Source organism: Plantactinospora sp. DSM 117369, from assembly GCF_053764795.1.
In genome coordinates, this window is the sequence record NZ_CM132446.1 from 2,504,313 (window position 1) to 2,561,983 (window position 57,671).

General features: G+C 67.9%; 49 protein-coding genes and 7 pseudogenes (1 of these 56 only partly in view). 27 read left to right on the plus strand and 29 right to left on the minus strand.

The annotated features are described in order from the left end of the window. The first annotated feature begins 190 nt into the window (after nt 1-190). Nucleotides 191-343, plus strand: a complete 153-nt coding sequence (locus tag ACSMXO_RS11190) for a pentapeptide repeat-containing protein (protein WP_455417628.1) — start codon at nt 191-193, stop codon at nt 341-343. 179 nt (nt 344-522) lie between these two features. Here the strand turns inward: ACSMXO_RS11190 and ACSMXO_RS11195 are convergent, their stop codons facing one another. Together ACSMXO_RS11195 and ACSMXO_RS11200 are read right to left on the minus strand one after the other, a co-directional pair. Beyond that, nucleotides 523-2,859, minus strand: a complete 2,337-nt coding sequence (locus ACSMXO_RS11195; RefSeq protein WP_455417629.1) for a tetratricopeptide repeat protein — start codon at nt 2,857-2,859, stop codon at nt 523-525. 302 nt (nt 2,860-3,161) lie between these two features. Continuing rightward, nucleotides 3,162-3,356 carry an IS3 family transposase gene (locus tag ACSMXO_RS11200; protein ID WP_455417630.1) on the minus strand — a complete coding sequence of 65 codons (195 nt, stop codon included), beginning with the start codon at nt 3,354-3,356 and terminating at the stop codon, nt 3,162-3,164. 181 nt (nt 3,357-3,537) lie between these two features. Here ACSMXO_RS11200 and ACSMXO_RS11205 point away from each other — a divergent pair, with 181 nt between their 5' ends. From ACSMXO_RS11205 to ACSMXO_RS11220, 4 genes and pseudogenes are all read left to right on the plus strand, one after another. After that, nucleotides 3,538-4,782: an MFS transporter gene (locus tag ACSMXO_RS11205; RefSeq protein WP_455417631.1), complete on the plus strand. Its 1,245-nt coding sequence runs from the start codon at nt 3,538-3,540 to the stop codon at nt 4,780-4,782. A 50-nt stretch (nt 4,783-4,832) separates the two neighbouring features. Then, the gene (locus ACSMXO_RS11210; RefSeq protein WP_455417632.1) at nt 4,833-5,417 is read left to right on the plus strand and encodes a TetR/AcrR family transcriptional regulator; all 585 of its coding nucleotides are present in this window, start codon (nt 4,833-4,835) and stop codon (nt 5,415-5,417) included. A 131-nt stretch (nt 5,418-5,548) separates the two neighbouring features. Next, a complete protein-coding gene (locus tag ACSMXO_RS11215; RefSeq protein ID WP_455417633.1) occupies nt 5,549-6,928 on the plus strand; it encodes an IS1380 family transposase in 1,380 nt (459 codons plus the stop codon). 506 nt (nt 6,929-7,434) lie between these two features. After that, nucleotides 7,435-7,533 (plus strand): annotated as a pseudogene (locus ACSMXO_RS11220) (helix-turn-helix domain-containing protein); the annotation flags it as partial. Here ACSMXO_RS11220 and ACSMXO_RS11225 read toward each other — a convergent pair. The 5 genes and pseudogenes from ACSMXO_RS11225 to ACSMXO_RS11245 all read right to left on the minus strand — a co-directional run bounded on the left by ACSMXO_RS11225 (nt 7,500) and on the right by ACSMXO_RS11245 (nt 12,417). Next, entirely contained in the window at nt 7,500-8,063 is a 564-nt protein-coding gene (locus ACSMXO_RS11225) for an SDR family oxidoreductase (RefSeq protein WP_455417634.1), read from the minus strand. The pseudogene ACSMXO_RS11220 and the gene ACSMXO_RS11225 sit on opposite strands and share 34 nt — an antisense overlap. A gap of 341 nt (nt 8,064-8,404) precedes the next feature. Beyond that, nucleotides 8,405-8,800 (minus strand): hypothetical protein, encoded by a 396-nt coding sequence (locus tag ACSMXO_RS11230; RefSeq protein WP_173033881.1) that lies wholly within the window; start codon nt 8,798-8,800, stop codon nt 8,405-8,407. A gap of 32 nt (nt 8,801-8,832) precedes the next feature. Next, nucleotides 8,833-10,842, minus strand: a complete 2,010-nt coding sequence (locus ACSMXO_RS11235) for a hypothetical protein (RefSeq protein WP_455417635.1) — start codon at nt 10,840-10,842, stop codon at nt 8,833-8,835. A 396-nt stretch (nt 10,843-11,238) separates the two neighbouring features. Then, a pseudogene (locus ACSMXO_RS11240) lies at nt 11,239-11,490 on the minus strand (transposase); the annotation flags it as partial. A gap of 213 nt (nt 11,491-11,703) precedes the next feature. Continuing rightward, nucleotides 11,704-12,417 carry an IS6 family transposase gene (locus ACSMXO_RS11245; protein ID WP_455419220.1) on the minus strand — a complete coding sequence of 238 codons (714 nt, stop codon included), beginning with the start codon at nt 12,415-12,417 and terminating at the stop codon, nt 11,704-11,706. Nucleotides 12,418-12,544: 127 nt separating this feature from the next. Between ACSMXO_RS11245 and ACSMXO_RS11250 the strand changes: the two genes are divergently transcribed. Continuing rightward, nucleotides 12,545-16,255 carry an nSTAND1 domain-containing NTPase gene (locus ACSMXO_RS11250; protein ID WP_455417636.1) on the plus strand — a complete coding sequence of 1,237 codons (3,711 nt, stop codon included), beginning with the start codon at nt 12,545-12,547 and terminating at the stop codon, nt 16,253-16,255. 550 nt (nt 16,256-16,805) lie between these two features. Here ACSMXO_RS11250 and ACSMXO_RS11255 read toward each other — a convergent pair. Then, nucleotides 16,806-17,507, minus strand: coding sequence for a hypothetical protein (locus tag ACSMXO_RS11255; RefSeq protein ID WP_455417637.1), 702 nt, complete (start codon nt 17,505-17,507; stop codon nt 16,806-16,808). Between the two features lie 368 nt (nt 17,508-17,875). Next, nucleotides 17,876-18,003: pseudogene (locus tag ACSMXO_RS11260) on the minus strand (site-specific integrase); the annotation flags it as partial. 66 nt (nt 18,004-18,069) lie between these two features. On the opposite strand from ACSMXO_RS11260, the pseudogene ACSMXO_RS11265 reads away from it, so the two are divergent. Then, nucleotides 18,070-18,784 (plus strand): annotated as a pseudogene (locus ACSMXO_RS11265) (IS6 family transposase). Between the two features lie 282 nt (nt 18,785-19,066). On the opposite strand, the gene ACSMXO_RS11270 reads toward ACSMXO_RS11265, so the two are convergent. The 3 genes and pseudogenes from ACSMXO_RS11270 to ACSMXO_RS11280 all read right to left on the minus strand — a co-directional run bounded on the left by ACSMXO_RS11270 (nt 19,067) and on the right by ACSMXO_RS11280 (nt 21,567). Further along, a complete protein-coding gene (locus ACSMXO_RS11270; protein ID WP_455417638.1) occupies nt 19,067-19,267 on the minus strand; it encodes a hypothetical protein in 201 nt (66 codons plus the stop codon). A gap of 8 nt (nt 19,268-19,275) precedes the next feature. Then, nucleotides 19,276-20,274 carry a hypothetical protein gene (locus ACSMXO_RS11275; RefSeq protein WP_455417639.1) on the minus strand — a complete coding sequence of 333 codons (999 nt, stop codon included), beginning with the start codon at nt 20,272-20,274 and terminating at the stop codon, nt 19,276-19,278. Nucleotides 20,275-20,656: 382 nt separating this feature from the next. Then, nucleotides 20,657-21,567: pseudogene (locus tag ACSMXO_RS11280) on the minus strand (IS5 family transposase). Between the two features lie 173 nt (nt 21,568-21,740). Here ACSMXO_RS11280 and ACSMXO_RS11285 point away from each other — a divergent pair. The 6 genes and pseudogenes from ACSMXO_RS11285 to ACSMXO_RS11310 all read left to right on the plus strand — a co-directional run bounded on the left by ACSMXO_RS11285 (nt 21,741) and on the right by ACSMXO_RS11310 (nt 26,867). Beyond that, nucleotides 21,741-22,241 carry an integrase core domain-containing protein gene (locus ACSMXO_RS11285; protein WP_455417640.1) on the plus strand — a complete coding sequence of 167 codons (501 nt, stop codon included), beginning with the start codon at nt 21,741-21,743 and terminating at the stop codon, nt 22,239-22,241. A gap of 33 nt (nt 22,242-22,274) precedes the next feature. Further along, nucleotides 22,275-22,913, plus strand: a pseudogene (locus ACSMXO_RS11290) (IS5 family transposase); the annotation flags it as partial. A gap of 604 nt (nt 22,914-23,517) precedes the next feature. After that, on the plus strand, nt 23,518-24,510 hold the full coding sequence (vanH, locus tag ACSMXO_RS11295; protein ID WP_455419221.1) for a D-lactate dehydrogenase VanH: 993 nt from the start codon (nt 23,518-23,520) through the stop codon (nt 24,508-24,510). Next, complete coding sequence (gene vanA-Sc, locus ACSMXO_RS11300) at nt 24,503-25,543, plus strand: D-alanine--(R)-lactate ligase VanA-Sc (protein WP_455417641.1); 1,041 nt, start codon at nt 24,503-24,505, stop codon at nt 25,541-25,543. The genes vanH and vanA-Sc overlap by 8 nt, the downstream gene beginning before the upstream one ends. Next, nucleotides 25,540-26,211: a D-Ala-D-Ala dipeptidase VanX gene (gene vanX / locus ACSMXO_RS11305; RefSeq protein WP_455417642.1), complete on the plus strand. Its 672-nt coding sequence runs from the start codon at nt 25,540-25,542 to the stop codon at nt 26,209-26,211. The genes vanA-Sc and vanX overlap by 4 nt, the downstream gene beginning before the upstream one ends. After that, nucleotides 26,208-26,867, plus strand: coding sequence for a hypothetical protein (locus ACSMXO_RS11310; RefSeq protein WP_455417643.1), 660 nt, complete (start codon nt 26,208-26,210; stop codon nt 26,865-26,867). Before vanX ends, ACSMXO_RS11310 begins: the two co-directional genes overlap by 4 nt. Nucleotides 26,868-26,904: 37 nt before the next feature. Here ACSMXO_RS11310 and ACSMXO_RS11315 read toward each other — a convergent pair whose 3' ends face one another. Together ACSMXO_RS11315 and ACSMXO_RS11320 are read right to left on the minus strand one after the other, a co-directional pair. Beyond that, on the minus strand, nt 26,905-28,008 hold the full coding sequence (locus tag ACSMXO_RS11315) for a sensor histidine kinase (RefSeq protein ID WP_455417644.1): 1,104 nt from the start codon (nt 28,006-28,008) through the stop codon (nt 26,905-26,907). 10 nt (nt 28,009-28,018) lie between these two features. Then, complete coding sequence (locus ACSMXO_RS11320) at nt 28,019-28,714, minus strand: response regulator transcription factor (RefSeq protein ID WP_455417645.1); 696 nt, start codon at nt 28,712-28,714, stop codon at nt 28,019-28,021. Nucleotides 28,715-28,801: 87 nt separating this feature from the next. Between ACSMXO_RS11320 and ACSMXO_RS11325 the strand changes: the two genes are divergently transcribed. Both ACSMXO_RS11325 and ACSMXO_RS11330 read left to right on the plus strand, forming a co-directional pair. Further along, nucleotides 28,802-29,350, plus strand: a complete 549-nt coding sequence (locus ACSMXO_RS11325; protein ID WP_455417646.1) for a M15 family metallopeptidase — start codon at nt 28,802-28,804, stop codon at nt 29,348-29,350. Next, complete coding sequence (locus ACSMXO_RS11330; protein ID WP_455417647.1) at nt 29,347-29,487, plus strand: hypothetical protein; 141 nt, start codon at nt 29,347-29,349, stop codon at nt 29,485-29,487. The genes ACSMXO_RS11325 and ACSMXO_RS11330 overlap by 4 nt, the downstream gene beginning before the upstream one ends. Nucleotides 29,488-29,628: 141 nt before the next feature. On the opposite strand, the gene ACSMXO_RS11335 is transcribed toward ACSMXO_RS11330, so the two are convergent. Next, a complete protein-coding gene (locus tag ACSMXO_RS11335) occupies nt 29,629-30,105 on the minus strand; it encodes a GNAT family N-acetyltransferase (RefSeq protein WP_455417648.1) in 477 nt (158 codons plus the stop codon). 131 nt (nt 30,106-30,236) lie between these two features. On the opposite strand from ACSMXO_RS11335, the gene ACSMXO_RS11340 reads away from it, so the two are divergent. From ACSMXO_RS11340 to ACSMXO_RS11350, 3 genes are all read left to right on the plus strand, one after another. Further along, nucleotides 30,237-31,124, plus strand: a complete 888-nt coding sequence (locus ACSMXO_RS11340) for a hypothetical protein (RefSeq protein WP_455417649.1) — start codon at nt 30,237-30,239, stop codon at nt 31,122-31,124. Nucleotides 31,125-31,241: 117 nt separating this feature from the next. Further along, nucleotides 31,242-31,766, plus strand: a complete 525-nt coding sequence (locus ACSMXO_RS11345) for a hypothetical protein (protein ID WP_455417650.1) — start codon at nt 31,242-31,244, stop codon at nt 31,764-31,766. A 1,288-nt stretch (nt 31,767-33,054) separates the two neighbouring features. Next, complete coding sequence (locus ACSMXO_RS11350; RefSeq protein ID WP_455417651.1) at nt 33,055-33,303, plus strand: hypothetical protein; 249 nt, start codon at nt 33,055-33,057, stop codon at nt 33,301-33,303. 151 nt (nt 33,304-33,454) lie between these two features. Here ACSMXO_RS11350 and ACSMXO_RS11355 read toward each other — a convergent pair whose 3' ends face one another. Both ACSMXO_RS11355 and ACSMXO_RS11360 read right to left on the minus strand, forming a co-directional pair. Continuing rightward, nucleotides 33,455-33,682, minus strand: a complete 228-nt coding sequence (locus tag ACSMXO_RS11355) for a hypothetical protein (RefSeq protein ID WP_455417652.1) — start codon at nt 33,680-33,682, stop codon at nt 33,455-33,457. Nucleotides 33,683-34,151: 469 nt separating this feature from the next. Then, complete coding sequence (locus tag ACSMXO_RS11360; RefSeq protein WP_455417653.1) at nt 34,152-34,667, minus strand: transposase; 516 nt, start codon at nt 34,665-34,667, stop codon at nt 34,152-34,154. A gap of 914 nt (nt 34,668-35,581) precedes the next feature. Here ACSMXO_RS11360 and ACSMXO_RS11365 point away from each other — a divergent pair. Next, nucleotides 35,582-38,401, plus strand: coding sequence for a VWD domain-containing protein (locus ACSMXO_RS11365; protein WP_455417654.1), 2,820 nt, complete (start codon nt 35,582-35,584; stop codon nt 38,399-38,401). Nucleotides 38,402-38,590: 189 nt separating this feature from the next. Here the strand turns inward: ACSMXO_RS11365 and ACSMXO_RS11370 are convergent, their stop codons facing one another. Continuing rightward, the gene (locus tag ACSMXO_RS11370; RefSeq protein ID WP_455417655.1) at nt 38,591-39,058 is read right to left on the minus strand and encodes an LLM class flavin-dependent oxidoreductase; all 468 of its coding nucleotides are present in this window, start codon (nt 39,056-39,058) and stop codon (nt 38,591-38,593) included. Next, on the minus strand, nt 39,052-39,462 hold the full coding sequence (locus ACSMXO_RS11375; RefSeq protein WP_455417656.1) for an LLM class flavin-dependent oxidoreductase: 411 nt from the start codon (nt 39,460-39,462) through the stop codon (nt 39,052-39,054). Before ACSMXO_RS11375 ends, ACSMXO_RS11370 begins: the two co-directional genes overlap by 7 nt. Before the next feature lie 336 nt (nt 39,463-39,798). Here ACSMXO_RS11375 and ACSMXO_RS11380 point away from each other — a divergent pair, with 336 nt between their 5' ends. Further along, nucleotides 39,799-40,338, plus strand: coding sequence for a hypothetical protein (locus ACSMXO_RS11380; protein WP_455417657.1), 540 nt, complete (start codon nt 39,799-39,801; stop codon nt 40,336-40,338). A gap of 130 nt (nt 40,339-40,468) precedes the next feature. Here the strand turns inward: ACSMXO_RS11380 and ACSMXO_RS11385 are convergent, their stop codons facing one another. Continuing rightward, on the minus strand, nt 40,469-40,627 hold the full coding sequence (locus ACSMXO_RS11385; RefSeq protein WP_455417658.1) for a hypothetical protein: 159 nt from the start codon (nt 40,625-40,627) through the stop codon (nt 40,469-40,471). Continuing rightward, nucleotides 40,627-41,994 carry an MMPL family transporter gene (locus ACSMXO_RS11390; protein WP_455417659.1) on the minus strand — a complete coding sequence of 456 codons (1,368 nt, stop codon included), beginning with the start codon at nt 41,992-41,994 and terminating at the stop codon, nt 40,627-40,629. Before ACSMXO_RS11390 ends, ACSMXO_RS11385 begins: the two co-directional genes overlap by 1 nt. A gap of 213 nt (nt 41,995-42,207) precedes the next feature. Here ACSMXO_RS11390 and ACSMXO_RS11395 point away from each other — a divergent pair, with 213 nt between their 5' ends. Continuing rightward, nucleotides 42,208-43,584, plus strand: coding sequence for a CoA transferase (locus ACSMXO_RS11395; RefSeq protein ID WP_455417660.1), 1,377 nt, complete (start codon nt 42,208-42,210; stop codon nt 43,582-43,584). A 176-nt stretch (nt 43,585-43,760) separates the two neighbouring features. On the opposite strand, the gene ACSMXO_RS11400 is transcribed toward ACSMXO_RS11395, so the two are convergent. Beyond that, nucleotides 43,761-44,345, minus strand: coding sequence for an integrase core domain-containing protein (locus tag ACSMXO_RS11400; RefSeq protein ID WP_455417661.1), 585 nt, complete (start codon nt 44,343-44,345; stop codon nt 43,761-43,763). 810 nt (nt 44,346-45,155) lie between these two features. Between ACSMXO_RS11400 and ACSMXO_RS11405 the strand changes: the two genes are divergently transcribed. The 3 genes from ACSMXO_RS11405 to ACSMXO_RS11415 all read left to right on the plus strand — a co-directional run bounded on the left by ACSMXO_RS11405 (nt 45,156) and on the right by ACSMXO_RS11415 (nt 46,678). Further along, nucleotides 45,156-45,422 carry a hypothetical protein gene (locus ACSMXO_RS11405; RefSeq protein WP_455417662.1) on the plus strand — a complete coding sequence of 89 codons (267 nt, stop codon included), beginning with the start codon at nt 45,156-45,158 and terminating at the stop codon, nt 45,420-45,422. A gap of 200 nt (nt 45,423-45,622) precedes the next feature. Continuing rightward, nucleotides 45,623-46,189 carry a hypothetical protein gene (locus tag ACSMXO_RS11410; RefSeq protein WP_455417663.1) on the plus strand — a complete coding sequence of 189 codons (567 nt, stop codon included), beginning with the start codon at nt 45,623-45,625 and terminating at the stop codon, nt 46,187-46,189. A gap of 150 nt (nt 46,190-46,339) precedes the next feature. Then, entirely contained in the window at nt 46,340-46,678 is a 339-nt protein-coding gene (locus tag ACSMXO_RS11415; RefSeq protein WP_455417664.1) for a hypothetical protein, read from the plus strand. Between the two features lie 554 nt (nt 46,679-47,232). Here the strand turns inward: ACSMXO_RS11415 and ACSMXO_RS11420 are convergent. Continuing rightward, entirely contained in the window at nt 47,233-47,508 is a 276-nt protein-coding gene (locus ACSMXO_RS11420) for a hypothetical protein (protein WP_455417665.1), read from the minus strand. A 194-nt stretch (nt 47,509-47,702) separates the two neighbouring features. Here ACSMXO_RS11420 and ACSMXO_RS11425 point away from each other — a divergent pair, with 194 nt between their 5' ends. Then, nucleotides 47,703-48,308: a YdeI/OmpD-associated family protein gene (locus ACSMXO_RS11425; protein WP_455417666.1), complete on the plus strand. Its 606-nt coding sequence runs from the start codon at nt 47,703-47,705 to the stop codon at nt 48,306-48,308. 450 nt (nt 48,309-48,758) lie between these two features. On the opposite strand, the gene ACSMXO_RS11430 is transcribed toward ACSMXO_RS11425, so the two are convergent. From ACSMXO_RS11430 to ACSMXO_RS11455, 6 genes and pseudogenes are all read right to left on the minus strand, one after another. Continuing rightward, nucleotides 48,759-49,094 (minus strand): hypothetical protein, encoded by a 336-nt coding sequence (locus ACSMXO_RS11430; RefSeq protein ID WP_455419463.1) that lies wholly within the window; start codon nt 49,092-49,094, stop codon nt 48,759-48,761. A gap of 112 nt (nt 49,095-49,206) precedes the next feature. Beyond that, nucleotides 49,207-49,587 (minus strand): annotated as a pseudogene (locus ACSMXO_RS11435) (hypothetical protein); the annotation flags it as partial. Nucleotides 49,588-50,225: 638 nt separating this feature from the next. After that, nucleotides 50,226-53,009 carry an FAD-binding and (Fe-S)-binding domain-containing protein gene (locus ACSMXO_RS11440; protein ID WP_455417667.1) on the minus strand — a complete coding sequence of 928 codons (2,784 nt, stop codon included), beginning with the start codon at nt 53,007-53,009 and terminating at the stop codon, nt 50,226-50,228. Next, nucleotides 53,006-54,022, minus strand: a complete 1,017-nt coding sequence (locus tag ACSMXO_RS11445; protein ID WP_455417668.1) for a zinc-dependent alcohol dehydrogenase — start codon at nt 54,020-54,022, stop codon at nt 53,006-53,008. Before ACSMXO_RS11445 ends, ACSMXO_RS11440 begins: the two co-directional genes overlap by 4 nt. Before the next feature lie 11 nt (nt 54,023-54,033). Next, a complete protein-coding gene (locus ACSMXO_RS11450) occupies nt 54,034-54,894 on the minus strand; it encodes a fumarylacetoacetate hydrolase family protein (RefSeq protein WP_455417669.1) in 861 nt (286 codons plus the stop codon). 172 nt (nt 54,895-55,066) lie between these two features. Next, entirely contained in the window at nt 55,067-55,834 is a 768-nt protein-coding gene (locus ACSMXO_RS11455; RefSeq protein ID WP_455417670.1) for an IclR family transcriptional regulator, read from the minus strand. 73 nt (nt 55,835-55,907) lie between these two features. Between ACSMXO_RS11455 and ACSMXO_RS11460 the strand changes: the two genes are divergently transcribed. Beyond that, complete coding sequence (locus ACSMXO_RS11460) at nt 55,908-57,620, plus strand: IlvD/Edd family dehydratase (protein ID WP_455417671.1); 1,713 nt, start codon at nt 55,908-55,910, stop codon at nt 57,618-57,620. 13 nt (nt 57,621-57,633) lie between these two features. Continuing rightward, nucleotides 57,634-57,671, plus strand: the start of a protein-coding gene (locus ACSMXO_RS11465; RefSeq protein ID WP_455417672.1) for an SDR family NAD(P)-dependent oxidoreductase. 646 nt of this gene lie beyond the right edge of the window; the window shows 38 of its 684 coding nt (coding positions 1-38); it begins with the start codon at nt 57,634-57,636; the stop codon falls past the right edge of the window.

Here is a 57,671-nt window from a genome sequence, read left to right on the forward strand (position 1 = left end):
GGCCATCCGGTACGACTGTGAGGATGGACGAGAGGTCCCCTGGCGCGACGTGCGCCCTGCGACAATTTCCTGTATGGCCGGGTTCACGCTCAGGTTCGCCTCGCGGCGCAGCGCATCCTCGCCCGCCATCTCAGGCCGACCACCGAGGACGGGATCCCGACCCGTTGTACTGGGGGATCGCATCCTGGACATGACCGAGGCTACTCTCATCAGCATCGATATCACTGGGTGCAACCTCCACCAGGTGAACTTCAGCCGGACGAGGTTTCACGGCGTCGCTACGTTCGATGGAGCAACGTTCAGGCACGGTATCCAGTTTGATGGCGCGACCTTCGGTGGATGACTCCCCGGCCTGTGGATAGCTGACGACCCGAGGATGACTCTGCCGTTCGCCGGAACCTGGGGGCCTGTGCTTCGCTTCGAGTTCGACCTTGTTCCCCGGTCAGGGCGGGTAGTCAAGATCCAGTCTCAGGTGCCCATACCTCCGTGAGGAGACCAGCGAGCCATTTTCGATCTGACCATTCAGAGCGGGAATTCGCGCAGCGACGGCAGTTCCTCCAGGCTCGACCGGGCGCTCGCTGTGTATGGGTGCTCTTCGCCCAGGACCCGGATGTAGTCGGCCAGCACGGCCGTGAGAACGGTCCTTGCCCGGCGGCGCTGGCCGCGTACCGCGAGGGCTAGTCCCAGGTTGCGGCGTGCGTTCAACGACGCGGTGTGGTCGATGCCGAGCACCCGCGTCCGGTCCTGCGCCACTCGCTCGAACAGCCGCAGCGCGCGCCGATGGTGGCTGGCGGCGGATAGTGCGCGGGCGAGGAAGAGTCGCAGCCGGATCAGGCGCGGGTTGTCCCGTGGGAGGGTCGCCTGGGCCTGTTCAACGAGGCCGCGTAGTAGCGCGATGGCCTCGTCGTGGCGGCCTGCGGCCGAGTAGGCCGTCGCTCGGTACTGAGGCCACCACAGGGCCAGTGTTCCAACGGGCTCGGCGCGATGCAGGTCGGCGTTGATCTCGTGGAGCGTGATCGCCTCTGCCGCGCGGCCGATTCGGACATAGGTTCGGGCGAGTTCGCCGCGGGCGTTGATGGTCGACTCGTGCTCGGCCCCGTATGCGCGGGTGTTCTCGCGGAGGTTCTCCTCGAAGATCGGGACCGCTTCGTTGATTTGTCCCATCGAGCGCAGGGTGCTGGCGATGTTGATGCGTGCGGCCATGGTCGAGCGGGCATCGGGGCCGCAGGCGCGCAGGCTCTCCTGCAGGTTGTAGCGGTGGATCTCCAAGGCGCGCTCCAGTAGGCCGGCGCACTCACAGCAGTACCCAAGCAGGTTGCGGGCCGACACGGTGCCCGACTTGTCGGGGCCGTCTATGCGCATCCGTTCCGCGAGGGCCTCTTCGGCGAATGTCACGACCTCGAGTTCGCGGTCGGTGCCGATGCCCGCGTCGATCACGGCACGGCGGGCGAGCGAGACGGCCTCGTCGTCGATGCCGTCCGCGTTCTGATGCTCTTCGAGTACGGCGATCGCGGTGGTCAGCGAGCGGGCGGACTCGCCGAGGGCGCCGAGCCGCTCGACGCTCCACCGGCGCAGCCGCAGAAGGTCGGCGACGAGTCCCGTCGCCTCGGGGTCGGGCTTCAGGTCGCGGTGCACTGCGACCCAGACGTCGGCGACGTGGTCGACCAGATCGACATCGGCCGGCGGTGTGGCCGCCACGGCGGCGTCGAGCAATGTGGTCGCTTCCTGTGCCGCCGCCCGCAGTCGACCTTGGGTTCGTATGCGCGTCAGTGCGAAGCGTCGCGTGAGTCGATGCATGACCACGACGGTGCCGGTGACGTCGAACCCGATGACGGAGGCACCGGCCAGAGTCGCGACGGCGCTGTCGATTCCAGGCCGCTCGATGGGCAGGTGATACAGCAGGTCGCGTCGGACTCCGCTGGGTGACAGTAGGGCCATGAGGTCGACAACGCGCCGGGCCACGCCGGTCGGGTCGGCCGCCTCGGCGTCGGCGATCGAGCGAAGTGTGGCCTGCTCGACGCTGCTCGGGTACTCGTCTCCCGGCACCCGGGCAAGCATTGAGGCGAGTGGCGCGGAGCCGAGTCCGGCGAGGTAGTCGCCGAACGACTGGCGTCGGCGGCGGATCACCGCGCCGGCCTGTGACAGTGCGAGGGGAAGGTCGCCGAGTTCGTGCGCGACGAGCGTGGCCTGTTCGATGTCGTTGAGGCCGCTACGGGCGCACAGGAAGGCCGCGGCCTGCGCCGGGGTGAAGCCCTCGACGCGGACCTCGGCACCGAGCTGGGCGAAGTCCTGGTTGGTGGTGGTGATGACGGCCCGCGCCCTGCCGCGGCGGGGCAGCCAGGGCAGGACGGCATCGGGGTCGAGGGCGTTGTCGAGGACGATGAGCGACGGCGACGGCCGCTGCTCCAGCCAGCGCAGCGCGGCCCTCGCGGCGGCGTCGGTGTCGATCACCGCGTCGATGAGCCCGACCTCGCGGGCCAGGGCCGCCAGCGCCGTCACGATCGTGGCGGGTTCCTCGGCGACGATCCACAGCACCAGCCGCAGGCGCCGGGCCAGGCGTTCGCGGGTGTACGTCGCGGCCAGGTGGGTCTTGCCGACACCGCGACCGCCGATCAGCGCGACGACCGAGCCGCCGTCGAGGGCGCGCGCCAACTGGTCGAGCAGCGCCGCCCGGCGGGTGTGGGCCAGCGGCTCCCGCGGCACATCGCCGATTACGACCGGCGCCCGCCACCGCACGGACCTACGCGACACGCTCCCGGTGGAGGTACGGCGCAGCTGCAGGTACGAGATCCCAAGTCCGGCCACGGCCACGACCGCGCTCACCACGCCCACCGTCACTTCGGCGCTCACGCGTTCCACGTAACCACACCCGACGATCCGTGTGATTCCGCCGTCCGGAGGGACAAATATCGATGCCGACCGTAGACGTCGACCATGCGCTCGCTCTCATCGCGGCTGCCCATCGCAGTTTGGTGCTGCCTGGGCCTACTGAGATCTCCTTGGTGAGTTCCCCCGCTTCGATGGAGCGGTGGTTACCTGCTGCCGGCCGGCGCAGGGGTGGTGACTGGTGGCTCGGCTGGGTTGCTCTGGCGGGTATGCCGGGCGGTCCCGTACTCGTCAGGGCTGAGGTAGCCGAGTTCCTTCTGGATCCGACGGGTGTTTTACCAGCCGTCGATGTAGGCGAAGATCGTGTTCTCGGCCTCGTCGCGAGTGCGCCAGCTTGTGCGGTAGACGAGTTCGATCTTCAGGGTGGACCAGAAGTTCTCCATCAGCGCGTTGTCGAACGAGTCGCCGACGGAGCCCATCGAGTCGGCGCGGACGTGTGGGCGGCCGAGATCCTGCGCCCGCTCTCCCATACGGTGATCGACCACCAGGCCGGGGCCGCCCCGGGACGACGCCACCCTGATGCTGGCCGAGTGGTCGGAGGCTGCGGCGCGCCGCTCCGTGCCGTAGGACGCGGATCACGTTGTTTGAACAGACAGGTCTGTCTAACCTAAAGACCGCACCAGACAGACGGGCCTATCCAGGGAGCCGCTCGTGAGCGCCACCGCCATCGCCGCCGATCGGCGGACCATCCCCACCGGTCGCATGGGCCGCTTCCGCCTCGGAGGCACCAGCTCACTGGTCCTGCTCGCCTCGATCGTCGTCTCGCTGCTCGCCGCGTCCAGCGCGCCGACCCCGCTCTACGCGACGTACCAGGCCGAATGGGGCTTCTCGCCGATGACCACCACCGTCGTCTTCGGCGTGTACGCGGTCGCGGTGCTGCTCGCACTGCTCGTCTTCGGCCGCCTCTCCGACCACGTCGGCCGGCGGCCCGTGCTCCTCGTCGCCCTGCTCGTCCAGGCCGCCGCCCTCGTGGTGTTCGCGCTCGCGGGTGGCGTACCCGCGCTGCTCGCGGCCCGGGTCGTCCAGGGTCTGGCCACGGGCGCGGCGCTGGCCGCGCTCGGAGCCGGCATGCTCGACATCGACCGCGTCCGCGGCGCCACCGCCAACGCGGTCGCCCCCGGCATCGGCACCGGTGGTGGTGCTCTGCTCTCCGCCCTTGTCGTGCAGTTCCTCCCCGCCCCGACCCACCTGATCTATCTGGCGCTGCTCGGCGTGCTCGCGCTTCAGGCGGTCGGCGTAGCGCTGATGCCCGAGACGGTCTCCCGCGCGCCCGGCGCCCGGCACTCGCTGATCCCGGAGATCAGGCTGCCGCGCGACGTCCGCGGTCCGGTGGCGATCGCCGCGCCGGTGCTCTTCGCGGTCTGGGCGCTGGCCGGCTTCTACGCCTCCCTCGGTCCGGCCCTGGTCCGCGACCTGGCCCACTCCACGTCCGCGGTCTACGGTGGCCTCGGCCTGTTCGTGCTCGCCGCCGTCGCCGCACTGTCCGTGCTCGCGATCGACAAGCGCGCGGCGAAGACGGCGCTCGCGGTCGGCGTCATCGGCCTGATCGTCGGCGTGGCCGGCACGCTGGTCGCGATCTCCGCCGGCTCCACAGTGGGCTTCCTGGTCGCGACCGGGGTCGCCGGCATCGGCTTCGGCAGCGGCTTCCAGGGGGCGATCCGGATCGTGGTGCCGCTGGTCGCCGCCCACGAGCGGGCCGGCGTGCTGGCCCTTCTCTACGTGGTCTCCTACCTGGGCTTGGGCGTGCCGGCGGTGGTGGCCGGGTTCCTGGTGGTGCACGCGGGCGGCCTGATCGACACCGCGCGGGAGTACGGCATCGCGGTGATCGTGCTCGCCGCGCTGGCGGGTGCCGCCCTGGTGCGCCGCCAAGCGCCTCGGATCAAGGCGGCGAGCTGACCGGTGCGCGCACGTACGATGACGGCAAGCTGACAAAGGCGGTGAATGAGATGGCGGTAACCACCGCGCGGCCATCGGCCCGGGAGCGGCTGCTCGCCGCGGCCGACGAGCTGTTCTACCGCGAGGGTGTGCATGTGGTCGGCATCGACCGCGTGATCGAGCACGCCGGCGTCGCGAAGGCCACGCTCTACAACACCTTCGGCAGCAAGGACGAGCTGATCCGGGCCTACCTGCGGGGCCGGCACCGGACGATCGAGAAGCGGGTCACCGAGAGCCTGGTCGCGTACCGGACGCCGCGGGAAAAGATCCTCGGCGTGTACGAGGTCCAGGGCGCGCGCCTCGCCGAGCCGGACTACCGGGGCTGCCCGTTCGTGGCCGCGACCGCGGAGGCGTCCTCCGGCGGGGCGGCCACCGTCGCCGCCGACGATTACCGGGCCTGGGTGCGCGGGCTGTTCACGGACCTCGCCCGGCAGGCCGGCGCCGCCGACCCGGGCAGCCTTGGCCACCAGCTCCACATGATCTACGACGGCATCGGGATCACCGCCCGGATGGACCGCGACGCGGCCGCCGCGCTCGCCACCGGCCGCGCGCTGGCCGCCACGCTGCTGGACGCGACGCTCGGCCCCGCTGCCTAGCCCGGGTGATTCATGGTGATCATCAATTCGTGGGGTCTTCCGGCGTGTAGATAGACGGAAGTGCCTCTCTGGCAGGGGAAACTTGTGATTGCGACATCTACAAGGTTCTCTACCTGGGAGGCACTTCCGCGGTGAAGTTTACGGCGTGGTCGAAGGATCTGCGGGTCACCGCGGACGGAACGGGTGTGGTGTCGCACGTCGGTGCGGCGCTGCTGCGGATGCTGGCCGACCGGTCCGGGCTGACCGGGGCGTTGTCGGGCGGGCTGGCCCGCCGGGGGCGGTGGCCGGTCCACGATCGCGGCCGGGTGCTGGTGGATCTCGCGGTGATGATCGCCGACGGTGGCGAGGCGATCTGCGACATCGACGTGCTGCGCCACCAGCACGAGGTGTTCGGGTCGGTCGCGTCCGATACCACGGTGTGGCGGGCACTCGACGAGATCGGCACCGCTCAGCTGCGGCGGATTGCGGTGGCCAGGGCGAGGGTCCGGGCTCGGATGTGGCAGCTGTTCGGCGGGGCGCCGGCAGCCCGGGCGGCGGGCCGCGACATCGGCGCGGGCGTGGTCGTGCTGGACGTGGACTCCACGATCGTGCTCGCCCACTCGGACAAGGACGGCGCCGCGGCGACCTACAAACACACGTACGGCTTCCACCCCATTCTCGTGACCTGCGACAACACCGGCGAGATGCTCGCGGTGAAGCTGCGGCCGGGAAACGCCGGCGCGAACACCGCCACCGACCACGTCGAAGTCCTCGCCGACGCGATCGCACAGATCCCGGTGCCCCATCGGCGGCATCTGCTCGTGCGAGGTGACAGCGCCGCGGCTACCCACAAGGTCCTCGACTGGCTCACCAACCTGAACACCACGCGCCGGCGAGTGGAGTACTCGATCGGCTGGTCGATCGGTGAGCCGGAACGCGCCGCCATCACCGCACTACCCGCGACCGCCTGGACACCGGCGCTGGCCGCCGACGGCGGCATCCGCGAGGGCGCCCAGGTCGCGGAGTTGACCGGGCTGCTCACCCTGACCAGCTGGCCACAAGGTGCGCGGGTCATCGTCCGCCGTGAACGCCCGCACCCCGGCGCGCAGTTGTCGCTGTTCGAGGAACGTGACGGCTGGCGCTACACCGCGATCGTCACGAACACCCAGGCCGGCGCCCTGCAGTGGCTCGAAGCCCGACACCGCGCCCACGCCCGCGTCGAGGACCGGATCCGCTGCGCCAAAGACACCGGCCTGCGCCGGCTACCGTCCCGCGAGTTCGCCATCAACCAGGCCTGGTGTGTTGCCGCCGCGATCGCCGCGGACCTCATCTGCTGGCTGCAACTGCACGCCCTGGACGGTGACCTCGCCACCGCCGAGCCGAAACGGCTGCGCTACCGGCTGCTGCACACCGCCGCCCGCATCGTCCACGGACAGCGCCGCCGCCGGGTGCGCAACCCGGCCACCTGGCCTTGGGCAGAACAGATCACCGCCGCGTTCACCCGGATCACGGCGATCCCCGCACCCGGCTGACCCCGGGCCAACCCCCGACCCACCGGCCGGAGAACCCAGGAGACCACGCCCACCGCCGCGACAGACGGCCCACCACCACGCCCAGCCCACCAAACAATCGACACCACTCGATCAGACCGGCTGGGCCGGCAGCACCGCCGCTACACGCGAATCATCGAGGCTAGGCTACGGAAAGCAGCGCTGGCTGGCTCGACGACTTCCTTCGGAAATCCGTGACGCTGGCGTCGGCATTCGCGTCGTAAACCTGCCCAGCTAACGATCTCGTGCGCAATAGGACGGTCGGTGGCGTCGATCCGCGTAGGTAATGATCCTCGGGTGTCGGTCCGGTGGGCGGCTGTACAGCCGTTGAATGACTGGGGTCTGCTTTGGATGGCCGGGTGTGATCTACCACTATGGACGCTGGGTCGGTATCGGCCTATGCCTGTGGTGTGAGGTACGCCGATAGTGGGGGCCTGTCCGCTGCGGGACGGGCCAGGCGGGAGCAGGTACGGATGCGGGCCGCGCGGATGTTCGCCGTCGATGTGCCAGCGACGCAGGTCGCGGCCCGGTTGCGGGTGTCGACGAAGTCGGTCTACCAGTGGCGGCGCCGTTGGCGTGCGGGTGGGATGACCGCCCTGGCCTCGACCGGGCCGGGTGGAAACCTCTCCCGGCTCTCGCCCGACCAGGTTCTGCGGTTGCGGGCCGAGTTGGACCTCGGCCCGGCCGCGCACGGCTGGACCGAGGACCAACGGTGGACCCTGGCTCGGGTCATGAGGATGGAGCCGCCGTCGTTGAAGAGCGGGAGGGCCTTTTGGACGGTGAACAGGGTGCCGCGGGCGTTGAGCCCGAACCAGGTGTCGAACTGGGCCTCAGTGATCTCGCCGAGCAGGGCCGGCTCGCCCCCGCCGGCACTGGCCCACAGTACGTCGAGGCTGCCCTTCTCCCGCTTGACCGCCGCCACCGACTCAATCCCACCGGCAACCGACAACTGAACACCGCCCTGCACACCATCGCGCTGGTCCAAGCCCGCGATCCCGGCCCCGGCCGTGTCTACTACCAGCGCAAACTCGGTGAGGGAAAGACACCCGCCGAGGCGCGCCGCGCCCTGAAACGACGCGTCACCAACGTTCTCTACCGACACCTCATCAAAGATCAACTCAGACTAACCACCGGCACGGGTTGACACACAGAGGCGCTCTTGAGCCTCTCCCCGCCACGGTGACCGGCGGGCACATGCCAAAACAGAGCCACACCAACACCTGCGGCGGGCAGCCGATGAGAGAGCGACCCGCCGGTCACCTCGACCTAGCCTGGCCGGGCTGCGGTCGTACCACCAGTAGATAAGAAGCCGATGAGAGGGCGTCGCGCTCGCTGTCGTACCGATGTGGGTTCGCCGAGAAGTGGCCGTGGGCGCCGGCCTGGTCGCGCAAGTCCTGCATGGCGACCGTACTTCTCGGCGATGTGCGGGCCTGCTGGCAGACGCTGATTGTCAGCAGGCTACAGGTTGTTGATTCGGGCCAGCAACTCTGCCTCGGTCAGGTTTTCCAGGACCGCGTCCTGCTTGCGGCCCAGGACTGCCAGCAGCTTTTCCTTCTCCAGCTTCTTGGCTGCCGCTGCCTTCGCCGCCTGGTCCTCCGCGAGGCGGATGGCGATGACGTGCTTGACGACCTCCAACTTGGTCTCCAAGGTTGCCTTGGCCGGATTGGTCTCGGTGGCCACGAACGACTCGGTGTCGATGGCCTTCAGTTCGGCGTTGACCGCCTTGGCCACGTCATCGAGGCTGAAGCCGGACTTGGCGGTCAGCGGAAGCTCCCACAGCTGTTCCGTGGTCAGCAGTCCCTTGGCCGACGGGTAGCGGAATTTCTCCCGCGTGGCCTTTTCAAAAATGGTCACGATGGCCTCTCTCAGATTTACTGGGTAGGAAATCAGAACTGGATACTGATGAGGTGGCGCCGGCCGTCGGTCATGGTCACCTTGGCGACCACAGAGCTGCGGACCGTGGAACTGAAGCCGAGGCCGGACAGCTGATCCGGGGACGGCTCGCACTTGGTGCGATCGCCGAGAACCTCGAACACCTTGCGGTGCGGTTGCAGGTCGCCGCGGAGGAACTCGTTGTAGATTCCCCGGGTCGGCTGGTCGTTCACGCACCCTTTCAGGATGAAGAAGTAGTGGCGGTTGCCGACCTCGCCGTCGTCGAAGTAGTTCGGCGAGTACATGATGGTGGACACCGGCACGAACTGTTCGGTGGTGATTCCCCACAGGTCCTTGCCTGCGCTGCCCGGCTGCATGTCCTTACCCGGCCGGAAAGCGGTGATCACCTCGTCGGCGACCGTCATCCGGCCCACCTCGACGGTCTCCTTGTGGCCGACCGCCCGCTCGTGGCTGTAATGCTCGATTTTCCCGTTGCTCTCGGTCTCGATCACGAAGCCGACCTCGGTGCTTTCCCGCTTGTTGAACTGGTTCACCTCGATCCGGTACTCGCCGTCGGGGACGTTGTCGGTCCAGGTGACGTTCTCCACCGGCTCGCGCGAGAACGTCCCGCCCGCGTTCATGTCGACGTCCAGCTTGTTGCGTTTGTCCTTGTACCAGATGTGGTCGCCGTTGGGTTCGAACACGTGCAGGTCGAGGTCGTCGTGGTTGAACCAGGACAGGCTCACCCGCAGCTTGCCGGAGACGTTGCCGCCGGCCCGCTTGACCTTCTCCTTGATCGAGTCGGTGACGTTGCCGTTGTAGGACCATCCGAAATCGTTGTCCCAGGTGAACAGCCGCGGGGCGGCCGGGTGCCGGCCGGTGGTGAGACTGACGAAGTGCGGTTCGTGGCTGTTGGCGACCCACAGGTCGATGGTCGCGGCGCCAGGCAGGATGTCTTTCATGAAGGTGACCACGGGAATCTCCTCCGGCTTCGCGTCACGAAGGCGCGCACCTGCCGACCTCATGGTGGCCGCCTGCATGAGCAGCCCTTCGATGCCGTCCTTCATCCGCGACTGTGTGTCGTTGTCGACCCATAGCACGTTGGTGACCGACACGTCGGACAGCCGGGCGAACCGTCGCTGCAACGACTCCTCGATGCCCAACTCGTCGATGGTCTTCATGGCAGCCTTGACCATGGCCGGGGTGATCAACGCCGTGGGGCGCTGGTAATTCTGCGGTGCCACCTTCGTCTCGAACGACCGGACCGCCTGCTCCAGGTCGACGCCCGCGGAGAGATCCTGGACGAGGGTGCCGATCACCGTGTTGCGGAACCGGGCCGCCGGGTTCATGGCGTTGGCGAAAATGAAGGCCTGTCCGTCGGTCGCCTTCGTCCACCGGTTCTGCAGTGACCGGAACTCGGTCACCGCCCGACGATGCTCCGTGCCGCGGTAGAGGGCGTTGTCGTCGATGAGGTCGACGACGGTGTCCAGAGCGTGCTGGGTCAGCTCGGCCAGGCCACGCTGGAACACCTGCACCGCGGCGTCGAAGGTGCCCCGTGCCGCGCCGACCTCTTTGATGCGATGCCGCTTCTCCACCCGGCCGTGCAGGTGGTGCCACACCTCGACCTGGCCGTCGCGCAGCGTCCGGGTCGTCCTCGTCCCGTACTGCGCCTCGGTGGACCGGAAAATGGTGGACAACGGCAGCGTGCTGACGAATTCGTCCATTGCGGCGGCGACGACGGAGAAGACCGGGTCGGATGCAGACACCCCGGACCAGACGGAGCGAACCTGTCCGTTGTGGATCTCGACGACGTTACCGAAGTTCCTGATGAACCCGCGGCAGGTCGAGCAGTCGTACTCGGACCGCTCACGGAACCGGAGATTGGTGCCGGCGGGGAAGGAATCGAGAAAGGTGAGCCAGAGTGAGTCCCGGTCGAGACCGTCGCCGACGACGTACAACTCGCCCTTGGACATCGCGGACAGACGTATAGTCACATCCGTCACGAACCGCTGAAAATCGCCCACTGTGTCATCCTCCTTGATCACCGGAGATCCTATGGAGTGCCTGCAATCGGAGAAACGCATTTCCGGCTGTCCGCACGGTCACGGACGGGCGCCGGTGGCCGGCGGTCAGTCGACCGGATTCGCGCACGGCGGTTGGGTGCCGAGCCGGCGGTCGGCAGTCCCGCCAGTTGGCCGGTGACTCCGTTGAGCAGATCCCGGCTCACGCCGTGGTTGCCTTCCCGGGCACCGGCAGGCATGGGTGGTCGGGGCATGCTCCGCATGATGATTTTCCTCGTCACCAACAACTCCGCCGACTACTGCGAGGAGACCGGTGTCCTCGCGCTCGAACTACGTGCCGAGATCGAGAGGGTCGTCTGAGAGGGCGTGTGATTCACGTACTTCGTCGGTTATGTGGGTTTAGCCGTATCGCCAGGTTGGGGTGGTTTCGGTGGTGAGGCGTTTGGCGAGGTTGTCGATCATGGCCAGGGTGATCATGCTGGCGGAGTTGTCGGGTCGGGTTTCGTAGTCGTGTACGAGCCGGCGGTGGTGCATGAGCCATCCCAGGGTGCGTTCGACGAGCCAACGCCGTTTGACGACGCTGAATCCTCTGGCCTGTGGGTCCTTGGTGACGGTCTCGACGTCGATGCCGAGTTGGGCGCCGTGTTCGATCGAGGTGCCGTGGTCGACGAACGCCGATCGAACTTCCTCAAGCCGGGAGCCGGCCAGGGCGGGCGGCCGGCCGCAGTGATCACCTGATGAGCAGCGGTGTCGTGGCGTCGTTGGCGGCGAGGTCGTGGAAGTTCGACAGCGGGCCCGACAGGACGCGCGGCGCTGTTGCGTTGCGGGGTCAAGGGGCATGTCGAGCCCTCGTCGGGTTTGCGGTCAGGTGGCGTGGGTCAGCTCGGTAAACGCGGCAGCGACCCGCTTCGCTAACGGGACATCGGCGGTGAGTTCGTAGTGGCCGCGTCGTAGGTTCTGCATGAAGGCGTGTCCGGCGATGATCACTTGTGCGGTTCGGTCGGTCCTCAACCCGCGCATCGGTCGTAACCGGTGCTTGAGTTGGCTGTGATCTGCCTCGATCGGATTGTTGGCGTGCCGTTCGACGTGGTGCCAGGCTGAGGGAACGAGGTCGTCGAGCACCGCGGGGTAGGCCGGGGCGGCGTCGGTGACGACCTCGATGGGGGTCACCTTCAGCACCCGTAGCGCACGCTGGAAGAACCGCCGGGCCGCGGTGGCATCACGGCGCGCGGAGACCAGCACGTCGAGCACCTGCCCGTGCTGGTCAACTGCCCGGTAGACGTACCGCCACACCCCGTTGACTCTGATGTAGGTCTCGTCGACAAACCACCGATCACCAGGTGAGTGGCGGGAGAACCGGGCGGCGTCGGCCAGCAGCGGGGTGAACCGTTGCACCCACCGGAACACGGTCACGTGGTCGACCTCGACCCCACGCTCGATCAGCAGCTCTTCTACGTTCCGATAGGACAGGGCGTAACGGAGGTACCAGCGGACCGCGACGACGATCATCTCGGCCGGGATCCGAAACCCAGTAAAGGCCGACTTCGGCGGCGACCACGGACGACGAGAACTCGACAGCTTCACCGGTCAAGCCTGCCCAGATTCTACGACCACCGGCAACGCAACAGCGCCCAGACGAACAACGCTAGACATCTCATAGACAATGGGCGATGCATGTCGGGGGTGGCGTGGGGAGGCCCAGAAGATGCCGAGACCGGAACGACCGTTGGACGGCCTGGACGGCCCGGTGGCGCGACTGGCGGCTGAGCTGCGGCAGTTGCGGGAGAAGGCGGGCAAGCCGGGCTACCGGCAGATGGCCGCACGGGTGAACTACTCGGTGGCGACACTGTCTGCGGCGGCGTCGGGGCGCCGGCTGCCCACGTTGGAGGTGACTCTCGCGTACGTCGCCGCCTGCGATGGTGATCTTGGATATTGGGAGCGGCGCTGGCGGGAGGCGGAACGCCTTTGCGTGGCACCGGCCGGCGAGCCGGTCGAGGCGAACGGGCAGGGGCGATCGCCGTACCCGGGGCTGGCGACGTTCCAGCCGGAGGACGCGGAGCTGTTCTTCGGCCGTACCGCGCTGGTTGATCAATTGACTCGCCGCCTGCGGGAAAAGCGCTTCCTCGCGGTCTTCGGCCCCTCCGGGGCAGGCAAGTCATCGGTGGTACGAGCGGGCCTGGTCCCCGCCGCCGACGGGCCGGTGGTGGTGCTGACCCCGGGCGCGCATCCGATGACCGAACTGGCGGTGCACCTGGCTCGGCATGCCGGGGTGCCGGCCGGCGGGCTGCTGGACGAGTTGCACGAGGACCCGACAAGGGCACATTTGCTGGTACGGCAGGGGCTGCCCGCCGACGGTGACCTGCTCGTGGTGGTGGACCAGTTCGAAGAGGTCTTCGCCTCGTGCCCGGCTCCGGTGGAGCGGGCGGATTTCGTCGCCGCGTTGCTGGCGATGTGCCGGGAACCGGACGGACGGGCCCGGGTCGTGCTGGCCGTCCGCGCCGACCACTACGCCCGGTTCACCGAACACCCCGCACTGCTGGCCAAGTTGGCCGATGCGCAGGTTCTGATTGGCGGGATGAGCCCGGTCGAACTGCGCGAAGCCGTGACCAGACCGGCCGAGCTGCGCGGCGCCCGCGTCGAAGGCGCCCTGGTCGCCACGATCGTCGCCGAGGTCGCCGACTCACCCGGCGCGTTGCCCCTGGCCGCGCACGCGCTGCGCGAGGCGTGGCACCGCCGGCAGGGCGCGATCGTCACCCTCGCCGGTTACCAGGCGGCTGGCGGTGTGGCCGGTGCGGTGGCCAACACCGCGGAACAGACCTACGAGCGGATGTCCGGAAAGGAACAGGACGTCACCCGGCGCGTCCTGCTGCGGATGGTTGACGCCGGACAGGACGGGCTGATCAATCGACGGCGGCTGAGCCGGGCCGAACTGGACACCATGGAACTGGCCCCGGCCGTCATCGACGCGTTCACGGCCGCCCGGCTGTTCAGCACCGACCGCGACACCGTGGAGATCGCACACGAGGCGCTGATTCAGGCCTGGCCGCGGCTGCGTGGCTGGGTCGAGGAGAGCCGTGCCGGGCTGCGGCTGCACCGGCAGCTCACCGAGGCCGCCGCTGCCTGGGAGTCACTCGGTCGCGACGACGGCGCGTTATACCGGGGGCTGCGGCTGTCGGCGGCGCTGGAGGCGAACCTCATCGACCTGACCGGTGCGGAACGGGAGTTCCTCGAGTCCAGCCGGGACCGGGAAGCCCGCGAGACTCGCTCGCGGCAGCGGCGTACCCGGCTGGCTTTGATCAGTCTGGCCGCCGGGGTGACGGTGATGAGCGTGATCGCGGCGTTCGCGTTCCGGGAGGCCAACCGCGCCAACGACGAGCGCGAACGGGCACTGTCGCATCAGCTGGTGGCCAACGCGCGCGACCAGTTGCAGGTCGATCACGAGTTGGCCGTGTTGCTGGCCAGGGCGGCGTACGACACCAAACCGACCGCCGAGGCCGCCGCCGTGCTGCGCCAGGCCGTCCTCGACTCCCGGATGCGGGCGAAACTCGTCACCGGACAGCAGCAGGTCCTCGGCGTCGACTACAGCCCGGACGGCCGACAGGTGGCTGCCAGCGGCGCCGACGGCACGGTCCGCGTGTGGACGATGAACGGCCTCGACCAGTTCGCCGGGGAACCCCGGGTGCTGCGGGACCATCCGAGCTACGTCCGCATCCCGAAATTCAGCGCGGACGGCCGCTATCTCGTGGCCAGCGGAGTCAGCGGTCTAGTGACCGTGTGGGACCTGGCCACCGGCGTACCGCCGCTGGCATTGCGCGGTCATGGCGGTGAGGTGTCCGCTGTCGCGTTCAGCCCTGACTCACGCCTGGTCGCCGGGGCCGGAGACGACGGCACCGTCCGGATCTGGGACCGCCGCAGCGGGAACCCACAACCCGTCCGTGCCCTCCCGCTGGACGCCGGACCCGCGCGGGCGGTGGCTTTCAGCCCGGACGGCCGTCATCTCGCCGCAGGCAGCGGTGACGGACCGGTCAAGATCTGGAACCTGGCCTCCACGACAGCGCCACCCGAGGTGCTGAGCGGCCACGAAGGCACCGTATGGAACCTCGCCTACAGCCCTGACGGGCGTCTGCTGGCCAGTGCCAGTGCTGACCAGACCGTCCGGATCTGGTCCCGGACCGAAGACACGCCCCCGCTGGTATTGCGCGCCGGTGACGGCACCGTGGAGACCGTGGCCTTCAGCCCGGACGGCCGGAGGATCGCCAGTGGTCACAGTGGCAGTGACACCGTCCGGGTGTGGAATACGGCGGCCGGTGACGGGGAGGACCCGTTGCTGCTGCACGGTCATCTCGGACCGGTGTGGAGCGTGGCGTTCAGTCCCGACGGGCGGCGGCTGCTCAGCGGCAGTGGTGACGGCACGCTGCGGATCTGGGATCCGAGCTATCCCGGCAATCCTCAGGTGCTCGACGGTCACACCGGCGCCGCGTGGGCTGTGGCGGTCAGCGCCGACGGGAACACCATCGCCAGCGGCGGCGCCGACAAGACGGTCCGGGTCTGGCGGGGCGGGAGCCGGCTGGTGCTCACCGGCCATGCGGAGGAGGTTCTTGCCGTGTCGTTGTCAGCGGACGGCCGCCGGGTGGCGAGCGCTTCGCGGGATCGGACGGTACGGGTGTGGGAAACCGCCAGTGGCGATTCCGTTGCCGTTCTCCGAGGTCATACCAAGACTGTCTGGGGTGTGGCGCTCAGCCCCGACGGCCGGCGTGTGGCCAGCGGAGGCCATGATGAGGCCGTACGGATCTGGGACGTCGACCGGCCGGGCGATCCCCTCTTGGTGCTCGAAGGTCATGAAGCGTCCATCCGGGGCATCGCGTTCAGTCCCGACGGCCGCCAGGTTGCCAGCACAAGCCAGGACACGACCGTACGACTCTGGAACGCCGACGGCCACGGAACGCCACTCGTCCTGGGCGGAAGTCCGGGCCTGGTCTGGACGGCCACCTACTCCCCGGACGGGCGAACCCTGGCCACTGGCGGCGACGACGGCAACATCCGGATCTGGAACACCGACGGCCAGAGCCCACCCCGAATCCTCCGAGGCCACCGAGGCCCGGTATGGACCGTGGCGTTCCGTCCCGACGGCCGCCAGATCGTCAGCGCCGGCCACGACAGGAGCGAACGAATCTGGGACACCGCCAGCGGCGAGGAACTCGTCGCCTTCCGTGGCCACGGCACCTTCGTCGAACAGGCCCAGTTCGCCCCCGGCGACACCCTGATCACCGCCCACGGCGACGGCACCATCCGCTTGACCCGCTGCGAGGTCTGCGGCCCCACCGACCACATCCGTGCCGTCGCCGACTCCCGGGTTACCCGCCCCCTGAGCCCCGACGAACGCCGAACTTACCTGCACGAAATAGAACCCCGGTGAGCCGGCCAGCCCGCGTTGGTGCCGGGCCCAGTGTTTGCGGGGCGGCAGAGCCGCCTAGTTGGAGCAGAAGTTGGTGTCTGTGAGGTTAGGAGCCACCTGGTGTCGGCGTATGGCTCCAAGGCCGGGAGTCGGTACGCCAAATGTGCACAGGTTGACAAACGCGAGGACCTCCGGCCGGCTGCGGCGGTCAGCTCGGCGACTCACGTCCAAATCTCACGGTGAGTATTCGGTGATCGTGGCCAGGCGCCCGGATCGCTGCTAGATCGGGTGTCCGCTGCGCTGAGGTCGGTGAACACGGTGCCGAAATGTTGACCGGACTCGCTCCGGGCACGGTCCGGCGGCGGGGCCTGGGCGATGGCCCTATGCAATAGGGCAGTGCCCGGCGCGGACGTGTGACGGTCCGCGCCGGGCATCAGGGGCAGATCAGCAGGAACTGACGTGATCAACGTTCCGCCAGTTCAGGCCGGTCGACTGCTCGGAGTGCACGCAGTGCGGCCTTCCACCGGGGAGTGGTCAGGGCGGTCGCATGACGGCGCCCTCCGAACGCCGGTCAGCAGGGATCGACGGAGCCGACCCGGTACCAACCCATGTTGCTCGACTGCTGGGAGTACGCGCCCGGCACGTACCAGTGAGTGCCGTCGGTGTAGTTCACCCGCGCCCGGCGGCCCGGGGTCTGATTGTTGATCCACGACCCGTTGTAGGTGTACCACGGGATCCCGTACGTGATGGCGCAGTCCTCCGCGTTGACCTGGTAGCCGGTGAAGCCCGCCTCGCTGTAGGCGCAGAAGTTGTAGTACGGGCAGGGGGCGGCCCGCTGCTCCTGGCCCGGCACCGGGAGAATCAGCTCTGCGCCCGGCATCTTGATCTTGTTCGACGCCACTTGAGTGGCGCCCGACCCGAGTTTCTCCAGGAGCCTGTCGGCATCAGCCTGCAGGGCGGCTGCCTTGTCGGCGCTGAGGCCGGCTGCCCTGGACTGGGCGACGAACTTCGCGCCGCTCTCGTCTGCCTGTGCCGCACCGCCGGGTAGCAGCGTGGCGAACACCGCGACCACAGTCAGCAGGCCGAACCATCCCGTGACCCGGCGTTTGTTCTTCAGCATGTGATTCCTCTCCGTCGTTCGACTGATCGGCATGGATGTTGTGCCGGAGTCGGTCGTTGCCGACGTCTCGGCTTCCTGGTTGAAGCCTTTGTCTAGCGCCGCGCGGGTTGTCTGGCCCCTGTTGGGGACGGTCAGACAAACAACTCTGGACAACGCAGTGACAATTGACGACGGATGTCGCGGTGCGACAGGGGGTGGGGATTGAGGCCGGAGCGACCCTTGGACGACCGCGGCGGCCCGGTTGCGCAACTGGCGGCCGAGCTGCGGCAGTTGCGGGAAAAGGCGGGTAGGCCGGGTTACCGGCAGATGGCCGCGCCGGTGAACCATTCGGTGGCGACACTGTCCGCGGCCGCGTCGGGCCGGCGGCTACGACGCTGGAGGTGACACTGGCGTACGTCACCGCGTGCGGCGGTGATCTGGGAGAGTGGGAGCGGCGCTGGCGGGAGGTGGAGCGCCTTAGCGTAAGTCTTGTCCGTAACCGGGCGGGAGCCAGGGTGAGGTCCAGGGTGCTGCGGTGGTCAGGAGGCGAAGATCGCATCGTGGGGTTGTGGGCCGCGACGACTTTGCGTACCAGCGGCATGCCGACCGCGAACCGAGGCAACACGACCATCCGATAGCCGGCGTCGCTTTTGGTCCAGGGTTGCCGGAAGAGGGTCTGTTGCCTTGGACGAGGCATGTTCGATCGCCTGCATGATCGTTGTGGTCAGCTGAACCGGTGAGGTCGCCGTCTCGTTCCCGATCTTGGTCTCCGCCGTCGGTGTTTGCTGGGTTCCGGTTCCCGCCCGAGGTCATCATTCTCGCGGTTCGGTGGTACCTGCGCTTCAACCTCTCCTACCGCGACGTCGAAGAGCGGTTGGCAGAGCGGGGCGTTGAGGTGGACCACGTGACCGTGTACCGCTGGGTGCAGCGATTCACACCGCTGCTGGCCGACGCCGCCCGGTTCCACCGGCACGCGCCTGGTGACCGGTGGTGCGTCGACGAGACCTATGTAAAGGGTCAATGGCGTGTGGCGGTACGTCTACCGGGCGGTCGACCAGCCTGGCCAGGTTATCGATGTCCTCGTGTCGGACCGCCGGGATGCCACTGCGGCTCGACGGTTCTTCCAGCGGGCGCTGCGGATGCTGAAGGTGACGCCCGCCGAGGTGGTCACCGACGCCTCGCCGGTCTACCCGGCGGTCCTCGACGACCTCGTCCCGTCGGCCCGGCACCACGTCGAGCGGTACGCCAACAATCCGATCGAGGCCGATAGGCAGCTCAAGCACCGGTTACGACCGATGCGCGGGTTACGGACCGACCGGACCACGCAGGTGGTCATCGCCGGACACGCGTTTATGCAGAACGTGCGACGCGGACACTACGAACTCGGACACGAGGCGCCACCGGCGCTCCGCATCGCCGCAGCGTTCACCGAACTCGCCCGAGCGATCTGATTCCCAACCAGCAGACGAGGTTCGCCCTGTCTACCGACTCGAGAACCCAACAGCGCCACCCAGCAAGCCCGTAACCTCCTCATGGACCTGGGCGAGCATGCCAACCGGTTCCGGTTCCTGATCCGCGACCGCGACGCCAAGTACACCGCCGCCGTCGACGCGGTGTTCACCGCCGAGGGCATCACGGTGGTCAAGACCCCGCCCCGCGCCCCCACTGGCCAACTGCTTCATCGAACGCTGGGGCCGCAGCCTCCGCGAAGAATGCACCGACCGCATGTTGCTCTACAACGAGCGGCACACGGTGGCCGTGGTCGGCGCGCCGACCACTTCAACAACCACCCACAGCAAGGACAACAGCAGCGCCCACCCAACCACGACCCAGCCGTTGTAGTTGCGTCGACGGATCTCGATGAGACCTTGGCCGGCCGGGCCGTCCAGTTCGACCGGAGCCGGGCCGGTCTGATCCTCCAGATCTCTGGTCACCCCGTCGGTCAGTCCGTGCCGCTGGCTGCGACGCCGCGCTCGGAGGCCTCGTAACGCCGCGCCACCTGGTGGAAGGCCTCCTTCGGCTCCCACTGTGACGGGTCCTCGGAGGGTACCCGCACCACGCCGAAGCCGGCCATGTCCAGGTCGTAGCGCGGGTCCGCGTGGTGCGGGAAGTCCGGCATGGCAAAGGTGAAGACGAAGCAGCCGTGTACGCCATGTGCGGCGTAGAGGTCGATGAGTTCGGCCAGATACGCCGCCTGGGTGGGCTCGTCGCGTACGTGACCGCCCTTGACGTGGGGCGGTTGAGCGAACCAGTTCACGATCCGGAACGCGCCAGGCCCGCTGCGCTCGGCCCCGAGGTGGGCGCCGCACCCGAACTCGGTGATGACCACCGGCCGGTCCGCCTCTTCCAGCAGTGCGCGCAGCCGCTGCTCGTATGCGGCCGGGTCGGGGCCGAAACGGTAGAGGTTGACGCCGATGAGGTCGAAGCCGGACCAATCGACCTTCTCCCAGAAGCCTGCGGCGTAGCTGACCGGCCCGTGGAAGGAGGCGCGGGCGATGGGCAAGGCGGCGCCGAGCAGGGCGTTGAGCGTGCGGGTGATCCGGCGGTCGAAAAAGCGTCGCCACCGCACCAGCACCTGTAATCGGATGAAGACACGCGGTCCCGGGACCATCCCTGGGGAGGTGAGGGAAAACTCGCTGCCGAGCAGCAGCGTGACCCGACCCGGGCACTGGGCGCGCAGTTCCTCGGCCGCCTCGGCCGTCGCCGTGAGATGGGCCAGGATCTCGCGATGCGGGCGGTCGGCGAGATACGGCCGGATGTAGACATCGAGCCCGGATTCCAAGGCGCACCGCGCGGCTTCCATCTGCTCTCGGGTATCGGTGCCGATCAGCATCACGGTCGTGCAGTGCAGGTTCTCGCGGATAGCGTGCATGTCCCGGCGCAGGGCCTCGCCTGAGGTGTAGCCGGTGACGTATGAGATACCTCTGATGTCCAGGCTCACGCTCCCTAGTATCCGGGCCGGACGCGGTGCCGGCGACGTCCGAGGAGCGAAAGTAGACCTTGGATCACGTCCCTATACTTTCGGCGGTGCTGCCGGGCGCGCCGCGCGACATCTGCCGAGCCATCGAAGGACAACGCCGTGGCTGGCGACGCCTGCACTGATTCCAGCAGGTGAATGACCTTTCTCAGTATGAACGCCGCGGCTCGGCGCTGGCCTGCACACCCAGAACCTCAACCTGCAAATCCAGCAACTCGAAACCGACATCGGCGTGCTCATCCTGCAATGGGCCCCGCACCGCTACGCGTCGATGGTTCCGACCCGACGCGGACAACACCTGCTCGGCCGCCTCGCCGAGCCCATAGATCGGCGAGCTGCTGGGCCGCTACGTCGGGGCCAACGCCTGTCTAAGTGAGCGTTTTAGATGTGGGTTACTCGGGTGTGTTGAAGGTACGGCGGGGTTGGCGGGTGGCGGGTCCGATGCGGGTGAGGCGGTTGAGCATGCCGGTGATCGCGGCCCAGCGGATCATGTGTTCAGCGGTGGCGGGATCGGTCTCGTAGTCGCGGGCCAGGCGGCGGTGCAGCATCAACCAGCCCAGGGTCCTCTCCACCACCCACCTGCGCGGATGCACGGCGAAACCCTTCTGGTCGGCGGGCTTACGCACGATCTCCACCGTGGTGCTCAAGGCGTTCTTGGCCCAGTCGACGAACCGGCCGGCGAACCCCTGGTCGGCGAAGACGTGCCGGATCGGGGTGGTCGCGTACGCGGCGAGCAGCGCTGCTTTGCCGCCGTCGCGGTCCTGCCAGCAGGCGGCCAGGACCCAGACGGTGACCAGCAGGCCGAGGGTGTCGGTGACGATGAACCGCTTCCTGCCGTTGATCTTCTTGTTCGCGTCGTAGCCGCGACTGTCCGCGGGGACGGTGTCCGCGGCTTTCACACTCTGCGAGTCGATGATCCCCGCCGTCGGCTCCGCCTCGCGGTCGTGGGCGAGGCGGACCTGCTCGCGCAGCTCGGTGAGGATCCGTTCGGTCACACCCCGCTTGTTCAGGCGTTTGAAGTGCCCGTACACCGTCTGCCACGGTGGGAAGTCCGTCGGCAGGTACCGCCACGGGCAGCCGGTACGCAGCACGTACAGGATCGCGTCGATGACCGCCCGGCGGGGATGCTTCTCCGGCCGGCCCATCCACTTCTGGCCAGGCAACATCGCCTCGACGATCTCCCACTGGGCGTCAGTCAGGTCAGACGGGTACCGCCGCACTCGCTCCATACCCGACTACCGAGCCACTCACCCTCATCGATCGGACCCACTGTGCGACACGCCCGACCAACACACATCTAAACGCTCACTAAGGCGCGGCCGTCCAGACGTTCCGCCCAGTAGTAACGCGTCCGTAAACCGTACCGGATACAAGGGATCCTGGCCTGCGACTTCCTGCACGTCGACACGATCGGCCTGACCCGCGTCTACGTGCTGTTCCTGATCGAGATCGCCACCCGGCGGGTCCGCATCCTCGGCGCGACCACGAACCCGACCGGGGCGTGGGTGGCCCAGCAGGCCCGCAACCTCGTGATGGACCTCGGGGAGCGGGTGGGCCGGTTCAGGTTCCTGATCCGGGACCGCGACAGCAAGTACACCGCCGTGTTCGACCACGTGTTCACTACTGAAGGGATCGAAGTCCTGCGTAGCCCGCCCGGCGCGGCCAGGGCCAACGCCCACGCCGAACGGTGGGTACGCACGGTACGCCGGGAGTACCTGGACCGGATGCTTATCGACAACCCGCGGCACCTGCATGCCGTGTGGGACGAGTACGTCAGGCACTACAACGAACATCGGCCCCATCAAGGCCGGTCGCAACGCCCTCCGAACCGCGACGCATCCCCTCCACCGGTGGCCGACCTGACCACGATCCGGGTACGCCGACGGAAGATCATCCACGGCATGATCAGCGAATACTCGCAGGCAGCGTAGCCAGAACCGGGTTTTCGCACGGCACACGTCCACTGGTACTTCGTCCGCTGGGAGCAGGAGGGGGTCACGCAACGCGTCCTCGACCACCTTCGTGAACAGGTCCGCCTCCAGCAGGGCCGCAACCGGCAGCCCTCGTCCGGGATCATCGACTCGCAGAGCGTCAAGGCCGCCGACACCATGGGCCGGGACAGCCGCGGCTACGACGCCGGCAAGAACATCAACGGCCGCAAACGGTTCATCGTCACCGACACCCTCGGACTCATCCTGGTCGTCATGGTCTGCGCCGACAGCGTCCAGGACCGCGACGGCGCCAAGACCACCCTGCTCAGCCTCTACCTGACCACACCGGTCCGGTTCGTCCTCGCCGACGCCGGCTTCGCTGGCCGCCTCGTCGACTGGGCCACCCGGATCCTGACCACCACCACCCTGCACCTCGTCCGCAAACCCGCAGGCCAGAAAGGCTTCGTCCTGATCCCCAGAAGGTGGCCGGTCGAGCGGACCTTCGCCTGGCTCACCGCCCACCGCCGGCTGGCCCGCGACTACGAACGCGACCCCGCCACCTCGGAGGCGATGATCCGCTGGGCCGCGATCAACACCATGACCCGCCGCCTCACCCGAGGCGCACCCGCCACCCGCAAACAACGCCGCACCTACCACCAGCGAGTCTCATAGACCCTTCTCAAACACCCACTTCAGAGGGAGAAGGCAGCATCCGCCGCTCGTGTGGTAGGAGGTCCATTCGGCCGGTGAATCCCTGCCAACCCAGGCCACGTTCGCGGCGATGATGCCGCAGGCGACGTGGGCACCAGCGGCCGAGGACGCACCGAGGGTGGCCCGCAGAATGAACCTTTTTCAACCTGAACCGCGCGGCGCTCGCACACCGCGTCCGACCTCGCCCTCCGACGGACCGCAAGGGGAGGTTGAAAAAGGTTCAATGTCCCTCTACTCACCGCGTCGCGCTCCTACGGGTGCAGTGTGCCGATGTTCGGGACGGTAACGGAGCGATGCTCGGGTCGGAAATCTCCGCTGTGACGGGCCTGGGTGCTGAGCGGGCGACGGAGTCGAACCGCACCGCCAGCTGGCAGGCGCTCGGGCCGGCGGCGCGGCCGGCTGACGTCGTACGGCTTCGACAAACGCATGCAGCCGAATGTTACCGACCGACGGCATATCGTCGGCGTATCGGAAACCGCATACGTGCTGGCAACACCACACCGCCTTGACTGGAGGCGTGACCTACAGCGAACCAGCCCGAACAGCGGCCCGCCGCACCCGATCGCTGGCGTCCCCGTCCTCCCCGGCCGTCCCGACAGTGGGAATCACAATTTATGGATGCGAGCAGGACGAGGCAGTTTTGTTCCGAGAGATGGCGCCTCGCTTCGGCGTCGTGTCAACCATCACAGAGGCAGCGGTATCTGAAGCCAATATTGAACTGGCGTTCGGAAACCGATGTATCAGTGTCGGCCATAAAACGCAGATCACAAACTCCACTCTTCTTGCACTCGGGCGCGTCGGCGTGAGGTATATCTCCACCAGGAGCATTGGATACAATCACATCGATGTGGAGTACGCGGAGAGCGTCGGCATTTCCGTGGAAAATGTCGCCTATTCACCCGACAGCGTGGCTGACTACACACTGATGTTGATGCTGATGGCAGTGCGAAATGCAAAGTCCATCATCCGCCGTGCCGATGTTCACGATTACAGGTTGAATGACGTACGCGGGAGAGAACTACGCGATCTGACCATCGGGGTGATTGGAACCGGACGCATCGGCGCAGCGGTCATGGAAAGGCTGCGGGGCTTTGGCTGCCGCATATTGGCCTATGACAGTCACCCCAAGACCTCTGCCAACTACGTTCCTCTCAATGAGTTGTTGCAACTGAGCGACATCGTAACGCTCCATACACCACTCAACCCGGATACGCACCATCTCCTAAATCGTCAACGTATCGAGCAGATGAAGCGCGGCGCGTTCATTATCAATACCGGACGCGGTTCTCTTCTTGATACCGAGGCTCTTATTCCAGCACTGGAAAGCGGCGGGTTGGCCGGTGCTGCGCTGGATGTCCTCGAAGGGGAGGAAGGAATATTCTACGCCGACTGCAGAAACAGAGGCGTTGAGAGCGAATTGCTGTTGCGACTGCAAGAGCTGTCGAATGTGCTTATTAGTCCGCACACTGCCTACTACACAGACCACGCCCTGAGCGACACTGTTGAAAATTCAATCATCAACTGCCTGAAATTTGAAAGCGGGAACCAACATGGATAAGTTGAAGATCGCAATCATATTCGGGGGCTGTTCCGAAGAACATCCCATCTCCGTCAAGTCCGCGCAAGAGGTCGCACGAAGCCTCGATACCGACAGGTACGAACCGTTCTATATCGGGATTACGAAGAGCGGTGCCTGGAAGCTCTGTGACGGCCCTGACGCAAACTGGGAAAGCGGCCGTTGCCGTCCAGCTGTGCTGTCACCGGACAGAAGCGTACACGGATTGCTCGTTCTGGAGCAGGGACGATACGAAACGATCAGTCTGGACCTGGTGTTGCCCGTTCTGCACGGCAAACTCGGCGAGGATGGTGCGATGCAGGGTTTGTTGGAGCTCTCCGGCATCCCCTACGTAGGCTGCGATGTCCAAAGTTCTGTCCTGTGTATGGACAAATCCCTTGCCTACATCGTCGCCAGAAGCGCGGGAATTGCTACGCCGGAGTTCTGGACTGTCACGGCGAACGAGAATATTGATCCCGACCAGCTTACCTATCCCGTCTTTGTAAAGCCGGCCCGTTCGGGTTCATCTTTCGGAGTCAGTAAGGTATCTCGCAAGGAAGACTTGCCAAGTGCGGTGGAAACCGCAAGGCAGTACGACTCGAAGGTGTTGATTGAGGAGGCTGTCGTCGGCAGCGAGGTCGGATGTGCCGTATTGGGGAACGATCTGGATTTGATTGCAGGTGAGGTGGACCGAATTGCTCTGTCTCATGGCTTCTTCAGAATCCATCAGGAGACCGAGCCCGAAACCGGTTCCGAGAACTCGACAGCAATCGTTCCCGCTGACATTTCGGCGGAGTCACGCTCGCTCATTCAGGAGACGGCAAAGGCCGTGTACCGCGCCCTGGGATGCAGGGGGCTCTCGCGGGTGGACATGTTCCTCAAGGAAGATGGGAAGATAGTCCTCAACGAGGTCAATACTATGCCTGGCATGACCTCGTACAGCCGTTATCCGAGAATGATGTCGGCCGCAGGGTTGCCGCTCGCCGAAGTGATCGACCGGATGGTGTCGTTGGCCTTGACAGGGAAAAGCCAATGAAAGAAGATTTTGTCTTTGTAGACGAGTTTGTACCCGGAATACGTTGGGATGCCAAGTACGCCACGTGGGACAACTTCACCGGCAAACCGGTGGACGGATACCTGACAAATCGAATCGTCGGCACGAGGGCGTTGTGCGCAGCCCTGGAAAGAGCGAGAGAAAAGGCCGAATCCCTTGGCTTCGGCTTGCTTCTTTGGGATGGCTATCGCCCTCAACGGGCCGTAGATTGTTTCCTGCGCTGGGCAAAACAGCCGGAGGATGGCCGGACGAAGCTACGACACTATCCGAACATTGACAGGGCCGAGATGTTTGAGAAGGGATATGTGGCCACCAAGTCGGGCCACAGTCGGGGCAGTACAGTTGACCTTACGCTTTATTACCTGACCACCGGTGAACTTGCTCCAATGGGCGGTGACCATGACCTGATGGATTCAATTTCACATCATGGAGCGGAAGGAATCACGCAAGTCGAAGCGAGAAACCGTCAATGTCTTCGCTCCATCATGGAGGCCTGCGGTTTTAGCTCATACGATTGCGAGTGGTGGCATTACACACTGAACGACGAACCTTACCCAGATACCTATTTTGATTTTCCGATAGTCGAGCCGGCCAAGGAAATTGACAAAGCGTTGAAGGTGCTGATAGCGGATAATATTTTGGCAACATGACCTGTGTCGTGGGCTTCGGGGGCTACCTGGCCGTGCCGGCCTACCTCGCCGCCGCGGGCAGGGCCCCCGATCGTCGTCCACGAGGCGGCCGCCCGGCCCGGAGTGGGCCAACCGGCTGGCGGCCGGGACACGTGTTCACCGCCGCGCCGAGTCTCCGGCTGGCTCACGCCACCGCCATCGGGATCCCGCTGCGGCCGCCGCCGGCCGCGTACGTCCCGCTGCCACTGTGCGGCGGTGAACAGCGGCTCAACGCCGAGCCGGGCGTCGCGGCCGGCGGGGGCACTGCTCGGCGACAACGCCGACCTCGACCAGCCTGGATCGAGACCGCCCTGATCCCGGCACTCACCGATCCCGAGCGGATCGCGGCGATGTCGGCCCACGCGTCGGCGGCCGGCGCACCTGACGCGGACGTCGCCCTGGCCGGCACGCGCGCACCGTGGTCGCCGAGCGATGAAAGGTTCGCCTCATCAGGACCACCCGGACCACCCCGGCGACGCCGGCACCCACGGCAGACCTCGGCGACCTCGCTGCTGGTGGTCGCGCTGAACGCCTGCGTCCTGGTCCCGTCCTTCGCCAACGGAGTCTCGTCGGACGGTCCGACGAATTGGCAAGCGCTGACGCTCGCGCCGTATGACACGCTGATCCACAGGCCTTGACTATTCCTCTCGGGCCGTGCGGCAATTCCCCGGGTCGTCACCTGCCAGGGTGCGGTGGCGCGGTGGGTAGTTGCACCGTGACCCGGAGCCCGCCATCGGGGCGGGGAGCGAGGGCGAGGGTTCCGTCGTGTGCCTGGATGATGCTCTTGACGATTGCCAGGCCTAGACCGACACCTGCGTGGCCGTCGCGTATCCGTCCAGTGCCGCGCTGAAACGGCTCGACAATCGTGGAGACTAACTGCGGGGAGAGCTTCTCGCCGGTGTTCTCGACAGTGAGCACCACTGTCTTGGGGTGAGCGCTGGTCGTGACCCACACGGTGCCATGTTTCGTCACGTTGTGGACGATCGCGTTGTGCACGAGGTTCGTAGTCATCTGCAGCAGGAGCGTGTGGGAGCCGATGGTGGGGGTGATGTCGCCGGAGGTCTCGATAGTGAGGCCGCGTTCTTCTGCGAGCGGGAGAAGCGTTTCAGTGGCTTCTTCCGATATGAGGGACAGGTCGACCTGTTCTCGGGTGAAGGACCGCTGGTCGGCGCGGCTGAGCAGGAGCAATGCCTCGGTGAGATCGATCGCTCGGGTGTTGACGAAGTGGAGGCGGTCGACAAGTTCTCCGGTGTCACGGTTCAGATCGTTGCGGGCCACGTCGAGAAGTGTCTGCATGATCGCCAGCGGGGTGCGCAGCTCGTGAGAGGCGTTGGCTGCGAATCTCTGCTGTTCCGCGTTATGTGCCTCGAGCCGTGCGAGCATGGTGTCGAAGGCGTCGGCAAGTTCACGGAACTCGTCTTTGCGGCCTTCCAAATGGATGCGGTGGGATAGTGATCCGTTCGCGGCCAGACGTGTGGCATTTGTGATGCGAGTCAGGGGCGCGAGCATGCTTCCGGCGAGGATCCATCCTCCCAGGAGGCCGAACATCAGCAGGATCGCCAGCACCGCGCCTGCCTTCGGGGCGAAAGCCTCCACCAGGTCGGAGCGGTCGGGTCCGGGCATCGGGGCGTGTGGCTCACCTCGGGTACGGGGACCGGGGATGTAGACCACCTCGGGCACGTAGCGCAGCAGGAACACCCACACCGCGGCGAGCAGCAAGCCACCTGCAAGCATCAGGAACCCCGCGTAGCTGAGGGTGAGTTTGAGGCGAACGCTCAAGCCAGGCGCCCTATCCACGGTCCCCTCCCGCACGCCCGGTGCCGGGCGCTGTGTCGATGCGGTAGCCGACGCCGGCCACGGTGGCGATGATCCAGGGTTCGCCGAGCCGTTTGCGCAATGCCGAGACTGTGATGCGCACGGCGTTGGTGAAGGGGTCGGCGTTCTCATCCCACGCTCGCTCCAAGAGTTCTTCGGCGCTGACGACACCGCCTTCGGCAGCAACGAGGACCTCGAGCACGGCGAACTGCTTCCTGGTCAGCGCGACGTACCGGCCGTCGCGGTAGACCTCGCGGCGGAACGGATCCAGCCGCAGACCTGCGATCTCCCGCACAGGCGGCCTGTTGTACGCGCGCCTGCGGTCGAGCGCTCTGAGCCTGAGCACGAGTTCTCGGAGTTCGAACGGCTTCGTGAGGTAGTCGTCGGCGCCGAGTTCGAACCCGGAGGCTTTGTCGTCGAGTCGGTCGGCAGCAGTGAGCATCAGGATCGGCATGCCGCTGCCGGAAGCGACGATGCGTTCGGCGATCTCGTCACCGGAGGGCCCGGGAATGTCGCGGTCGAGGACGGCGATATCGTAGGCGTTGGTGCTCAACAGCTCGAGAGCGGTGTCACCGTCACTGGCGATGTCGGCGGCGATCGCTTCCAGGCGCAGCCCATCGCGGATGGCCTCTGCCAGATAGGGCTCGTCCTCGACGACCAACACACGCATGCACTCGATACTACGAGCCGTTGCATATCGTCGGCATATTGGAAACCACATACGTGCTGACAACATTACGCTGCCTTGACTGCACGCATGACCTACAGCGAACCAGCACGAGCAGCAGCCCACCGCCCCCGATCGCTGGCGTCGTCGTCCCACTCGGCCGCAGCCGGCCACCTCGGTGCACTCGGCGAGGCAGATGGCGCCGTCCCTGAGTGCGTGACGGTCTTCGATGACGAAATTCCGGCGGTGGCCAACCTCGACCCCGATCTGCTCGGTGCCCTGCGCCGAGCTGCGACCGACGCCGCCGACGACGAGGTCACCTTCTACGTCAACGGTGGCTGGCGCTCACCGGAGTACCAGGAACAACTACTCCATAAAGCGGTCTCGAAGTACGGCTCAGAAAAGGAAGCCGCCCGATGGGTCGCCACCCCCGACACGTCTCCACACGTGTCGGGGCAGGCGATCGACATCGGGCACTCCGACGCCACGGCGTGGCTGTCCAAGCACGGCGCCAAGTACGGGCTCTGCCAGATCTACAGTAACGAACCCTGGCACTACGAACTGCGCCCCGAAGCCATCGATCAGGGCTGCCCGCCCATGTACGCCGACCCTACCCACGATCCAAGGATGCAGCAGTGACCAGCGCGCTCGGCATATCCCAGCCCAGCCTGGTCGGCCTCCTACCGCCCACCCCGCAGATGATCCCCGAGGCGATCGGCAAAGACCATCGCGATCGTACGGGCGTGGTGACGCGGCGCCGCCAGCGGCCCGGGTGAGAGTTCCGTCGTGTGCTTGGGCGGCGCTTTTGACGATGCCAGGCCGTAACCGACACCTGCGTGGTCGGCGCGTATGCCTTCGGCGCCGCGAAGAAACTGCGCCACAAGGGTGGAAGCCAACCGTGAATGGTTTATCATGAGTCAATTTTCCGGCAAAAGTTGATCTCGGTTGTCGTTGGAGGTGGGTAGGTCCCGTAGGAAGCGGGACGATTTTCCTGCTTGGTCGACGTATCCGCGACGCTGGTAGAACTTGTGCGCGTCTGGCCGTCGATCTCCACTGGTGACCTCCATCCGGAGACATCCATGGCTGGCGGCGAAGGATTCAGCGGCCGCGACAAGTCGGGAGCCGACACCTTGTCCGCGTGCGCGGTCCGATACGACCAGGGCTACGATTCGGCCCCAGGCGCCGTCGCGCTCGAAAAACGGACAGATATGGACGGCGATGACGCCATGGAGATCGCCTTGGGCGTCGGCCACGTAGGCCGCGCTGGCCGAGTCGTCGACCCAGGTCTGGATCCGGGCCGCCGTCGTTGCCTGACCATCCTGGGGATAGCCCAACTGGTCGAGCAACTCGTTGATGGCTTCGGCGTCAGCGCTGCGCGCTGGTCGTATCCGCATGCCTTAACCCTATGAACCGGAGCATATCGTCGGCGTACCGAAAACGACCTACGCGCTGCCAGCACCACGCTGCAACTGCTGCTCGGGGGCCCAACGGCCCGCATCCTGCCGGCCATCACCGGGGCAGGTCGGTGAGCGGCCCACACCGGCTGCCCAGCTGGGAAGACCTGGCCGCCGTCATCCCCGATGTGGTCGTCACGATGCGCCGCTACCTCGACCAGATCAGCTACATCCTGCGCCCGGGCAGCGTCAGTGGCGCGGACCAGGCCCTACGGTCCCTGGCCGCGTTCCTTACCGAACAAGCGCCCGACGGAACGGCGTCGCCGACATTCATCGCCGCCACCTGGAAGACTTCCGCCGCCGGCTGGCGGACCGACCAGGCCGCGACACGACACGCGTGTCCCCTGGAACCCTCGCTCACCGGCTCGGCACCCTGCGGATGTTCTTCGTCCGTCTCCAGGAGTGGGACTGGCCCGACGCGCCCGCCCGGGTGCCGATCATTCCCGCCGACCTGCCCCGCCAGGACCACCCCCCTACCGAAAGCCCTCGACGACGCCACTGCGGCCAAGCTGCTGCGTTCAGCCCAAACACAACCGCGCATGTTGGTCCGCGTCGTCGTGGAGGTGTTGCTGCGCACCGGACTGCGCGTCGGGGAGTTCACCGCCCTACAAGCCGACGCGGTCGTCCTCATCGGCGCCGCGCACTGGCTCCACGTCCCCGTCGGCAAACTCCACGAGGACCGCTACTTACCCCTACACCCCCCCACCTCGTCAGCCTCATCGCCGACTACCGTGCTGCCATTCCCAGCTCGCAGCCTGCGCGACAGGTTTGGCGCGGCACACGCCGGCGAAGTCCGCAGCGTCGTCGTTGTCGAAGGGGCCTACGTCCCAGAAGCCCAAAGCCGCTACCCCCAACTGATGCTCTCGCGATCTTCGGCCAGTTCGGCGCTGCCCGCAACCCGCACGCTTCTCGGCGCGAGCGTGCGTCCGACAAGTCAAACGATGGTGTACGGGGAGTGAGGGGGCCGCTGTTCGGCGTGCTCGCTCGGCGGCAGATCCGGGCAGGTCACCATCGAGGAACATCGGCGGGCGAGATACCGATCTGCGCCGTCGTCGATCATCAGTAGGATCACGCGGGTGAGCGAGAACCTACACCCGGTCCGCCGGGTCAGCGTGGGCGACCTTAGCGCCGACATCGACGAAGAGCTTGCGCCAATCATCGAGATCACTTGGCGTCTGGGGTTGAAAACGTGGACCTGTTGCCAGAATGCCGGCGAGAGCAACGCCGACTGGCCGGAACAATTACCGCACATGGCCCCGGTCATCGCTGCGCAAGTGGGATGGGCCTACATCGATTTCCCAATCGACGACGGTCTGGCGTTCCTGACCGCGCTCGCCCAAGCTGGCCCTCGCGACGCCTTCTACCTGCGGATGACGCACTGGGCAGCACCGGACTCGTGGGACGTGTCCGCCCGGCCAATGGACAGAGCAACGTTCGACCAGCAGCGCGAGTCGCAGTTCGAGCTACGGCTGCTGTTGGTCCGCTTTCCTAGCTACGACCGCGCCGAGATTCTGCGTCGGCTGACCGAATACGAGGCGGGCCGACTCACGCCGCCAGGGCCGATCGACCGATCAAGCATGTCCCCCAGGCACCTGGTATGACGGCACGTTCTCAGACACCCGGCCCCTGACTGGTGGGCATCGACTTTGGGACTTGTCCAGGCGTATCGGCTGTTCGATGAGGCGGAGCACGCGGCGGAGGTCTTCTCATTGAACCTTTTTCAACCTGGACCGCCCGACGCTCACGCACCGCGTCCGACCTTGCGGTCCGCCGGACCGCAAGGGGAGGTTGAAAAAGGTTCATTGGTTCGGGCGAGCGAACTGGAGCCGCCGACGTACCTGACGAGGTTCTTCGATACCCGCGAGGAGAGACAGAGCGGCGTTTGTTGCCGGTGCGTGACCGGCGGCGAATCAACCAGAGGGTTGTCCGTGGCACCGCCCGCACGAATGGCGGCATGAGCGGATGCGATGGTCGACGGTCCCGGCAACGGGAAGGCGGGTCAGCATCGCGGCTCGGCGGATGTTGGCCCCTTCATCGAACTCAATCTTCGGTGAGCTGGAAGTCGCTTTGAAACACGCCATATTCAGCGGGTGTCACCCAGCAGTTGAACCGCCGGCCGGTTAAGGCTGATACAGCAATCTTGAGCTGGAACGCCAGCATGGCGGCGTCGGTACGATGAGTCGTCGAGGTATCACCGACTCTCTGGACGTCCGCGATTCCTCCGCGCACGCCTACGACCACGTACTCGCGCCGTTGACCGTTTCCTGACGCCGGGCCGTATGGCTGCTCATGTGCGTGCTGCTTGTCTCTTGGTCGGCCGCAAATGCCACATCCGGCAGGATCGGTAGAGGCAGTCACGGCACGTACCGTATCTATGCTGGACCGCCGTGACAAGTCCAAGCAACCGATGAGGTGATCGTTGAGTGGTGTCGTGACCCACTTGATTTCCGGACGGTTGGGTCATCCCGGCGAGGATCGTTAGCTGCGTCATCCCAGCACCAGGGTGGCCTCGACGCGTTCGCGATTTTCGACATCGCCCTCAGCCGCTGCCCAGGTGAACGGCAGCAAGGGCTTCCCGGCCGACTCGAACGCCGCCTCGGCACGCCAGCCGAGCCGACGGTAGAACGCCGGAGCGCCCGTCCTCGCGATGCGTGACGAGCCACGTGGCCGGCTCGCCGGTCGAGGTCTCGCCACCGATGCGTGTCGGCGACCATCAACTCCGCCACCACAACCGGCGCCCGGAGGGGGATTGGCCGGAGTCGGCGCCGGTGGCGGTGACCCCCAACTCCAAGCCGATGCCGGCGACCGGTACGCCGCCTCGCGGTTGGCCGATCTGCTCGCCGAGCAGGGGCCCGAACCGACGCGGGCGACCAGGACGCCCACAAGCGGTTGGCCGGCCTGCTCGCCGAGCAGGGGCGCGTTGACGAGGCGATCGCGAGCTGGCGGGCCCGAACCGACGCCGGCGACGGGTACGCCGCCCGGCGGTTGGCCGACCTGCTCGCCAAGCAGGGCCGCGTCGACGAGCTGCGTGCCCGGGCCGACGCGCGCGACTGGTACGCCCGCGAGCGGTTGGCCAGCCTGCTCGCCAAGCAGGAAAGTCAGCCGCCGTTGAACGTCTCGGGAACGACGGTGGACTAACCGCCACCCGCCGACCTGACCGGACCCAGGTGACAACCCCCGACCGTCGTGCCACCGAGCGTGCGAGCTCCCGCCCGCCTCACCACGATCATCCACGTGATATCCGATTCCTGGCCGGCGATGAGCCTGGCCATGATCGCCACTTGCAAGATCATGGAATATTGCAGGCAGGCAATACCGCACACCGTCCGGTACGCGCCTGGACCGCAAACCCGAAGACGTCGACCTCCCGCCCACCCGTTACCTCATGAATCCCGAACGGCCCGCTGCGGTTCACGGGATGCCCGCCCGTGACCTGACCCCTGAAGGTCTCCAAAAAGATCGGCAGAGTGGGCTTCGGTGCGCCGTTCGGGTGGTGGTCCGGCTTGCCGAGGAACATGCCTGCACACCTCTGGACCGGTCCAGGTCTCGTGCAAGACCGGCGGGCCTTGGCGGCCGGACCACCTCGTGACCTTGGGCACGATGTTGATCGTGGTTGCAGCCCGCCCGCACGGCGAACACCTCGCATACCGGGAGCCGACGAGCTCTGACTGCGAAGACCGGGACCGTGCGGGTCGCTGGGATCGCGAACGGCGAGCTCTTATCCGCTGCCCTGACGGAGGAGCATGACGACGTTCTGTTGATTGAGGACGGGCGGCTGAGCGCTGCTGCGGCCGACCTCCTGATGGAGAATCTCGCGCCGTCGATGACGGCCTCGGATGTCGTCGGCTGGCCCGACGCCCACACTGAACCTTTTTCAACCTGGACCGCGCGACGCTCACGCACCGCGTCCGACCTTGCGGTCCGCCGGACCGCAAGGGGAGGTTGAAAAAGGTTCACTGTCACGGCAATCGCGGACAAGGGGCCTTTCACGCAGCGTACGATCGGTGCGGTTTTCGCGGACGTGACGCCGTTCCTGCGCAAGGGAGACAAGTAGCCGCTGAGCGGGCGAGTGATTCGACGATCTCCTCGGCGGTCTTGGTCCAGATGAACGGGCGTGGGTTGCTGTCCCAGTCCGCGATCCACGCCCGGGTGTCGGCCTCGGGAGACCGGACACTCTTGTGGGTACCGCGACGGATCCTCCGCTCGGTGAGGTAACCGAACCAGCGTTCGACCGGGTTGATCCAGGACGATCCGGTCGGGGTGAAGTGCATGTGGAAGCGGGGGTGCCGGGTCGGCCAGACACGGACGGCGGGGGTCTTGTGGGTGACGTAGTCGTCGCAGATCAGGTGGATGTCGAGGTCGGCGGGCACGGTCTTGTCGATCGCGGTCAGGAACGTGCGGAACTCGGTGGTGCGGTGCTGGCGGTGTAGTTCGCTGATGTCGCTGCCGTCGGCGAGGTTGAACGCGACGAACAGGCTCGGCCGCCGCATCGGGCCGGCCACTCGGCTGTCCGCTCAGCGGCCGCCGCGAGCTGGCGCTGCAGGACTGCGAGTTGGTGGCGTAACGCGAGGATCTCTGTGTCCTTATCTCGGTCGCCGCTGGGCAGCAGCCGCAGGAGCGCAAGCGCGTTGATGATGCCCAGGTATGCCGGTCGCAGCAGCATGAGGCGGCGTCATCGCGCAGTGACCAACCGCGCTGAGTGAGGAGGATACGCAGGGCACGTGGGCCAAGATCGAGCCGGGGCTTGAGGGCACCGGCGAAGGTCGATGATCTGGGTGCGGTGCGGGTACGGCGCAGGTGGGTGGTCCAGGGTTGATCAACGAGTACGAGCAAGCCGCGTAGCCAAAACCGAATTCTCGAACGGTACAGGCTGGTCCGTTGGGCCTTCTCCCGGCGGACGCGCCAGTGTCGACAGTACCGTAGCGATCGACCGTGATCGCTGGACTGGTTCTGTTGGCGCTGGCGTAATCCGCTATCGGCGGTCGGCATCGGGCAGACCAGCGGCCGGAGCTACGGACGGGGCGTACCGGGGTTGGCACGAAACCGTGATTACCGAAATGCCGTCGCTTGTTTACGGTTGTGACCGTGCCTAGCGGATCCGCGTCGGCGCGGGTGTCCCACGTTCAGATCCATTTCGGGAGTTGTGGTGTTCAGTCGTCCAGCTCTGCGGTTTCTGCTGCGCGCGGGGACCGTCGTCGGACTCAGTCTGCTCGTGACAGGTCCGGCCGCCCAGATGGCCTCCGCGGCGCCGGAGGGGGTGCCGTCGACAGAGCCTCGCCGGCCGGCGACGGCGTTGACGATTACGACGACCAAGCCGCACTTCTCGCCCGGTGAGCCGGTTCGGCTCGCACTGTCGGTGACAAATCAGGCCGCACGGTCGTGCCGGCTGGCGTCGATACCCGACGGTACGGTGTCGATGGCGCTCGCCCGGGATGGGGAGCCGGTACGGGCGGCGGACTTCGCGCTCGTCACCTTCGGCGACGGCTATGCCTCCGTACTGGGCGCCAATTCGCGCGAGTTGGCGGCGGAGGCGGCCCTCTCCTTTGAGTTGACGACCGAGAGCACTCCTGCCGGCCCTGTCTTCAAGACGATCGTGCCGACGGCTGGCAGCGGTGCCGTGGCGGCGCTCTGGCCGGTACGCGAACCGGGGCGGTACGTGCTGCAGGCGACGTACCAAATGCCCGGCGTCGTTGGGGAGTGCGCCGGGCCGAGCGATCCCGCGGCGGTGGCCTTCACGGTCGGCTCGACGGACAGCGGCGGCTGGTGGCGGCGGGCCCTGCCGGTCGCCGCCAGCATGCTGCTGCTCCTGGTGGTGGTCGCCGTAGTCCTGGCACTGCTGCGGCGACGCGGGCGGGCCGGGACTGGGACCGCGATCGTGATCATGCTGGCAGCCGTCGCGGCGTTGGTCGACGTGGGGCGGGCGCTCCCGGCGCACGCCTCGATCGAAATCGATGACCTTGGCGACCCCACGAACTTCGGGTTCGAGGAGGCCGTCCAAGGGTGCCTCAACGATATTCGGGTGAGCATGGGAGATCAGATCGGCGTGATGGACGTCCTCGACAAACCGGGGTTCCGAGTCATCATCCGGTCGGGCAGAAGTAACCGCTCCGAGGCGACCCACTACTACGGTTACACGAATATCGTCTGGAACCCGAAGCAGGAGGGTAAGTACCGGGACGATCCAAGGGTTCCGCTGGAGAAATGCGCTTCGCTCTATCACGAACTTGTGCACGCATACGACAATGCAACCGATCAACTGGATCAGACGCGCTGCGGAATCGGGTCGGACGGCAAACCGACGCGCAATGGACCGGAGATCGGGGAGGTCCGCGCGGTCCGGGCCGAGAACTACTACCGAGCCGCGAGGCGGCTACCCCCGAGGCATACGTACAGTGGTCAGCCCCTGCCGCCAGGCCGGCACCCGGGCCTTGAACAGGTCCGTGAGGATTGCAAGAAGCCGGCCCAGCCGCCGGCCCAGGCGACCCGTCCGAAGGGTACCCAGCACAACGGGAACGACGGCCTCCCGGACGGAGGCGGGAACACGCAGGGCGGGAACGGCGACCCATCGAGTAACAATGGCGGCCCGCCGGGCGAGAGCGGCGACTCCCAGAATGGCGGAGACAACCCGAGCAACGGCGGCGGCAACCCTTCGAACGGAAGAGGCGGCCCGCAAGCCGGTGGCGGCGCCCCGCCGAGCGGACCCACGGATCTTCCGCAGGAGGGCGGCGACTCCTCGGGTACGTCGACGGATCTGGAGCCGCCCGGGGGCAGCAACGGTGACCCGCACCTTGTCACGTTCGACCAGCGGTGGTACGACTTCCAGGCGGTCGGCGAGTTCCTGCTCGCCAAGTCCGGCGATGTCGAGATACACGTCCGGCAGGCAGCCCTCCCGGGTAGCCAGGACCTCTCCATCAACAGCGCGTTCGGTCTGCGGATCGGCGCCAGCCGGCTGACCTTCGCCCTGTACGACGACAGACCGGAGATCCGACTCGACGGCGCCGAGACCGACTTCACAGACGTCCCCACCGCACTACCCGGCGGCGGTACGGTCACAGCATCGACGGACAACCAGTATGCCGTGGTCTGGCCGGACGGAACCGTGGCGGACCTGGCGTTCATCGGCACCTGGGGCATGCGCATCTTGCTCCACCCCGCACCTCGGCACAAGGGTGAGTTCATCGGCCTTCTCGGCAACCTCGACGGCGACCCGTCCAACGACCTGGCGCTCAGGAACGGCACCACACTGCCGGCCCGGCCGAGCCACGAGCAGCTCTACGGCGAATTCGCCGACAGTTGGCGGGTCGGTCAGGACACCTCGCTACTCGACTATCCGGCGGGCACCGATACGAACACGTATACGGACCCGGGCTTTCCGGCCAAGGTGCCCCTGACCGACGACGCGAGCACCGCACAACAGGAGGCGGCCCGACGAGTCTGCGCCGCGCTGGGAGTCGTCGACGACGTAGCACTGCGTGGCTGCACCGTGGATCTGGCGGCAACCGGTCAACCGGCGTTCGCGATCAGCGCCGCGGCCACCGTCTGGGAGATCGCCGAGGCGGCGCCGTGGCGTACCGGGCCGGGCGGGACACCCCGGGACGGCGCGGCGCCGCAGCATACCAAGCCAGGTGAGGCGCTCCGCGACGGAAGCGTCGTGACGGGGTCAATCGACACCGCCGGAATGGTACGGACATACCACTTGGAGGTCGGCGAGGCATCTGTGCTGCGGCTGATCGACGTCACGGGCGAGGCAGGCCGTTCCGGGTCCCCGTCACTACGCATCGCAACGGACGGCCCGGACGCCTCAACCGCTCCTGGCTTCACGGTCACCAGCGCCTATCAGTACCGCCTGATGCCCGGCGCGACCTACACCCTCAAGGTCGACCGTACCGGCGGGGACACCGGTGACTACGGGTTCCGACTGGTCACCGCCAAGGAGCGCCGGGTCGCCAGTGGCCTCGGACCGACGACCGGAACTCTGGACGTTCCCGGACGCGTTGACCTGCACGCCTTCGAGGCAGCGCAGTCCGGCCGGCTACGTCTCTCCGAGCCGGAGGGGTGCGAGTTCTCGGTCGCGGTGGCGGACGATACGCCGTCACCACACGTCTACACCCCGCACAACCTTTGCTGGGGCACCGATCTGGCGACCCTTGAACGAGGGAAGCGCTACCTGCTGGTGGTCTGGTCCGACACCTCAGGTACCGGACGCTATTCCTTCCGGCCAACCGTCGCGAACTGACCGGGCCTCCCGCGAACGACACGGACCACCGCGCTGACGGCACCGCAGGTGCTGCAGGATGTCGGCGACGGGGGGACCATGAGGAGCGAGGTGGGTCCGGTCAGGGGTTAGGGACCGCAGTCCCAGGCGCGGAAGAAGTCGAGGTGGCCGGTGTCGCCGAGGCCGTGGCAGTTGGTTCGCCTGCTCTGCTCAACGCACCTGGGCCAGTTCCTTGGCCAACGGCTCCAGAACGTGTGCCGTGTACGGCACCGGCAGGTAGACGATGGCGAGGTCAGCACCCTCCGCCGCGAAGGCCGCTGCGGTCGCGGCAGTTGCGGTGGCGTCGCCGGTGAATCGCACCTGGGCGGACAGCCGGATCTCGCCGGGGTCCCGTCCGACGCTGCTGCAATGCTGATAGAGGACATCACGCGGCACCTCCCGCTCCCGCTCGGTGATACCGGCGACCCGGCGGAACTGATCGAGTGTCCCGATGTCGAAGTTCCAATGCTGAGCGAACTTGGCCGCGGTCAGCAGGGTCCGTTTCTCGCCGTTGCCACCGATGCACAGCGGCGGGTGCGGTTGCTGCACCGGCCTGGGATCGCAGCGTGCCCCATCCAGCCGGTAGTAGCGTCCGTTGAACGTCGTGGTTGGCTGTGGCCCGAGCAGGCCGATCAACACCTGACACGCCTCCTCGAAGCGGTCGCTGCGATGCCGGGGGAGCCCAGTTCGATGCCGTAGGCGCGGGCCTCCTCGTGGTTCCAGCCCGCGCCGACCCCGAGTTCCAGCCGACCGCCCGAGATGACATCGAGCGTGACCGCCATGTTGGCCAGCACCGCCGGGTGCCGATAGTGGATGCTGGTCACCAAGGTGCCCACCCGCAGCCGTCGCGTGGCCTGGGCGAGTGCAGCCAAGGTGATCCAGCCATCCAGGCGCGGGACGTCCGGCTCCGCCCCGTGCATGGCTTGCAGATGGTCAGAGGTCCATCCGGACTCGAAGATCTCCATGTCGTCAGCGGCTCGCCACACGTCGTGCACGGCGTTCCAGGTAGTTGCCTGCGGCGACGTTTTGAAGGCGAAACGCACCGCCCCACGCTAGCGCAGCGACCACGGGCGCGACCCGCCATCGGGTACGACGCAGGCTCGTCGGCATGAGCATGCAGGTGATCACGCAGTGCGCTCGTCTTGTCCGAGCCATCGACGGATCACTGTGGAATCCGCTTCGTCAGGCCGAAGTGGGGTGACGCGTTGTAGCAGAACCCGCCCCGGGGTGGTGTGCTGCGACCCATTGTCAGTCGGCCCATCCGGGCTGAGCCAGTGCGCGCACTTCTACAGGGACCTATCCGGGGCCGGCCCTGGCCCGCTCAGATAGCGGGTTGTAGCCTTGGTGACCTTGCACATCCCCGGCCGACGGAGTGCCCAGTGATCGACGCCTATTCGCCAGTGCCGGAGCTGAACCGGCTCAGGGAGTTCGAGGAACGGCTCGGCGGCGAGTTTATTTCGGACGGGTTCGAGCTGGTCGAGTTCGGTGAGCCCCGGCACGACGGATGGTCGGATGCACCCGAGTTCGTCGATGGCTTTCTGCCGTTCGCCTATGCCAACAGCTCTGGTTCGCTTTATGCGTTCTGGCGGATGGACGAGCGAGCTGATCTGGCGACCTTGCCCATCGTCGTGTTCGGCGATGAGGGCGGCATCCACCTGACCGCCCTCAACCTTCGGGACCTGCTGCGGCAACTCGCGTGCGACAGGCCACTCGGGGTCGACTGGGGAGGGGCCGCCTTCGGGGAGTATGAGGGTCACCACCGCAAGGCAGGAGGCCAAGGCCACGAGACCTACCTCGCCTGGCTGGAACAAGACTTCGGCCTCACCCGGCCCGACGACCCCAACGATCTCGTGCAGGCTGCGACGGAGGAGCTGGGTGAACGGTTCACAAGGTGGGTGAGTCGCTACGTCGACATCTGACAGAGATGATGGAGAAGAGCACCTCCCGCCGGGGTCTGACCCAACCTCTGACTGACTTCGGGTCCTCGACGGGATCTGTCGGCCCCGGTCGGGAGGTGCTCGCGCACGCACCGGACGTGGCGTTGTGACCTCATGGGAGCCTGGCCCGAAGCCCCATCTCTGTCTCGTCCGCGTCGCCCGGCTGGTGCGCGCCGCCCTGCCTGCCAGTCACGAACGACGGGACGACGATGCCCTCCATTACACCTGACCACGCCGCGTCTTCGACGTCGCCGGCGGCGTTGACACCCATCAGGAGACCCACACCGCTGCCGTGATCGACCTGTCGTACGCTGCGCGGCTCGTCGCCGACGGCGCGTCGGTGCCGGCGTCGGCGAAGCCCAGGCGCAGGTCCGGTGCCGGGGCGGCGAGCCCGAGCAGGAACAGCACCGGCAGCACCGCCGCGAGCCAGGGGCGGCGGGATACGGCGAGCGACCAGCGCCGCCACGCCGTACCGTCGGACTGGTCTCGCCTGTCAGTGCCGGCGTGCCGGTCGCGGCGGGCCGCCCGGCGGGCTGCCGACCGTTCGAGGCGTGCCCCGAAGACCGCGAGTAGCGCTGGCAGCAGGGTCAGGGTGGCGACCATGGTCAGTAGGACGGTGAGCGCGACCGCCACGGCGACGCCCTGGAGCGAACCCAGTCCGAGCACGACCAGGCCGAGCAACACGACGATGACGGTACAACCGGCGAAGAGGACCGTCCGGCCCGAGTGTCGAGGGCCACCTCGGCGGCGTCCCGGGGGCTGTCCCGCGGCGAGTTCGGCACGGTAGCGGGAGAAGACCAGCAGGGCGTAGTCGATCCCCACCCCGAGACCGACCAGCACCATCAGCGGCACGGTGAAGTCGGCGACGTTGGCGACGTGTGAGGCCAGTACGGTCAGCCCGATCGCGGTCCCGACCGCGAAGACCGCGATGACGAGGGGCAGGCTCGCCGCGAGTAACGATCCGAAGAGCACGACGAGGATCACCAGTGCGGCGAGCAGGCCGAGCCCTTCCGCCGGTCCGCCCCCGCCCTCCTGCGCGCCACGTACCGGGTCGCCGCCGAGTGCCACCCGCAGACCGTCGCCGCCGGCTCCCACCGCCGTCTCGATCAGCCGGCGTACGTCCTCGGGCGGTAGATCCTCCGTCGGCGCGTCGAACGCCACCCGGACGTACGCGATCGTGCCGTCGCGGGACACCGCGGTGGGGTCCGTGTAGGGGTTGTCTACGTCGGCCACTCGGGGTAGCCGTCGCACGTCGGCGAGGAGCCTACGGCAGCCGCCCTTCGTGATCAGAGCTGGAGTTCGAGGTTGAGGCGGCGTGTGTAGTGGCATCGTCGGGCTCGGACTTGATGCCGGCGTCGCCACTGTGACCAGCTTGGTGAAGAGCTCCAGGGCAAGGGTGAGGTGGTGGTACGCCTCGTCGTAGCGGAGCATTCCGACGTGAGCGATCGCGAGCGCCCGAAACCACCCCAAGCTGGCGATACGGCTAAACCACATAACCGACGAAGTACGTGAATCAGACGCCCCCTCTGAGTGACCCTCGACCAACGGCATCCACCGGATTAGCCAGAGTGAGCACCTGCTCTGCGGCAAACTGCGAGCGTCACCTCCGCCTAACAACTTGATCAGGTGTGCGCTCATGCCGCCGGCCGTGCGCGGCACTCGACCGGGAGCCGTCACGTTCCGTGGCGGCCTCCGGTGTCGGTCGACGTCCGGAACTGCCGAGATCAGGACGATCGTCGCGACGCTCCCGACGACGCTGGAAGGGCGTTCCTCCTGACCCCGCCCGGTGGGTGAGCAACGGCACCCCCAGTGGGTCAATCCGGGTCACCAGGAGTCGGGAACGATGTGGGCATGGTGACTCTGTTGGACGGCGTACTGGCAGACCTGGGGCTGATGAATATCGCCGGTCCCCGGCTGGCCGGAGATCGACAGCCTGCGGTGCTGGCGTCACCGCTCGCCGTTGCCGAGTGCGCAATCGTGTCCGTGGCCGCCTGTCTCACGGCTGCCGCTGAGCTGGCTTCTGCGCGCACCGGTCGGCGGCCTGACATCGCGCTCGACACGCAGCATGTGGCGGCGGCGATGCGCAGCGAGGTCTGGCTTCGCGACGCAGACGGGAGGGGGATCGACGGCTTCGCTCCGCTGTCCCGATTGTGGCGGGCTGCGGATGGTTGGGTGCGCACCCATGCGAACTACCCGTGGCATCGGACGGCTCTGCTGGCGGCCCTCGGTGTGAACGACGGTCGAGACGCCGAGGTTCAGGCGCAGTTGGCTGACGTCATTGCCGCGCGCCCGGCGTTGGAGGTTGAGCGTGTTGTATACGCCGCGGGAGGGCTGGCCGTTGCGGCTCGTACGCAGGCCCAGTGGCAAGCAGACAGCCAACAGAGCACGGCGGGGACGTCTCCGCTCGTGAACATGGTGCCGCTCAGCCGTGGCTCGCTGCCGCTAGCCGAACCGGGCCAGCTTCCCGCGTCGGGGGTGAAGGTACTCGATTTGACACGAGTCATCGCCGGCCCCGTTGGTACGCGGATGCTGGGCGCGCTCGGTGCCGACGTGCTACGAGTCGACGATCCGCATCGCCCGGAGTTGGCGCTGCATGCTGTCGACGGAGTGATCGGTAAGGCAAGCGCAAACCTGGATGCCAGCACGGCGGACGGCCGTCAAGCTCTGCATCGCCTTCTCGACCAAGCTGACGTTCTCGTGACCGGCTACCGGCCCGGAGCGCTGCGCCGTTTCGGTCTGGACCCTGACCAAGTTGCGGACGAGCACCCCGGCACCATCGTCGTCACGCTTTCGGCATGGGAAACGGGCGGAACCTGGGGCACACGGCGCGGTTTCGACAGCCTGGTGCAAATCGCCACCGGCATCGGCTGGGCTACAAGCACGGATGGCATCCAACCCGGCGCGCTGCCCTGCCAGCTGCTCGACCACGCTACCGGCTACCTTATCGCTGCTGGTGCACTGGCCGCACTCGGTCGACGCGCCCGCACCGGCGACGCCACCCACGTCTCTGTATCCCTCGCCAGGACGGCACGATGGCTGCTCGACCAAGGCAGCAGGCCAGTCAGGCAGAGCGCGGGCGATGACCCGAAGCGCCAAGCCGACACCTACCGAACAGCACTCGGAAACGGGTGGAGCACGATCAGCCCACCAGGTCAACTCGACGGCAGCCCGCTGAGCTGGCCTCACCTACCACCCGCCTACGCTCAAGCGCCGCCCGATTGGAGCTGAACGCCCGCGGCCACCCTGCGAAGGGGCTCGACCTACGCCATAGGTCCGGCGACGACCGTGAACAGTGCCTGAAGTAACGGCGTCACACCATTGTCAACACCGGCCCAAATCGGGATGGGCCTCAACCCCTGATCCTGGACGCGGGGTTAATGCGGCTCGGGCCAGCGTAACCGGCGTTACTCGGAACTGTTCGTAGGCGTTCGGGGACGGGTGTCCGAGCCGGAGTGGCGTCGGAGCGTGTTGTAGCGGTGCAGCCACCGGAACGAGGTCAGCCGGGCTTCCCGTTCGTCGGTGAAGGCGCGGCGGCCTTGCCGGGTTTCGCGTTTGAACGTGGCGTTGAACGACTCGGCGGCGGCGTTGTCGGCGGAGTTACCGACCGCGCTCATCGACTGCCGGACCCCTGCTGCGGCGCATGCGGCGGCGATGACCGTCGCGCGGTGGCTGAATCCGCCCGGCTGAGGCGGCGCGGTGGTGAGCCCGACGAGCAGGAACCCGCCGGGGCGAAGCAGAGGCCGCCAGGCGGTCATCGCCGTGGCTGCGCCGTGTCGGGTGAGGAGCTGTGCCCCTTTGGGCAGCCTCGCCAGGATCAGGTCAACGCCCGTGCCGGACCGAGAGGCGGCGCGGCGTGTCCGGCGTTCAGGGGAGAAGGTTAGTAGCCGCACGCGCGGGCCGTGGCGACCGGTGAGCAGTCGGGCCGGTACCCGGCGCAGGTAGGCGGTCGCGGCGAGGGCCGCGGGGTGCGTGTCGAGGTCGAGCACCACACCGCCGACGTGGGTGTAGCGGCGGATGAGGTAGGCGAGGTGGCTCGGAGATAGCCCGTGCCAGTCCGGCACACCCCCGCCGGGGCGTGCGTGGGACGCGGGTACGGGAAAGGAACAGCCCGACCGGTACCGGCTGCGGCCGGTCACCGGGGGCGGTGGAGCTGGGCTTCGGCATGGGCGTGTGGGCCACGTCCGCCGACGAGCGCTGACACTAGGGGATTACAAATCCGAACCTCGGATTGGAAACCACACTCCACACCGACTCGGCCGCCCCGCCCGACGCCGACAGGCTGAAAAAGATCCTCAACAGATTGAACGCGTAGGCCAGAGCCGCCGAAACACCGGCTGCCGGCAAGCAGAAACGGCACCCCGTACACGACGGTCAGCGCGGCGCGGACGAACTTTCTCGCTTCCCGTCGCGTGGAACCCGAACACCGGGCCGCCAGCCCTGTCTACCGCTGCCATCGATGCCTCAACCTGGGGATCGGGGATGCGGACGGCGAACCCGGTGGGGCACGCTGAGCCTGCTACTTCGACGGACAGCGATGGCTCATGCGCGCTGCGAGTGCAGCGGGTCCGCCGGGGATGGCGGCGTGGACGCTGAGGGGGACGGCGGGGTGTTGGGACTGTACGGGGATCCGGACGAACTCGACCGGCTGGCCGGACGCCTACGCACCCGGGCCGGCGAGGTGCGGGAACAGGCGGCCGATCACGAACGCCGTGGTCACGCGGCGCGGTGGGTGTCGGTGTCTGCGCAGTCCTACCGGGACCGGGTCGCGTGGGATCAGGCCCGGGCGGACCGGGTCGCGGATGCTGGTCGGGCACAGCCAGGGCGGGATGGTCGCCGCGCAGGCCGCCCACGACTCCGGTACCAGCGGCTTCCCGTACAACGTCACCCACGTCATCGACGAGGTGACGCGCCTGGTCTGGCAGAGCAAACTCCACCCACTCAGCTCGATCAACATCTCCGTGTCCGACGCCGACGACATCCACCGCAGCACCAGCCGCCACCTTGCCCCCGCGGACGAAGACAAGACTGAACTGGAACGCAGGTACGGACCTCGGCCGCCAAAGTAGATCAGCCTGCTGCAGCAGACGTATGGGCGGCCGACACTAAGCTGCTACCACGAGGGTCTCGCGAGCAAGCTGCGCCAACGCCAGGTGTCATCCGCCGGCTCGCGGCCACCTGCGGAGACATCCCAGCCGAGATAGACGTTCCTCAGGTGTTCCTGCATATTTCGCATGCCTTCGCCCGGCCTGTGCGTCACACTGCTGCGGTGGAGAGCTTTCGGTGCGCGATGTGCGGGAACGCGCTGAGCGTTCCGGTCCGACTGGTGGAGCTGCCAGCGGGACTGCACTGGTCGCTTCTGGACTGTCACCATGTGAACCCTCCGCTGCTCGACCCGGGCACCTACGCGATCGATGAAGCCGCGTATGGCCGTGACCAGGTTGTCGGCACCTTCGTGCTCTCGCCCGGCGACGTACGCGGCACACGATTCGTCCAGGACCTCGTTCTCACTGGCTGCTGGTCCCTGGTGGGATGGAGCCCCTGTGTCGCCTGCGAACGGTGCGGTGCCGTGGTCGCTTCCCGGACGGACGACTGCAACGTGGCCCAGGAGACGCGCTTCTACCCTGCCATGGTGGTCCGCGAGACCTGTGGCATTGAGGCAGATTTCGCCACGGATCCGTTCGCGTCGTTCGCCGACTGGGACAACGCCGTGCAGGACACCAGACAACACGGCTGGGTGCCCAAACCCACCCGACCACGGCCAGAACTCACTGCGACACGCTGGGGCGGCGGAGGTGTGAAAGCGCATCTCTATCGAGACGATCCACCAGCCTGACCCGCACAAGCCTGTATCAGGTCGCCTTGCGGGCATATGGTACGAGGCAACACCAGGCCGCCGATGCCGCGCTGTCATGGAGCCTTGTGAGGACGGCCGGTTCTTCGACCGGATCGGGAGACCGGCGTGCGAGTGATCGGTGGGAGAGTCGTGGATGAGAGGGAGTTCTGGCAACGGCTGGAGTTCCGCATCTGCGCGGAGTTCCAAGGCTTCGAAGACAAGCACCTCCGCCGGTTCTGGTGCGACGGCATCGTTGCCGAGGAGTATGACCTGCTCTGTGCGGAGCCATGCGTCCGCGGTCAGGCCTGGTGTGGAGCCAGCGGGCAGGAACCCTGGAGCTTTGTCTTGCATGTCGATCCTGGCACGCGCTCACGAGACCAGATCGACTGGTCGGCGCTGCTTCCCGGCGCGCGAACAACGGGTTGGCTGATGCCCGACCCCCAGCACAAAACCATGGTCATAGATCTACTGTCCGGCTGCCCGGAATGAGCATCCGCATTTGCCGCCGACCGCGCGCGCCGGCCCGGCCGGGGTGGTCACGCCTCGCCGCCGTGACCGTCTGGGTCTCGGGCTTGGCGAGATTGAGACCCAGCCATCCCGACGACGCTCTCGCCTGAAGCAGAAGACCCCTACGCTTTGCCGCGTATCCATCCGTAGCGGCGTAGCGCCACAGCGCATGCGTCCTGACTTGCCCTCGTCAAGCTGGTCAAACCTTGATCCAGTCTCTCGCCTCTGATCCGACCGCCATGGCTTTAGCTGACGACACGCCGGCCGACGCCGACGTCAGCTTAGGGGACCGGAGGCGCACTGATTTGCCGCCGTGCGGGCGCGCCGGGCCGGCAACCCTCGTCACCTTCCGTAAACGTTGACGCCGATGTCTGTCGGCCGCCAGTGCGTGCACGTGCCGACGGGCCGGCCAACCGTGGTCTTGTGGCCGATCATGTTCATCGTGGGTGGCTGTAGCGCTGATTTGGCCACCTGGACCTGCGGGCCTGTGCGAACCGGTAGCGAAATTGCGGAGTGCCGAATCGGACGCCCGGCGGTCAGTCCGACGAGCCTGTGCCGCGCTCGGACTCGTGCACCGCAACGGCCAGGCCCACCTCTTCCAGGACCTCCGTTGGAGTGTCGCCGCCACGGTTGGCGGCGAGCTGGGCAAGCAGGGAAGCCAGAGCGATCAGGCCACTGATGGAGGTGCCGGCCGTACGTTCGTTGATGAGGGGCGCGATGCGGTCAGCGAGTACTTCGCTATCGGCGCCGGCCTCGATCGCGAGGGTGACCAGGGCGATGGCGTGTGTGACTGCGTCGGCGGAGGTGGTCATCGGCCGATGCTACGGCTGACGTCAGGCGGCCAGGGCGAGGAGCTGATGGACCGGGGCACCGAGGTCAGCCGTCCCGGGAGTCGAGGTCCTTCCCCCCGACGGTCCGCCGAGCGACCGGCGTGCCGGCAGCCCGGCGTGCCGATCTGGCCAACAGGCAGAGGCTGCGGCCACGGCGCAGCGGTTACCCTGCCGTCATGGCAAGTGCCGAGCTGGATGAGTTGATCGTCGCGGACGCCGACGCGCTGCGCGCGTGGTTGTCGGCCAACCACGCCACGTCGCCCGGCGTCTGGCTCGCCCTGACCAGGAAGGGCGGCACAGTCACGAGGCTGACCTGGCAGCAGGCGGTCGACGAGGCCCTGTGCTTCGGGTGGATCGACGGGCAGGCCCGTAAACGGGATCACGAAACCTCCTGGATCCGGTACACCCCTCGCCGGCCCCGTAGTTCCTGGTCACAACGCAACGTCGCCCACGTGGCCCGGCTGGAGGCGCAGGGGCGAATGCTGCCCCCGGGCCGCGCCGCGGTAGAAGCCGCGCAAGCGGACGGGCGGTGGGCGGCCGCCTACGCCCCGCCCTCGGAAGCCGAGGTACCGGCCGACCTCCTCGCCGCCATCGCCGCCGACCCCGCCGCCCAGGCCATGTTCGACGTACTCACCAGAACCAACCGGTTCGCCCTCATCCACCGCGTCAACGCCGTCAAGCGGGCCCAGACCCGCGAGCGGAAGATCGGGGAGTTCGTCGCCATGCTGGCCCGTCACGAGACGATCTACCCGCAGAAGGCCAAGCCTGCAGAATCGCCGTAATCGACAGGCGTCATGATCAAGTGCATTCACATGCCGCCGACCGTGCGCTCCAGCCCTGGCCAGAGTCATCACGCTCTGTAGCTGGCCCTCACGATGCGCGCCATCGCCGCGCACCTGGTCAGCGAAGCCCGAGTGCACGGCATCGCCTAGCGGACACGAGCATGACCAACCGCTGCCCGTCCTCGGGCGCCCGTCGGGCAACGTCGGTTGCGCCCGACCACCGGTTTGGCGTGGCACCGTGAACGCCACGCTGATCGGGCTGTCGCGGGTAAATGCGGCGATTATTCCGATGGCGGACCGGGCTGGGTGCGCCCTGACGGGGCTCACCCCAGGGCGTCGGCAAAGTCGTGATGATGTCCGGTGTGGAGGAGCCGGAGGTGGGGGCGGCAACCGATGCCCCGGCCTCGCTCGCCATGAATGCGAGTCGGGTCTCGGGACGTGCTCCGCGATCTACGAGTCGTCCGGCCGCCGTCGTGCCGCCGCTGACAGGGTTGTGGCCAGGAGGGTCACCGCGAGCACGCCGATCGACTGGGCGAGGCGGGTGAGGCGCTGGCTGGTACAGCGTTCATACGTACGCGACCAGTAGTCGTCGGCGTAGTCCTGTGGCCGTCCGATATCGAGGGCGAACGCGTTGCCACAGGACCTGGCCTCATGGTCGCCAGGCGCAGGTACGCGAATCGGTAGCAACAGCATCAGCGCGACCACGGCGGTGCCCAGCAACGCGATGGGGAACGGGCTCAGCAAGGTGGCGTACCACGGCTTGGGCGTGGCGGCTGTGGTTGTCACCTGGCCGAGGGTAGAGCAGGCCGCCTCGGCGCGTCAGATGATGCCGAGTAGGTGCGTCGACGGTCACGACGGTGCCGCGTAGGTCGCCGATCTGGTCGAGCAGCGGCTGGAACCGGGTGATCTCGTTCGTCTTGCCCTCGACGTCCGTGCTGGCCGATACCAGGCCGGTGGCCTGGTCGCAGGCGGCCATCACATGCCGGGCCGGGGTGTCGGTGGTGCGGGAGCCCCGTAGCGGTTTGCCGTCGACCGCAATCGTCCGATGCGAGGCCGGGGTGGTAGCCGCGGCACGTGAGGCCAGCCAGGCACTGATTGCTGCGGTGAGCAGGTCCGGGTCCAGGGCCTGCAGCAGTCTGCGGATCATCGCCTCCGACGGGCGCCGGTCCGGGGCGATCCCAGTGCGAGCGCGGTCGTGGCCGGGACGTCGGCGATCCACTCGGCGATCGCGGTGTACGAACGGTAGCCGGCTACCTCGGCGCAGACTGCCCGCGGTCATCACGACCGTCAGCTGGTGCCGGACGCCCCGGCGGGTGCGGGGGGATCTGGCCGATCCGTCAGCGCTGCGGGCAGCCCGGCAGCGGCTTCGGGCCCGGTGACAGCCGGTGCGCTGGACACAGACGAGATCAGCGATGATGGCAGTGCGGGCATGACTCACTTCGGACGATCAACAAGGCGTGGAGAACCTCGATGATTATCTAAACCGGTCATGCGCGTCCTGCTACCACCGACAAGGGGAAGGGGGATGGTCGCTCGCCTCGGCCGAACCTCGCCCTCTCACCTCGACATCAGACTCGCAGTACCGTAGTCGCCCGCGACCTTCGCCCAGCCCAGTCCACCGGCGACCGCCGACGCCGACCTTCAGGTCGACACCAGGCCATCCGTGCCCCACCAGCGGCACGGATCCCCGGCTGCGCGCGCGTCCGCTCAACGCCCGGGCCGGCGGCCGCGAGAGCGAAATGACCGTCCCATCAGGACTTTAACGTCCGATCCACAGTGGCCAGATCAGAGAGCGGCACCATCGGTCCTCGGGTCGGCGCGCTCTGTGCGTATACCCCCGCCCGCAATGGCGGCGGTGAATGCTGAGGGGGTGTCGCGCGCGAAGCAGCGGCCAGATGTCGTCGGACGGTGATGTCCCTATGCGGTTACCTGGTCGAGCACTTCTAGCAGGTGGTGATAGGTGCGGCCGGTGGCGCGGGTCATTCCGATCTCGCAGGTGCGGTTGACCGAGGCGTGGGAGGTGTAGTCGCCCGCGGCGATGGCGTCGGACTCGGCTCGGGTCGCTGAGGCAGTGAGCTCCGGGTGTAGGAGGCCGCGGTCGCCGGCGAAGGCGCAGCACTGCCAGCTGCCGGGGACGGCGACGTGTTCGGCGACGGCTTCGGCGATGCGGGCGATCGCGGTGTCCAGACCCATTCGCACGGAGGAACAGGTCGGGTGCAGCGCGAGGGATGGCAGCCGGCGGCCGATGGGTAGCCGCGGCAGGATGTGTTCGGCAGTGAAGGTGACGGCGTCGACGACCTGGAGGCCGGGCTCGGCGGCGAGCAGCTGGTGCAGGCCCTCGGTGCAGGAGGCCGCGTCGCTGATGATCGGCAGCCGGCCGCCGTCGGTTGCTCTGGTGAGGACGTCGCGTACCCGGTGGCGCATCACCTCGTACCCGTCGGGCAGGCCCTTGGAGGACCACGGCGTGCCGCAACACAGGTCGCCGACGCCGTCGGGAATGCGCAGGCGGAGGCCGGCGCGGGCGGTCAGCGTGCGCAGCGCGGACATGACGCCGGGACCACCCTCGGCCGGGGCGAACATGGTGTTGAGGCACGAGGGAAGGTAGACGGCGTCGGCGTCCGGCTCGGCCGCCGCGCGGCGGCGGCTTCCGCCGCGGGGCAGGTCGCGGGTCCAGACCGGCAGGCCGGTCACGCGGGCCGCCTGGGTGATGCCCTCCACGATCGCCGGGGGAGCGGTCGCGGCCAGGTCGAGGGCGGCGTTCATGGCGCGCGTGGCGGCGTCCCAGTGCTTCGCGGCGGTACGCCAGGCGCGCTGGGTCGCGCGGCCGTTGTGTACGGTTCGCAGCCGCTTGGTGAGGTCGCCGGTGTTGATGAGCACCGGGCAGGCGGTGGCGCACATGCCGTCGACGGCGCAGGTGTCCACGGCGTCGTACTGGTACTCCCGTTCCAGCTGCCGGGCGATCGCGGTGTCGCCGGCGGCTTCGGCGGCGGCCAGCTCGCGGCGCAGGACGATCCGTTGCCGTGGCGTGGTGGTGAGGTCGCGGCTGGGGCAGACCGGCTCGCAGTAGCCGCACTCGACGCACCGGTCGACCTCGGGTTCGACGGTGACGACGGGTTTGAGATGGCGCAGGTGCGCCTGCGGGTCGTCGGTGAGCAGCACGCCGGGGTTGAGCGTGCCGGTGGGGTCGCAGTGTCGTTTGACCTCGAGCATGACGTCGAAGAGCTCGTCGCCGTACTGGCGGCGGACGAACGGCGCCATCACCCGGCCGGTGCCGTGCTCGGCCTTCAGGGTGCCGCCGCGGCCGAGGACGGCGTCGACGAGATCCTCGGTGAAGTCGGCGTACCGGCGGACGTCGTCGCCGGGGCCGAAGTGCTCGTTGAGCATGAAGTGCAGGTTGCCGTCCTTGGCGTGGCCGAAGATGACGCTCCGCTCGTACCGGTGCCGGTCGAACAGCCGGTTGAGGTCGTCGCAGAGGTCGTTGAGCGCGGGTACGGGTACGGCGACGTCCTCCAGCAGGGCGACGGTGCCGGTGGGGCGGGCGCCCGCGACGGCGGCGTAGAGGCCCTTGCGGATGTGCCAGAGCGCGGCGCGGCCGCGGGCGTCGCGGCTCAGCCGGGCTGGCACCGCCAGGCGCAGCCGGTCGAAGACCCGCCGGGCGTGGTGTTCGGCCTCGGTGAGGCGTTCCGCGTCGGGCTGTTGCCACTCTACGAGCAGCGCGGCGTGCCGCTCGACGGCGAGGCCGCGCAGCACATCGTCGGCTCGCGGGTCGGTCTGTGCGACGCGCAGCGACTCGCTGTCGAGCAGCTCCACCGCGGCGGGGCCGGCCGCGACGAGGTCGGGCATCGCCGCCATGGCCTCGCGCAGCGTAGCGAAGACGACCAGGCCGGTGGCCGCGGCCGGGTGCACCGGCACGGTCCGTAGCACCGCCTCGGCCACGAAACCCAGCGTCCCTTCGCTGCCGATGGCGAGGTGGGCCAGGATCTGCACGGGCGAGGTGTGGTCGAGGAAGCTGTTGAGCCCGTACCCCATGGTGTTCTTGAGCGAGAACTGCGCCGTGACGCGCCGTACGGAGTCGGGGTTGCCGCGTACGCGATCGCGCAGCCGTTCCAGCGCGGCCGCGAGGGCGGGCTCGGTGGCGCGCAGCCGGGCGTCCGCGTCCGGGGCGGCGGTGTCGACGACGGTGCCGCTGGGCAGCACGAGCACCATCGACTCGAGTGTCTGGTACGTGTTCGCGTGGATACCGCAGGTCATCCCGCTGGAGTTGTTGGCGATGACGCCGCCGATCGTGCACGCCGACTCGCTGGCCGGATCGGGCCCGAGCCGCCGGCCGTACGGGGCGAGCCGGGCGTTGACCTGCCGCAGGACGGCGCCGGGCTGGACGCGTACCCGGGCGCCGCCGTCGAGTACCTCGACGGCGCGGAAGTGGCGGCGGACGTCGACGAGCAGGTGTCCGGTGACGCCCTGCCCGCTGAGGCTTGTACCGCCCGACCGGAAGGTCAGCGGTACGCCCCGGGCGGCGCCGACCCGCATGAGCGCCGCGACCTGCGCGGCGTCCCGGGGCACCAGCACCGCCTGCGGCGTGAGCAGGTAGTGGGAGGCGTCGTGGGCCATGCCGAGCCGGTCGGTGACCCGGGTGCGGACCCCGCCGGGTGCGGCGGCTCGCAACGCGGCTATCAGCCGGCGGGCGGGAGGGTTTGTCATGTCGTCAACCGGCGTGGGTCGATGTGGATTTTCGGGCCTGCGCCGTCGGGGCGTCGTCCGGCCAGGATGTCGGGGGCGTCGGCGAGACCGACAGTGGCCGCGACCAGGGGGCGGGGGTCGACGGTGCCGCGGGCGTACGCGTCGATGGCGCCGGGCAGGCCGGCGGAGGCGCCGAGGATGCCGACCGCGGTGACGTCCTTGAAGACCAGGCCGCGGGTGTCGACGGCGCTGGGGCTGCCGGCGAGTCCGATGTAGACGACGGTGCGGCCGGGCTCGACGAGGTCTAGCGCGAAGGCCGGCAGCTCGGGGTCGTTGGCGGCGTCGACGACGGCGTCCCAGGGCAGCGACGGCAGCGTGGCGCGGGTCCAGGCGTCGGCGAAGCCGAGCGTGCGGGCCAGCTCCAGTTGGGTGCCGTCGCGGCCCAGGAGGTGTACGTCGATGCCGCGGGCGCGGGCGAACATCGCGACGAGCAGGCCGATCGTGCCGGTGCCGAGGACGAGCAGCCGTTCGCCGGCGTCGAGGCCGGCGGCCTGGACGCTGCGCAGCGCGTTGCCGCCCGGCTCGACGAGGGCGCCGAGGGTGGCGTCCACGGTGCCGGGCAGGGGGTGCAGGGCGGTGGTGGGTACGGCCAGCTGTTCGGCGAGGGCGCCGGGTAGGCCGTCGCGGATGCCGAGCTCCTGGCGGTGCGCACAGACGTGGTGGCGGCCGTGACGGCAGCGGTGGCAGTGCCCGCAGCCGATCATGGTGTCGCCGGTGACGCGGCGGCCGACCCAGGCGGGGTCGACGCCGGGCCCGGCGGCGGTGACCACACCGGACCACTCGTGGCCGGGGCGCAGCGGGTACGAGGACGCGCCGGTGTGCAGGTAGCTCATCTCGCCGGTGAACAGCTCGACGTCGGTGCCGCAGATGCCGACCCGCTCCACGTCGGCGACCACCTGCCCGGCGGCGGCGACCGGAGGCGGTACGTCCCGTACCTCGGCCCGGTGCGGTCCGGTGAGGACCAGCGCGCGCATCGCGGGGGCCCTCACCGGGGTGCCACGACGCGTTGGCGGGCGACGCCGAGACGGTCGATGCCCAGCTCCATGACGTCGCCCGGTCGCAGCCAGACCGGCGGTGTGTGGCCCATCCCGACGCCGGGCGGGGTGCCGGTGTTGATGAGGTCGCCGGGTTCCAGGACCATGAACTGGCTCAGGTGGTGCACGATGACGTACGGGTCGAAGATCATCGTCTTGGTCGAGCCCGTCTGCCGCCGTACGCCGTTGACGTCCAGCCACATGCCCAGGTCGCGTACGTCCGGGATCTCGTCCGGGGTGGCCAGCCAGGGGCCGGCCGGGTTGAACGTCTCCGCGGATTTGCCCTTGCTCCACTGCCCGCCGCGTTCCATCTGGAACGCTCGCTCGCTGACGTCGTTGACCAGCACGTAGCCGGCGATGGCCGCCGCCGCGTCCGCGACATCGTCCAGATAGGAGGTACGGGCGCCGACGACGATGCCGAGCTCGACCTCCCAGTCGGTCTTGGTGGCGCCGCGCGGGATGTACACGTCGTCGTACGGGCCGACCAGCGTGTTGGGGCTCTTGGTGAACAGGATCGGCTCGGCCGGCACGGCTTGGCCGGTCTCGGCAGCGTGGTCGCTGTAGTTGAGGCCGATACAGAGAATCTGGTGCGGACGGGCGATCGGCGCTCCGATCCGCTGGCCGCCGAACGGCTGCACGACGCCGGCGGTGACCCGCTCGGCGACCGGGCCAGCGATCTGGGCGATGCCGCCGGAGCCGAAGAACCGCTCGTCGAAGTCGGTGACCAGGTCGGAAACGTCGACGTAGTGGGTGTCGTCCACGCGGACGGCGGGCTTCTCGGCGCCGATCGCACCGACGCGCATCAGGTGCATGAGTTTCTCCGTGTCTCAAGGAGCCCGGTAGGGCGTGGGGAGTTTGCGCACCCCGGGACGCGCGGTGCACAGGCGGCCGAAGTGGGGATGCCGGGTGAGGCCGACGGGGGAGTGGCCCTCGGTGGCGGTGGTGATGACGAGCACGTCGAGCTCGGGGCCGGCGAACGCGACGTCACCCGATCTCCTGTCCGGCGACGATGGCGCGGATGGCGGCCACGTCGTCGACGAGCTTGTCCAGGGGCGTGCGGTACGCGAGGGCGCTGACGCTGACCGCGCCGCTGGGCACCGTGGGCGAGCCGAGGTAGGCCGGCACGGCGACGCAGGTGATGCCCGGCTCGTTCTCCTGGTCGTCGACGGCGTAGCCCTGCTGCCGGATCCGGACCAGCTCGGCGTGCAGGGCCTCGACCGTGGCGATGGATCGCCCGGTGGGTGTCTCCAGGGGTCGGTCGCCGGCCCAGTCGCGTACCGCTTGCTCGGTGTGGAGCGCCTCGGCGAGCAGCACCTTGCCCACGCCGGTGCAGTGGGCGGGGTTGCGGCCGCCGACCGTCGAGCTGAGGCGGATCGCGCCGATCGACGGGTCCAGTTTGGAGCGGTAGACCACGTGGCGGCCGTCGAGCGTGGCGTAGTGGACTGTCTCGCCGTGCCGCTCGCATAGCGCGGTGAGGATCGGCAGTACCCGGACGTGGTCGGGGCGCGCCTCGTGGTGCGCGAACGCCAGCCGCAGGAACTCGTCGCCGAGCACGTAGCGGCCGTAGCCGTCCCGCGCCGCGAACCCGGCCCGGTGCAGGGCCGCGAGCGCGCGGTGCACGGTGGGCTTCGGGCTGGCCATGGTTCGCGCCATGTCGTCCAGCGCGACGCCGGCGGGGTGGTGGGCCAGCTCGGTGAGCACGGCGAGGACTCGGTCGGCGCCGACCAGCTTGCCGTCCGGCGACTCGGTCATGTCCTGGATGCTAGGCTCCTTTTCGATAAAGCGAAAGTCATTCCGATAGTTGGAAAGTTGGAGGATTGTCCGCGTGGGGCTTCGCAGCGCGCAGTGGTACGGCGGCAGTGACCGCAACGCGTACATCCACCGCGCGTGGATGCGACGCGGCCTGCCGGACTCCGCGTTCACCGGCCGTCCGCATATCGCCATCGCCAACACCGCCTCCGACCTGACGCCGTGCAACGCTCACCTCGGCGAGGTGGCCCACAGCGTCGCCAACGGTGTCTACGAGGCCGGTGGCATCCCGCTGCACCTGCCGGTCGTCTCGCTGGGGGAGACACAGGTCCGGCCCACCGCGATGCTGTGGCGCAACATGGCGGCGATGGCCACCGAGGAGATGCTGCGGGCCAACCCGATCGACGGCGTGGTGCTGCTCGGCGGCTGCGACAAGACCATCCCGGCCCTGCTCATGGCTGCCGCCTCGGTCGACCTGCCCGCCGTCGTGGTGCCCGGCGGGCCGATGCTCACCGGGCACTTCCGCGGCGTCCCGCTCGGCTGCGGCACCGACGTGTGGCGGCTCAGTGAGGAGGTCCGCGCCGGCACCCTGTCGCAGGAGGCGTTCCTGAAGTCCGAGTCCGCGATGATCCGGAGCAAGGGACACTGCAACACGATGGGCACGGCCTCGACAATGGGCCTGCTCGCCGAGGTGCTCGGCATGACCCTGCCGGGGACGGCTGGCATCCCGGCGCCGGACAGCCGTCTGCTGGAGGCCGCCCACGCCACCGGCGTCCTCGCCGTCGAGCTGGTGGCTCACCAGCGTCGACCCAGCGCCGTACTGAGCCGCGCCGCGTTCCTCAACGCGATCGTTGCGCTCGCCGCGCTGGGCGGCTCGACCAACGCCGTGGTCCACCTGCTCGCTATCGCCGGCCGGCTCGGCGTCGCCCTCACCCTCGACGACTTCGACCGCACCGGCTCCGGGGTCCCCTTGCTGGTGGACCTCCAGCCGGCCGGCCGCCACCTGATGGACGACCTGTACCGCGCCGGCGGACTCCACGCCGTCCTGGCCGAGGTGCGCGACTTGCTCGACGCCACCGCCATCACCGTCACCGGCCGCCCGCTGGTCGACCACGTCCGCGACGCCCGCGTCCATGACCGCGAGGTGATCCGCCCGCGCACGGCACCGCTGCGGTCTGACGCGGGGATCGCGGTCCTGTATGGCAATCTCGCCCCCGACGGCGCCATCATCAAGCCCGCCGCCGCCTCGCGCCACCTGCTGCACCACCGCGGCCCTGCGGTCGTCTTCGACTCGGTCGAAGACCTGCACGCCCGCCTCGACGACCCCGACCTGGCCGTCACTGCGGACTCGGTGCTGATCCTGCGCGGCTGCGGACCAAAGGGCTACCCCGGCATGCCCGAGGTCGCCAACCTGCCGCTGCCGGCGAAACTGCTCGCCGACGGCGTCCGGGACATGGTACGCATCTGCGACGGCCGGATGAGCGGCACCGCGTACGGCACGGTTGTCCTACACGTCGCCCCAGAAGCCGCCGCCGGCGGGCCACTCGCCAAGGTCCGCACCGGCGACACCATCGTCCTCGACGTCGCCGGACGCCGCATCGACGTCGACGTGCCCGACGAGGTGCTGGCCGCCCGTGAGCCGGCATCGGCCACCGTCCGCGCGTTCGCCACTCCTCGCCGCGGCTGGGAACGGCTCTACGTCGACACCGTCCGCCAGGCCGACACCGGCGCTGACCTGACCTTCCTCACCGGCGCCAGCGGTGACCGGGTGTCTCGCGAATCCCATTGAGAAAGGACCCTCGATGAGTTCCTCCCGTACCGCTGTGGTCACCGGTGGCAT

Coding starts and splice junctions, on each gene's coding strand:
- ACSMXO_RS11190 (WP_455417628.1), top strand. CDS start 191: ATGACCGAGGCTACTCTCATCAGCATCGATATCACTGGGTGCAACCTC.
- ACSMXO_RS11200 (WP_455417630.1), bottom strand. CDS start 3,356: ATGGGAGAGCGGGCGCAGGATCTCGGCCGCCCACACGTCCGCGCCGAC.
- ACSMXO_RS11210 (WP_455417632.1), top strand. CDS start 4,833: ATGGCGGTAACCACCGCGCGGCCATCGGCCCGGGAGCGGCTGCTCGCC.
- ACSMXO_RS11250 (WP_455417636.1), top strand. CDS start 12,545: ATGCCGAGACCGGAACGACCGTTGGACGGCCTGGACGGCCCGGTGGCG.
- vanA-Sc (WP_455417641.1), top strand. CDS start 24,503: ATGGATAAGTTGAAGATCGCAATCATATTCGGGGGCTGTTCCGAAGAA.
- vanX (WP_455417642.1), top strand. CDS start 25,540: ATGAAAGAAGATTTTGTCTTTGTAGACGAGTTTGTACCCGGAATACGT.
- ACSMXO_RS11310 (WP_455417643.1), top strand. CDS start 26,208: ATGACCTGTGTCGTGGGCTTCGGGGGCTACCTGGCCGTGCCGGCCTAC.
- ACSMXO_RS11320 (WP_455417645.1), bottom strand. CDS start 28,714: ATGCGTGTGTTGGTCGTCGAGGACGAGCCCTATCTGGCAGAGGCCATC.
- ACSMXO_RS11325 (WP_455417646.1), top strand. CDS start 28,802: ATGACCTACAGCGAACCAGCACGAGCAGCAGCCCACCGCCCCCGATCG.
- ACSMXO_RS11335 (WP_455417648.1), bottom strand. CDS start 30,105: ATGCGGATACGACCAGCGCGCAGCGCTGACGCCGAAGCCATCAACGAG.
- ACSMXO_RS11355 (WP_455417652.1), bottom strand. CDS start 33,682: ATGTTCCTCGGCAAGCCGGACCACCACCCGAACGGCGCACCGAAGCCC.
- ACSMXO_RS11365 (WP_455417654.1), top strand. CDS start 35,582: ATGGCGCTCGCCCGGGATGGGGAGCCGGTACGGGCGGCGGACTTCGCG.
- ACSMXO_RS11385 (WP_455417658.1), bottom strand. CDS start 40,627: ATGGGTGTCAACGCCGCCGGCGACGTCGAAGACGCGGCGTGGTCAGGT.
- ACSMXO_RS11390 (WP_455417659.1), bottom strand. CDS start 41,994: ATGAGCGCACACCTGATCAAGTTGTTAGGCGGAGGTGACGCTCGCAGT.
- ACSMXO_RS11395 (WP_455417660.1), top strand. CDS start 42,208: ATGGTGACTCTGTTGGACGGCGTACTGGCAGACCTGGGGCTGATGAAT.
- ACSMXO_RS11405 (WP_455417662.1), top strand. CDS start 45,156: ATGCTGGTCGGGCACAGCCAGGGCGGGATGGTCGCCGCGCAGGCCGCC.
- ACSMXO_RS11420 (WP_455417665.1), bottom strand. CDS start 47,508: ATGACCACCTCCGCCGACGCAGTCACACACGCCATCGCCCTGGTCACC.
- ACSMXO_RS11425 (WP_455417666.1), top strand. CDS start 47,703: ATGGCAAGTGCCGAGCTGGATGAGTTGATCGTCGCGGACGCCGACGCG.
- ACSMXO_RS11440 (WP_455417667.1), bottom strand. CDS start 53,009: ATGACAAACCCTCCCGCCCGCCGGCTGATAGCCGCGTTGCGAGCCGCC.
- ACSMXO_RS11445 (WP_455417668.1), bottom strand. CDS start 54,022: ATGCGCGCGCTGGTCCTCACCGGACCGCACCGGGCCGAGGTACGGGAC.
- ACSMXO_RS11450 (WP_455417669.1), bottom strand. CDS start 54,894: ATGCACCTGATGCGCGTCGGTGCGATCGGCGCCGAGAAGCCCGCCGTC.
- ACSMXO_RS11455 (WP_455417670.1), bottom strand. CDS start 55,834: ATGACCGAGTCGCCGGACGGCAAGCTGGTCGGCGCCGACCGAGTCCTC.